At 59.4% G+C, this 51088-nt stretch carries 42 protein-coding genes and 2 riboswitches (1 of these 44 cut by a window edge); of the genes, 27 read left to right on the top strand and 15 right to left on the bottom strand.

Annotation, left to right across the window (positions count from 1 at the left end):
- The 10 genes from VE23_RS10515 to VE23_RS10465 form a co-directional block, all read left to right on the top strand.
- Positions 1-1375, top strand: a 1375-nt coding sequence (locus tag VE23_RS10515; RefSeq protein ID WP_232316875.1) for a helicase DnaB, incomplete at its 5' end; no start/stop codon positions are given.
- A 63-nt stretch (positions 1376-1438) separates the two neighbouring features.
- On the top strand, positions 1439-2419 hold the full coding sequence (dnaI, locus tag VE23_RS10510) for a primosomal protein DnaI (RefSeq protein WP_021878071.1): 981 nt from the start codon (positions 1439-1441) through the stop codon (positions 2417-2419).
- A 300-nt stretch (positions 2420-2719) separates the two neighbouring features.
- Positions 2720-4786 (top strand): Ig-like domain-containing protein, encoded by a 2067-nt coding sequence (locus VE23_RS10505; RefSeq protein WP_048744699.1) that lies wholly within the window; start codon positions 2720-2722, stop codon positions 4784-4786.
- A gap of 159 nt (positions 4787-4945) precedes the next feature.
- The gene (locus VE23_RS10500) at positions 4946-5275 is read left to right on the top strand and encodes an ArsR/SmtB family transcription factor (RefSeq protein ID WP_048744697.1); all 330 of its coding nucleotides are present in this window, start codon (positions 4946-4948) and stop codon (positions 5273-5275) included.
- Entirely contained in the window at positions 5272-5694 is a 423-nt protein-coding gene (locus VE23_RS10495) for an SRPBCC family protein (protein ID WP_021878068.1), read from the top strand. Before VE23_RS10500 ends, VE23_RS10495 begins: the two co-directional genes overlap by 4 nt.
- Positions 5695-5924: 230 nt before the next feature.
- Complete coding sequence (locus tag VE23_RS10490) at positions 5925-8180, top strand: ATP-binding cassette domain-containing protein (protein ID WP_049867944.1); 2256 nt, start codon at positions 5925-5927, stop codon at positions 8178-8180.
- Between the two features lie 410 nt (positions 8181-8590).
- On the top strand, positions 8591-9706 hold the full coding sequence (locus VE23_RS10480; RefSeq protein WP_048744693.1) for a sulfate ABC transporter substrate-binding protein: 1116 nt from the start codon (positions 8591-8593) through the stop codon (positions 9704-9706).
- Positions 9707-9738: 32 nt separating this feature from the next.
- Positions 9739-10572, top strand: a complete 834-nt coding sequence (gene cysT, locus VE23_RS10475) for a sulfate ABC transporter permease subunit CysT (protein ID WP_021878064.1) — start codon at positions 9739-9741, stop codon at positions 10570-10572.
- A 12-nt stretch (positions 10573-10584) separates the two neighbouring features.
- Positions 10585-11469 (top strand): sulfate ABC transporter permease subunit CysW, encoded by an 885-nt coding sequence (cysW, locus tag VE23_RS10470; RefSeq protein WP_021878063.1) that lies wholly within the window; start codon positions 10585-10587, stop codon positions 11467-11469.
- A gap of 3 nt (positions 11470-11472) precedes the next feature.
- Positions 11473-11661 carry a YezD family protein gene (locus tag VE23_RS10465; RefSeq protein WP_021878062.1) on the top strand — a complete coding sequence of 63 codons (189 nt, stop codon included), beginning with the start codon at positions 11473-11475 and terminating at the stop codon, positions 11659-11661.
- Positions 11662-12020: 359 nt separating this feature from the next.
- Here VE23_RS10465 and VE23_RS26455 read toward each other — a convergent pair whose 3' ends face one another.
- Positions 12021-12173, bottom strand: a complete 153-nt coding sequence (locus VE23_RS26455) for a hypothetical protein (protein WP_021878061.1) — start codon at positions 12171-12173, stop codon at positions 12021-12023.
- 256 nt (positions 12174-12429) lie between these two features.
- Here VE23_RS26455 and uvrC point away from each other — a divergent pair, with 256 nt between their 5' ends.
- Complete coding sequence (gene uvrC / locus VE23_RS10460) at positions 12430-14400, top strand: excinuclease ABC subunit UvrC (RefSeq protein WP_048744690.1); 1971 nt, start codon at positions 12430-12432, stop codon at positions 14398-14400.
- Between the two features lie 247 nt (positions 14401-14647).
- A complete protein-coding gene (locus VE23_RS10455) occupies positions 14648-15166 on the top strand; it encodes a VanZ family protein (RefSeq protein WP_048744689.1) in 519 nt (172 codons plus the stop codon).
- Between the two features lie 67 nt (positions 15167-15233).
- On the opposite strand, the gene VE23_RS10450 is transcribed toward VE23_RS10455, so the two are convergent.
- The gene (locus VE23_RS10450) at positions 15234-16874 is read right to left on the bottom strand and encodes a CPBP family intramembrane glutamic endopeptidase (protein WP_049867943.1); all 1641 of its coding nucleotides are present in this window, start codon (positions 16872-16874) and stop codon (positions 15234-15236) included.
- Positions 16875-17111: 237 nt separating this feature from the next.
- Positions 17112-17279, top strand: a riboswitch (cyclic di-AMP (ydaO/yuaA leader).
- 117 nt (positions 17280-17396) lie between these two features.
- On the opposite strand from VE23_RS10450, the gene VE23_RS10445 reads away from it, so the two are divergent.
- Both VE23_RS10445 and VE23_RS10440 read left to right on the top strand, forming a co-directional pair.
- Positions 17397-18749, top strand: coding sequence for a TrkH family potassium uptake protein (locus tag VE23_RS10445; RefSeq protein WP_048744688.1), 1353 nt, complete (start codon positions 17397-17399; stop codon positions 18747-18749).
- 21 nt (positions 18750-18770) lie between these two features.
- Positions 18771-19448, top strand: a complete 678-nt coding sequence (locus VE23_RS10440) for a potassium channel family protein (protein ID WP_021878056.1) — start codon at positions 18771-18773, stop codon at positions 19446-19448.
- Positions 19449-19540: 92 nt separating this feature from the next.
- On the opposite strand, the gene VE23_RS10435 is transcribed toward VE23_RS10440, so the two are convergent.
- Positions 19541-20515: a LysR family transcriptional regulator gene (locus tag VE23_RS10435; RefSeq protein ID WP_048744687.1), complete on the bottom strand. Its 975-nt coding sequence runs from the start codon at positions 20513-20515 to the stop codon at positions 19541-19543.
- 334 nt (positions 20516-20849) lie between these two features.
- On the opposite strand from VE23_RS10435, the gene VE23_RS10430 reads away from it, so the two are divergent.
- The 3 genes from VE23_RS10430 to sdhB are packed head-to-tail and all read left to right on the top strand — an operon-like array spanning position 20850 to position 24081.
- On the top strand, positions 20850-21515 hold the full coding sequence (locus tag VE23_RS10430) for a succinate dehydrogenase cytochrome b558 subunit (protein WP_048744686.1): 666 nt from the start codon (positions 20850-20852) through the stop codon (positions 21513-21515).
- 28 nt (positions 21516-21543) lie between these two features.
- Positions 21544-23292 (top strand): succinate dehydrogenase flavoprotein subunit, encoded by a 1749-nt coding sequence (gene sdhA / locus VE23_RS10425; RefSeq protein ID WP_048744685.1) that lies wholly within the window; start codon positions 21544-21546, stop codon positions 23290-23292.
- Positions 23293-23310: 18 nt separating this feature from the next.
- Positions 23311-24081: a succinate dehydrogenase iron-sulfur subunit gene (sdhB, locus tag VE23_RS10420; protein ID WP_021878053.1), complete on the top strand. Its 771-nt coding sequence runs from the start codon at positions 23311-23313 to the stop codon at positions 24079-24081.
- A 216-nt stretch (positions 24082-24297) separates the two neighbouring features.
- Here sdhB and VE23_RS10415 read toward each other — a convergent pair whose 3' ends face one another.
- The 3 genes from VE23_RS10415 to VE23_RS10405 form a co-directional block, all read right to left on the bottom strand.
- Positions 24298-24792, bottom strand: a complete 495-nt coding sequence (locus tag VE23_RS10415; RefSeq protein ID WP_049867942.1) for a glutathione peroxidase — start codon at positions 24790-24792, stop codon at positions 24298-24300.
- A gap of 168 nt (positions 24793-24960) precedes the next feature.
- Positions 24961-25872 carry a hypothetical protein gene (locus VE23_RS10410; protein ID WP_049867941.1) on the bottom strand — a complete coding sequence of 304 codons (912 nt, stop codon included), beginning with the start codon at positions 25870-25872 and terminating at the stop codon, positions 24961-24963.
- Positions 25873-26022: 150 nt separating this feature from the next.
- Complete coding sequence (locus VE23_RS10405; protein WP_048744678.1) at positions 26023-26331, bottom strand: winged helix-turn-helix transcriptional regulator; 309 nt, start codon at positions 26329-26331, stop codon at positions 26023-26025.
- A 172-nt stretch (positions 26332-26503) separates the two neighbouring features.
- Here VE23_RS10405 and VE23_RS10400 point away from each other — a divergent pair, with 172 nt between their 5' ends.
- Complete coding sequence (locus tag VE23_RS10400) at positions 26504-26902, top strand: DoxX family protein (RefSeq protein ID WP_049867940.1); 399 nt, start codon at positions 26504-26506, stop codon at positions 26900-26902.
- A gap of 221 nt (positions 26903-27123) precedes the next feature.
- Positions 27124-27945: a DUF695 domain-containing protein gene (locus VE23_RS10395; protein ID WP_021878049.1), complete on the top strand. Its 822-nt coding sequence runs from the start codon at positions 27124-27126 to the stop codon at positions 27943-27945.
- A gap of 33 nt (positions 27946-27978) precedes the next feature.
- On the opposite strand, the gene VE23_RS10390 is transcribed toward VE23_RS10395, so the two are convergent.
- The 4 genes from VE23_RS10390 to VE23_RS10375 all read right to left on the bottom strand — a co-directional run bounded on the left by VE23_RS10390 (position 27979) and on the right by VE23_RS10375 (position 31900).
- Positions 27979-28875: a DMT family transporter gene (locus VE23_RS10390; protein WP_232316873.1), complete on the bottom strand. Its 897-nt coding sequence runs from the start codon at positions 28873-28875 to the stop codon at positions 27979-27981.
- Positions 28876-29148: 273 nt separating this feature from the next.
- Positions 29149-29727 (bottom strand): hypothetical protein, encoded by a 579-nt coding sequence (locus VE23_RS10385; protein WP_049867939.1) that lies wholly within the window; start codon positions 29725-29727, stop codon positions 29149-29151.
- 409 nt (positions 29728-30136) lie between these two features.
- The gene (locus VE23_RS10380) at positions 30137-30946 is read right to left on the bottom strand and encodes a histidinol-phosphatase (RefSeq protein WP_021878046.1); all 810 of its coding nucleotides are present in this window, start codon (positions 30944-30946) and stop codon (positions 30137-30139) included.
- Between the two features lie 51 nt (positions 30947-30997).
- Complete coding sequence (locus tag VE23_RS10375) at positions 30998-31900, bottom strand: LysR family transcriptional regulator (protein WP_048744672.1); 903 nt, start codon at positions 31898-31900, stop codon at positions 30998-31000.
- 200 nt (positions 31901-32100) lie between these two features.
- On the opposite strand from VE23_RS10375, the gene VE23_RS10370 reads away from it, so the two are divergent.
- Positions 32101-33420, top strand: coding sequence for an MFS transporter (locus tag VE23_RS10370; RefSeq protein ID WP_048744670.1), 1320 nt, complete (start codon positions 32101-32103; stop codon positions 33418-33420).
- A 130-nt stretch (positions 33421-33550) separates the two neighbouring features.
- On the opposite strand, the gene corA is transcribed toward VE23_RS10370, so the two are convergent.
- The 3 genes from corA to uraA all read right to left on the bottom strand — a co-directional run bounded on the left by corA (position 33551) and on the right by uraA (position 39768).
- On the bottom strand, positions 33551-34486 hold the full coding sequence (gene corA, locus VE23_RS10365) for a magnesium/cobalt transporter CorA (RefSeq protein WP_049867938.1): 936 nt from the start codon (positions 34484-34486) through the stop codon (positions 33551-33553).
- Between the two features lie 608 nt (positions 34487-35094).
- Complete coding sequence (locus VE23_RS10360) at positions 35095-38253, bottom strand: S-layer homology domain-containing protein (protein WP_049867937.1); 3159 nt, start codon at positions 38251-38253, stop codon at positions 35095-35097.
- A 207-nt stretch (positions 38254-38460) separates the two neighbouring features.
- On the bottom strand, positions 38461-39768 hold the full coding sequence (gene uraA / locus VE23_RS10355) for a uracil permease (RefSeq protein WP_048749423.1): 1308 nt from the start codon (positions 39766-39768) through the stop codon (positions 38461-38463).
- A gap of 279 nt (positions 39769-40047) precedes the next feature.
- Positions 40048-40165, top strand: a riboswitch (SAM riboswitch).
- 133 nt (positions 40166-40298) lie between these two features.
- Here uraA and metA point away from each other — a divergent pair.
- From metA to mqnC, 4 genes are all read left to right on the top strand, one after another.
- Entirely contained in the window at positions 40299-41216 is a 918-nt protein-coding gene (gene metA / locus VE23_RS10350) for a homoserine O-acetyltransferase MetA (RefSeq protein ID WP_048749421.1), read from the top strand.
- 64 nt (positions 41217-41280) lie between these two features.
- Positions 41281-42450, top strand: a complete 1170-nt coding sequence (locus VE23_RS10345; protein ID WP_048749418.1) for an aminotransferase class I/II-fold pyridoxal phosphate-dependent enzyme — start codon at positions 41281-41283, stop codon at positions 42448-42450.
- Positions 42447-43634, top strand: a complete 1188-nt coding sequence (locus tag VE23_RS10340; RefSeq protein ID WP_049867936.1) for a trans-sulfuration enzyme family protein — start codon at positions 42447-42449, stop codon at positions 43632-43634. Before VE23_RS10345 ends, VE23_RS10340 begins: the two co-directional genes overlap by 4 nt.
- A gap of 340 nt (positions 43635-43974) precedes the next feature.
- Positions 43975-45108: a cyclic dehypoxanthinyl futalosine synthase gene (gene mqnC / locus VE23_RS10335; protein ID WP_049867935.1), complete on the top strand. Its 1134-nt coding sequence runs from the start codon at positions 43975-43977 to the stop codon at positions 45106-45108.
- Positions 45109-45317: 209 nt separating this feature from the next.
- Here the strand turns inward: mqnC and VE23_RS10330 are convergent, their stop codons facing one another.
- Positions 45318-46427 (bottom strand): GGDEF domain-containing protein, encoded by a 1110-nt coding sequence (locus VE23_RS10330; RefSeq protein WP_048749519.1) that lies wholly within the window; start codon positions 46425-46427, stop codon positions 45318-45320.
- A gap of 214 nt (positions 46428-46641) precedes the next feature.
- Here VE23_RS10330 and ytxC point away from each other — a divergent pair, with 214 nt between their 5' ends.
- The 3 genes from ytxC to VE23_RS27640 all read left to right on the top strand — a co-directional run bounded on the left by ytxC (position 46642) and on the right by VE23_RS27640 (position 50649).
- A complete protein-coding gene (gene ytxC / locus VE23_RS10325) occupies positions 46642-47583 on the top strand; it encodes a putative sporulation protein YtxC (RefSeq protein WP_021880122.1) in 942 nt (313 codons plus the stop codon).
- A gap of 330 nt (positions 47584-47913) precedes the next feature.
- Positions 47914-49851 carry a threonine--tRNA ligase gene (gene thrS / locus VE23_RS10320; RefSeq protein ID WP_048749521.1) on the top strand — a complete coding sequence of 646 codons (1938 nt, stop codon included), beginning with the start codon at positions 47914-47916 and terminating at the stop codon, positions 49849-49851.
- Positions 49852-49929: 78 nt separating this feature from the next.
- Positions 49930-50649 carry a 3D domain-containing protein gene (locus tag VE23_RS27640; protein ID WP_269745992.1) on the top strand — a complete coding sequence of 240 codons (720 nt, stop codon included), beginning with the start codon at positions 49930-49932 and terminating at the stop codon, positions 50647-50649.
- Positions 50650-50667: 18 nt separating this feature from the next.
- Here the strand turns inward: VE23_RS27640 and VE23_RS10310 are convergent, their stop codons facing one another.
- Positions 50668-51088 carry the 3' portion of an Lrp/AsnC family transcriptional regulator gene (locus VE23_RS10310; protein ID WP_048748710.1) on the bottom strand. It continues 38 nt past the right edge of the window, so the window shows 421 of its 459 coding nt (coding positions 39-459); its start codon lies off the right edge, out of view — the gene reads right to left on this strand; its stop codon occupies positions 50668-50670.

Below are 51088 nucleotides of genomic sequence, written 5' to 3'. Positions count from 1 at the left end.
GTTCCTTTATTATCAGGTCGCGGAGGGCTACAGCGGGTATTCCTCTCTCGACAGCCAGCGCAAGCTGTTCCTCGGTCTAGGCCTCGACATGAACGATGCCGGCCGCCGGGAGCTGGCCGCATGCGCTTCCGTTCTGGAGGCGCTCGGCTTGCTGACGACCTGCCGGCTGTTCCTGCCGGGCCAGGAGGACGTCATGTACGAATACGAGCTGACAGCGCCGCTGTCGCCGGCCGAGTTTTTCCAGAACCAGCATCTGAGCATGCTGCTGCGGGACAAGGTCGGCAAGTACGGCGTCGTAAGCCTCCAGGAGTCGCTGTTCCAGCGGGAGCCGGACGAGCTCGCCCAGCATGAGCTGGTCAAGGAGAACATTTCGATGCCGTTCTACGAGCTGTTTCGTCTGAACGCCGCCGTCGATCTGGAGCTGGAGCAGGCTCTCGAGGAAACGTCGCCGGTCCGCAAGGCTCCGGTCCAGCCGGAGCAGCCGAGTGCCGGAATCCAGTATGGCGACCTTATCTACCGCTTTCCGCGTGGATCGGCGAACCGCCCTTACGTGGAGAGGCTGCGGGGGGATCAGGACCGGATGGCCCAGCTGAATTACGTCGCATACAAATACGGTCTTGGGGCTGCCGACCTCAGCAGGCTGCTGGACGAAGAGGATGTATTCGACGGACGCGGGGAGCTGCAGCTCGACGACTTGCAGCTCAAGGCCGCCCAGATGTACCGGCAGGACCGCAAGCGCGAGAGCGACCGGGCGCGCCAGACTTCTCGGATGCAGGAGGAGACGGAAGCCGAGCAGCCGGAGCACGGCGTGCTCGCGGAGCATTATTTGCCGGTTCCGTCGCAGCTGTCCGGACGATGCGACATTCAGCAGTACAACATGCTGATGCGCAACGAGCCGCATACCCGCTTCCTGCGCCGGTTTTTCCCCGGCGCCGTGCCGGACTGGATCGAGCGGCAATTCGAGCGGATCGACCTTCACTACAAGCTGCCGGGACCGGTCATCAACGTGCTCGTCCATTATGTCTTCGGGATGAAGGGATCGTCGCGCGTCACGAAAACGTTCATTGAAGCGGTCGCCTCCAATATGCTCGTGCAGCAGGTGGACGAATTCGAGAAGGCGGTCGGTTATGTGAGGGAGCAGATCGAAGTGGAGCGCTCCCGCGAAGCCCAGCAGGCCGGCGCACCGGGCAGGGGGCAGGCTGCTTCCCAGCCGCGGAGCGCCCCGGCTGCCGGCGGCAGAGGCGGCTACCGCCGGACGGGAGCGTCGCGCAAGCCGGTGCTGCCGGTCGTGGGGGATGACGCCGCCGCTCCGGAGGTATCGCCGGAGGAGCTGGAAGAGATTTTGCAGCTTGCGCGCAAGCTGGACGGCAAGTAGAATTTGAGCCCATCGGGCTTTTTGGATAAACGGCCAGCATGAGAAAGAAAGGAGGAGGCAGCTATGGAATCCCTGAAGGATTTGCTCAAGACGATGCCGGGAGGAGCCCAGATTCGGGCCCGGGCCCAAAAGCAGCTGCAGGAGCTGCTGGACGATCCGGGCGTCCGCAAGCTGCGGGAGCAGCATCCCGATATTGACGAAGGCGTGGTGCGGCGCAATTCCAATCTGGTCTATCAATACGTCAAGGAGCATCGCAACTGCTCGGCCTGCCCGGGACTGGACGAATGCCCCAACGACTTCCAGGGCCATTATACGCTGCTGTCCGCGGACGGCTCCAGCGGCGAAACCCGCCTGATCGACCGGAAGACAGCCTGCCGCAAGTTCATCGCCCGCCGCAACGAGGAGCTGATCCGCAGCCGCATCCGCAGCTTCTACGTCAGCGACAAGGTGCTGGCCAAAGCGTATTCCTTCGAAGACATCGCGAGGAAGGACTCGGCCCGCCTGCCGGCGGTCAAGCAGATTCTTCAATATATCGACCGGACCAAAGAGCAGGGCCTGCAGACGGACGGACTGTACTTGACCGGCCAGTTCGGAACGGGCAAGACGTTCCTGATGGGCTATATGATGGGAGAGCTGGCGAAGCTCGGCTACTCGGGCGTCATTGTCTACATGCCGGATTTCGTCGAGGATCTCAAGGCGATGTTCGGCGAGCCGGGCCGTCTCAAGGAGACGATCGATCTGATGAAGGAAGCCGATATTCTGATCTTCGACGACATCGGCGCCGAGAACCTGAGCCCGTGGGTTCGGGATCATGTCATGGGCTCGATTCTGAACTACCGGATGGAGCGCAAGCCGACCTTCTATACCTCGAACCACGCTCTCGACGATTTGGAGCAGCATTTCAGCTTCACGAGCAAGGACGGGGAGGAATACCACAAGGGCCGCCGGATCATGGACAGGATCCGCCCGTTCGTGGAGGTCATCATGGTCAAGGGAAGCAACAAGCGCGGATCCCGGGGAGCTAATCCGGGAGCGGAAACCTGAACATCTCAAGCCATAACGTCCCGATCGAGACTTCCGTCTCGCATCGGGGCTTTTTTTTCGTTTTCTTCCCCTGCTTGACCGATTCTAACCAGCTTGCCCATGACGCTTTGCCGGAACAAGCCCGCGGCGAATTACCGGAAGTTTGCTCGAAACGTGACTTGTTTTGGATGAGACCGCCTTCGACAGAAACATTTCCTCCATAGTGCCGTTAAAGAGGGTACACTCGCTGGCCCCGCATCCGCGATGCGGTTTTTTCTTCTTCCGCGGTTCCGGCAGAAAACCCTTAGGAGGACTGCAAAGATGAGGAAAATCGCTCTGGCATTGCTCGCGCTATCGTTGCTGCTTGGATTAGCCGTCCCAGCCGCGGGAGCGGCGACGCTGACGACGGAGGAGAAGTTCCAAGTGCTGAAGCGGCAAGGTATTATGACCGGTTTCGAGGACGGATCGTCTCGCCTGAACGAACCCATGTCCCGCGAACAGTTTGCTTCCGTGCTCTATAAGCTTCTCGAATTGCCTCATTCCAGTTCCACAGTCGGCTTCGCGGATGTTCTGAAGACACGCTGGTCGTTCACAGCGGTCCAAGCGGTGCGAAGCGCAGGCATCATGGTCGGCAAAGGAAATAATCGATTCGAGCCGACCGCCGCGGTGAAGGTCGAAGAGCTGGCTGTCGTGCTGCTGAAGGTCAACAGCATCCCTGCCGATCCGAAGTCCGGATTCGTTGGCAAAGCATCGGCCTGGGCGAAGGATGCGGTCGGAACCTCTCTTAACAAAGGCTGGATCGCCCCGAGGAACGACTACACGGTCAACGCTACGCGAGGTGTGCTCGTGGAGGCTGTCTACGCGGTCTATGCGGGCTGGGCCAGTGCGCTCGACGTGAAGTCGGTCGAAGGACTGAGCGTCCAGTCGGTGCGGGTGAATCTGAAGGCGAAGGCCGACTCGGCGGATATCGGACAATTCTCCCTGAGGGACGATCTCGGCAACGTCGTGCCGATCCTTCTCGCGACGGTCGGAGGAGACGGGATGTCGGTATTGCTTACAACAGGCTACCAAATCGAAAACCGCAAGCATACCTTAACCATCGAGAGCAAGGCGTGGGCGTACACTTCGGCGAGATCGGACATGGTGAAGCCGACGATAACTGCGTTCGACCGGTCAACAGCCCGCAGCTATGTCCTGACGTTCTCAGAGCAAGTTGACACCAAGACGGCAACGAGTCCCGCGAACTACTTGTTCTCCGGCGGATTGAAGATAACGACGCTGCAGCTCTCTTCGGACAAGAGGCAGGTCACGTTCTCCACGTCGGATCAGTCGGACAACACTCGGTACTGGCTGACCGTCAAGAACGTCAAGGATCTCGCCGGCAACGTCATGGACACGCGATCGGATTTGTCTATCGTAGGCAACGACGACACGACAAAGCCGGCGATCATCGATTCGGAATTTAAGGTGAATGCGGATGCTTCTTTGACTGTCAAATTCAGCGAGAAGGTGAATCGGGACATTGCCGTGCAGACCGGACGGTACAGCATCGACGGCTTGGCGATCGTATCAGCGAGTCTGGACAACGAGGGGCGCACCGTCACGCTTCGGACATCGGCCCAACAAGACAAGACCGTGTACAGCCTTGCCGTATCCGGCATTCCCGACCTGGCTGGCAACATGATGGATAAGAAATCCGGCCTTCTGTTCGGGGGCATCTCCAATCCGATCCTGCCGGTGAAGCTTCAGAGCATAGCCGCGGTTAACGAGAACACCCTGGAGATCGCGTTCGACAGAGATATCAAGGACGCAGACGTCGGTTCCTTAGCAGCAACGATTCTCAAGGATAACGGTGCCAACGTCTCGATGTCCGGCTGGAGCAAATATGTCGTCCGCAAGCCGGGAACGAAAAGGATCGTTGCGGTCCAATTCCGCACGGGAACCGATTCGAATCCGAGCTTGTTCGATCCTGGCCACGTATACACGGCGAGGGTAACAGGCGTGTCGTCGCTCATCTCGCGGGACGGCGCGAACGAATCCGCGTTCGCGGGAACCATAGCCGCCAACGAGGCTCCTTATGCGAAACAGGTGATTGTCTTGAACCGAACGACGATTAAGGTCGTATTCAGCGAACCGGTGAAAAACGTGAACGAGCCGTATTTCGTGATGAAGGAACAGGGAGGAGATGCTGTCGGCATCTCCCATGACGAATTGAACAACACGGGCGCGGTTGTCACCGAGGTGACGCTGAAGCTGTCCAAGGATATGACGCCGGGCCAGGTCTATGTTCTCACGTTCAAACCGGGCATAACCGATGCGGCAGGCTTCAACGGATGGAAGACGAAAAACGGCAATGAGGACATCAGCCTTCTGTTCACAGGTGTTTAATTTTCCAGCACTCATTGACGGCTGCCGAAAGAATGGACCGTTCTCACCGGAGAAGTACAACCTCTTTTATTGACGAGACACCTAATGGTGTCTTATAATTGAAATGTCACCAATTGGTGTCCGGTTATCGGTTCAATTGAATACGTAGGAGAGGGTGTTGTGAGCGAGAACAGCCCGCTGCGGGATGTATATGACGCGATTGCGGACCCGACCAGGCGTAGGCTGATCCGTCTGCTGGCAGAGGCGGATGAGATGCCGCTTCATGAATTGACGGCTCAGTTCGAGATGGGCCGCACAGCCGTATCCAAGCATTTGAGCATTCTCAAGGAAGCTGGACTCGTGCGCGACCGCAAGGTCGGCAGGGAAACGCGGTTCAGGCTGCATGCCGCTCCGCTAAGAGAAATTCAAGATTGGGTCGCTTTCTACAGCAAGTTCTGGAGCGCGAATATGTCGCGCCTGAGTCGACTATTAGAGGAGGAAGAAGAATGAGTTTAACCTTATCCTTGGATTTCCAGTATACGGCGTCGATCGAGAAGCTTTGGTCCGCCATAACCGATTCCGGCAAGCTTGCCAAGTGGGTCGTCGATATTCACAACGGCCAGCCGATGGAAAATGATTTCAAGCCCGTCGTAGGACACCGTTTCCAGTTCCGCACCCAGCCGTCCGAATGGTGGGATGGAATCATCGATGGCGAAGTGCTTGTCGTGGAAGAGCCCGACAAGCTGTCCTATACCTGGGCAAGCGGCGCAGAGAAGCACACGGTTACGTGGACGCTGCAGGATTTGGGGGACGGAAAGGTCAACCTGCATCTCGAACAAGTCGGATTCACAAATGCCCAAGGACTCGAAGGCGCTAAATACGGCTGGAGCAAATGGTGCGGAGAGCTTGAGAAGGTGTTGGCGCTATAGGCAATTTCATTCCGTATGGCGGGAGCTTACCCGTCCTGAATGCTGTACGATGGGGTTCGACAGGGGAACCTGCTCAACCCGAAACAGACCTAAACCGGCTGCATGCAACCTGCAGCCGGTTTAGGTCTGTTCGGATCATCGGACAAGCTCTTGCCGTTTCTTTTTTGTACGCATGAATTCATCCGGAAATGCCGGAAGGAAAGAATAGAAAAATCGGGAGGCGTCAAGCCATGAGCGAATCGAATCAGGAGTACATCGTCATCTCGGGTGCGAGGGAAAACAATCTCAAGGGCGTATCCTTGCGCATTCCCAAGCGGAAGATTACGATCTTCACCGGAGTATCCGGATCCGGCAAGTCCTCGATCGTTTTCGATACCATCGCCGCAGAATCCCAGCGTCTGCTGAATGAAAACTTCAGCATGTTCGTCCGCAGCTTCCTGCCGCGTTTTCCGCAGCCGGACGCAGACGCGATCGAGAACCTCAGCATGGCCGTCATCGTGGATCAGAAGCGGCTGGGCGGCGGCTCCCATTCCACGATGGGCACGATCACCGATATCTCTCCCATTCTCCGCCTTCTATTCTCCCGCGTGGGACAGCCCTATGTTGGAAAAGCGAACATGTTCTCCTTCAATGACCCGCAAGGCATGTGTCCCGAGTGCAACGGGCTCGGCCGCAGCCTGTGCGTCGACCTGAGCAAGGCGGTGGACATGTCGAAGTCGCTGAATGAAGGGGCCGTCATGCTTCCCGGCTATGCGGTGAACAGCTGGGATTGGAATATGATCGTCCAGTCGCGGCCCTTCGATACCGACAAGAAGCTGAGCGAATATAACGATGAGGACCTGGAGCAGTTGTTGTACGGCAAAGCCAGGAAAGTGAAGATGGATTTTGCGGGCAAGGCGACGAACATTACGGTGGAAGGCGTCATCGAGAAGTTCACGAACAAATACATCAAGCAGGATGTGAAGACGAAGTCGGAGCGCACCCAGCAGACTGTCGCGCCTTACATCACCGAGGGCGCCTGTTCCAGCTGCCACGGCGCGAGGCTCAGCCGGGCCGCGCTCAACTGCCGAATCAATGGATACAACATCGCGGAGCTGTCTTCCATCGAGGTCGGCCGTCTCATCGCCGTCATTCGGGAGATCGACGATCCGGCCGCCGCGCCGGTAATCAAGTCGCTGTCGGATCGGCTGCAGCATCTGGTCGATATCGGGCTCGACTATTTGACGCTGGACCGGGAGACGGATACGCTGTCCGGCGGCGAGTCGCAGCGCGTCAAGATGGTGAAGCATCTGAGCGGCAGCCTGGTGGATGTCACCTACATCTTCGATGAGCCCAGCGTCGGCTTGCATCCCCGTGATGTGCACCGGCTGAACGGGCTGCTTCAGAAGCTTCGCGACAAGGGCAATACCGTGCTGGTCGTCGAGCATGATCCCGATGTCATCAAGGTGGCGGATCATATTGTCGACGTCGGGCCTTATGCCGGCAGCCGCGGCGGCTCCATCGTGTATGAAGGAAGCTTCCAACAGCTGCTGGAGTCCGGCACGCTGACAGGCACCCATATGAAGCGCCCGCTCCAGCTGAAGAGCGATTGCAGGCAGCCGACCGGCAAGCTTCACATCAAGGAAGCCACGCTGCACAACCTGCGGAGCTTGAGCGTGGATATTCCAGCCGGGGTGCTGACCGTCGTTGCGGGTGTCGCCGGCTCGGGCAAGAGCACGCTGATCAACGAAGTGTTCCTCGGCCAGCATCCGGATGCGATCGTCATCGACCAATCGGCGATAGGGGTGTCGACGCGCTCGAATCCCGCGACCTACACAGGCATCATGGACGATGTGCGCAAGGCGTTCGCTTCCGCGAACAAGGTGAGCCCGAGCTTGTTCAGCTTCAACTCCAAGGGGGCCTGCGAGAACTGCCAAGGGCTGGGAGTCGTGTACACCGACCTCGGCTACCTCGACAGCGTGAAGCTGCCCTGCGAAGTCTGCGGAGGCAGAAGGTTCAAGGAAGAGGTGCTCACGTACAAGCTGAACGGCAAGTCGATCGCAGAAGTTCTGGAGATGACGGTGGAGCAGGCATTGGATTTCTTTAAGCTAAAAGAAGTTGCGCGCAAGCTCCAGGCGATGAGCGATGTAGGGCTGAACTATGTTACGCTCGGCCAGCCGCTCAGCACGCTCTCGGGCGGAGAATGCCAGCGCATCAAGCTCGCAAGCGAGCTGCACAAGCAGGGCAGCATCTACGTGATGGACGAGCCGACGACCGGCCTTCATATGTCCGATATCGGTCATCTGCTGGAGATCATGAACCGTCTCGTGGATGCCGGCAACACCGTCATCGTCATCGAGCACAACCTCGAGGTGATCAGCCAAGCGGATTGGATCATCGATATGGGACCGGACGGAGGCAGCAAAGGCGGCCGGATCGTGTTCGAGGGCACGCCGGCGCAGATCGTCCGGGCGGAGCAGTCGATCACGGGAAAATACTTGAGGTAAGCAGCAGAACAGAGCATGTGAAAACGGGTTGAGCCCGCAACCGGCGGAGAGCTGGACTGGCGGGAACGACATGAATGGCGGCAAAGGCAAGGGCAGCTGAGGGGCTAATCTCAGCTGCCCTTTTCCATTCAAGCGGCGCCATGGGGATGAATATGAACCTGCCCGCATCCGGTAGAGATGCCTTCGAGGCGTCTAGACTTTCCGGAACGCGGATCAACATGAGCACCGCATGGGAACGGTATCAGCGGCAGTTATGGACGCTATAAGGGTTATTGAAAAATCCGTTGACACCAATGGGAATAGGCTGGTATTATTTGATCCATAAACCAACTAAACAACTAGGAATTATCTCACTTGTTACCGGACCACCGGAACAGGCGGACTTATCTTCCATGAAGGGGTGCTCGTCCATGACAAAGAAAAAGCTTCGCACGCTGCCTCTCCTGTTGCTCTCGGCTTCTCTCGCCTTCACCCTTACCGCCTGCGGCTCCGGCAACAACAGCAAGAATGGAAATGCAGCGTCCGGCAATGCCGGAGGCGCGGCCAACGCCGCAGCCAATGACGGCGGCGCCAAGGCAGAGCCTAAAGGGCCTGTCGAGCTGCTCAACGTATCCTACGATCCTACCCGCGAGCTGTATGTGGCGTATAATGCGGCATTCGCGAAATACTGGAAAGACAAGACAGGCCAGGAAGTAACGGTGAAGCAGTCGCATGGCGGCTCCGGCAAGCAGTCGCTCTCCGTCATCGGCGGCCTCAAGGCCGATGTCGTCACTTTGGCGCTCGGCTACGATATCGACGCCATCGCCGAAAAAGGGCTGATCAACAAGGATTGGAGCTCGAAGTACGAGGACAACAGCGCTCCATACACGTCCACGATCGTCTTCCTCGTCCGCAAGGGCAATCCGAAGGGCATCAAGGACTGGAACGATCTCGTGAAGCCGGGCGTGGAGGTCATTACGCCGAATCCGAAAACATCCGGCGGCGCCCGCTGGAACTATTTGGCGGCATGGGGCTACGCCTCCAAGCAGGACGGCGGCGACGAAGCCAAAACGAAGGATTTCATGAAGCAGCTGTTCAAGAACGTTCCGGTGCTCGACTCCGGCGCGCGCGGCGCGACGACGACGTTCACGGAGCGCGGCATCGGCGATGTCCTGCTTGCGTGGGAGAACGAGGCTTTCCTTTCCCAGAAGGAGCTCGGGGACAAATTCGAGATCGTCTATCCTTCGATCAGCGTGCTGGCGGAGCCTCCGGTAGCCGTCGTCGACAAGGTCGTGGACCAGAAGGGCACCCGCGAGGTCGCCGAGGAATATCTGAAGTATCTGTACAGCGACGAAGGCCAGAAGATCGCCGCCGACAATTTCTACCGTCCGATCAACAAGAGTATCGCGGAGCAGTACAAGGACAAATTCAAGGAGCTTGACCTGCTCCAGATCGACAAGGACTTCGGCGGCTGGGCCGAAGCGCAGAAGAAGCATTTCGCCGACGGCGGAACGTTTGACGAAATTTACACGCCGGGATCCAAGTAAAAGGTTCTGGACGATACAGGAGCTGACTTCACATGAAAGGTTCCCGCACTCGGAGCATTTTACCCGGATTCGGATTGTCGATGGGCATCACCGTGTTCTACCTTTGCATCATCGTGCTGATTCCGCTGTCTTGCGTCCTGCTCAAGACGGCGGAGCTCAGCTGGGGAGAGTTCTGGTCGACGGTGACCGCTCCCCGCGTCATGGCTTCCTACCGCATCAGCCTGCTGACTTCGCTGGCGGCGGCGGTCATCAACGTCGTGTTCGGCTTCATCGTCGCATGGGTGCTGGTACGCTATTCGTTTCCGGGCCGCAAGTTCCTGGACAGCCTCGTCGACCTGCCGTTCGCGCTTCCGACCGCAGTCGCCGGCATCGCCCTGACGGCCATCTACGCGCCTAACGGCTGGGTCGGAAAATGGCTGGAGCCGCTTGGCATCAAGGTGGCCTTCACGCCGCTCGGCATTACGATCGCCTTGATCTTCATTGGTTTGCCCTTCATCGTCCGGACTGTCCAGCCCGTATTGGAGGATCTGGACGCAGAGGTCGAGGAGGCGGCCGTCATGCTTGGAGCCGGAAGATGGCGCACGATTCTGCGCATCGTGCTGCCGGAGCTGACGCCGGCGCTCCTGACCGGCTTCGCGCTTGCGTTCGCCCGGGGCATCGGCGAATACGGCTCCGTCGTCTTCATCTCCGGCAACATGCCGATGCGCACGGAGATTACTCCGCTGCTGATCATGACGAAGCTGGAGTCGTTCGAGCTGGAGCAGGCGACGGCGATCGCTCTTGTGCTGCTCGTCATCTCGTTCGCCATGCTGCTTCTCATCAATTACATCCAGTGGCGGGCCGGCAGGCGCGCGCTGTCGCGATAGGAGGATTGCCCTGTGGCCGGTACCGTAACTTCCCGATTGTCCACCAAGGCCGTTGTCCGGGCGAAGCCCGTAAGCGAGCCGAGTGCCGTCAAATGGCTGCTCATCGGCATCGCCTTCGTCTTTCTTGCGCTGATCGTCCTGCTGCCTTTGCTCACCGTCTTCATTGAAGGAATGAAGCGGGGCTGGGATGTTTATATCAGCGCCTTGACTGATCCCGACGCCGTGTCTGCCCTCAAGCTGACGCTGCTCGTAGCCGTTATCGCGGTACCCTTGAACGCCGTCTTCGGCGTGGCTGCCGCCTGGCTCGTAACCAAGTTCAGCTTCCGCGGCAAAAACCTGCTCGTGACGCTGATCGACCTGCCGTTCTCGGTGTCGCCCGTCATCGCGGGCTTCATTTTCCTGCTGCTCTTCGGCGCCCAGGGTTATCTCGGCCCATGGCTGGATGAGCATAATCTGCAAATCGTATTTGCGACTCCAGGCATCGTGCTCGCGACGATGTTCGTGACCTTTCCTTTTGTAGCCCGAGAGCTGATTCCCCTTATGCAGGCCCAGGGCACGCAGGAGGAGGAAGCAGCCGCCACGCTTGGGGCGAAGGGATTACGAATCTTCTGGAACGTTACGCTTCCCAACATCAAATGGGGCCTTCTGTACGGCATCGTGCTCTGCAACGCGAGGGCCATGGGAGAGTTCGGCGCCGTATCGGTCGTATCGGGACATATCCGCGGAGAAACGAACACCCTGCCTCTGCATGTGGAAATACTGTACAACGAGTATCAGTTCTCGGCATCCTTTGCCGTGGCTTCGCTGCTGATGATGCTGGCGCTTGTTACGCTTGGCGCGAAAAGTCTCGTGGAATGGAAAACCGCGCAGCGGAATAAAGAAACACTGGAGGGATAACGGATGGCGAAACCTGTGGAATTGGATGAAGCCTGGCTGGAGCGCATCGCCGACCAGGTCAACGGGCTGGAGTACGGAGCGGTGGTCATTACAGTTCATGACGGACGCATCGTGCAGATCGACCGTACGGAGCGCAAGCGGTTCGATGCCGCCGCCCTTCGGCAGCAGGGTGCCGCCGCGGCACAGGGATGAATTCAATGCAAGCCGAGCAGGGATAAAAGGACGGGATAGGGGTTGCCCCTATCCCGTCCTTTTTGGTTCTGCCGGCCGGCCTTGCGCCTGGAGTCATGCGCGGCAAATCAAGTGCCCGATCTGGATTCAGTTGGCGTCATCCCATTCCAGACCCTTCATACCGGCGCCTGCGGCCATGGCGAGCTGGGGCACAGAGCTGTTGAGGCTCGGCATCATGATTGCAGCTCCTGGAGCGAGCGCGATGAGATGGTACTGCTGAGTCGGTCTCGACGACCAAAGAGTAAATAGGCCGATAAAAATGAATACCCTCCTGGCCGGAGCCGGAGGGTTGAATTGAAATGTGTGGGTGGAACGGATGCCTAGGAAATGATGTATTTGACAACCACCATGATAATATAGGCAACGGTCATAAAGCCAAGCATGCCGCCGAATCCGACCATAAGATCCATCAGGTCGTCACGCGGTTCCTCGTTCAGATGCTCGCGCGGATCTCTTACATTGACGCTTTCCATTGTTCGCCCTCCTCGCTTCAAGACTCAGGTATCGCCGTCCCGGCCCGGAGGCCGTTATGTATCCGGACAAGACGTTATCGCATCAGCTTGTAATAGTATACCCAACCTGGCGGAGTTATGTAAAGGTGAAATTTGGCTTTTGGAACCGCTGCCGAAAGCGGGATCCGGCCGCGGCTGACGGGTGTCGGCTCCCTGTGCTACAATAGAGAATACGGCAAAAGGCCAGCGGGGCCGAGCCGCGAAAGGTGGATTGTCCATGGATCCCATCAAGGGGAAGCTAGCGCTCCTTCCCGACCAGCCGGGCTGTTATCTGATGAAGAACGGCGAAGGCACCATCATCTATGTCGGCAAGGCCAAAGTGCTGAAAAATCGTGTCCGTTCCTATTTCAACGGAACCCATAACGGCAAGACGCAGCGTCTCGTCTCGGAAATCCGGGATTTTGAATATATCGTCACGGCAAGCAACATGGAAGCGCTCATTCTGGAGTGCAACCTGATCAAGCAGTATCACCCCCGCTACAACGTGCTTTTGAAGGATGACAAGTCCTTTCCTTATATCAAGATTACGAATGAGAAGCATCCGAAGCTGGAGGTTACCCGGCGGATCGTGAAGGACAAGGGCAAATATTTCGGTCCGTATCCGAACGCCTATGCGGCGCAGCAGACCAAGAAACTGCTGGACCGCCTGTATCCGCTTCGCAAATGCAACACGCTGCCCGACAAAGTGTGCCTGTACTACCATCTCGGCCAGTGCCTCGCACCTTGCGAATTCCCGGTGGAGCAGGCGACGTACGACTCCATGGTGCAGGAGATCGCCCGCTTCCTGAACGGCGGCCAGGACGAGGTCAAGGCGGAGCTGCAGCGCAAAATGCTGGAGGCTGCGGAATCGATGGAGTTCGAGCGCGCCAAGGAATACCGCGATCAGATCACGGCGATCGATGCCGTCATGGAAAAGCAGAAGATCACGCTCGCCGACGCGCTCGACCGCGACGTGTTCGGCTATGCCACCGACAAGGGGTGGATGTGCGTGCAGATTCTGTATATGCGCAGCGGCAAGCTGATCGAGCGCCATACGACGACCTTCCCTTATTACGGCGAGGCATATGACGACTTCATGACGTTCGTCACCCAGTACTACAGCGACAACCCGGCTCTGCCGAAGGAAATTCTCCTGCCGGTGCCGCCGGGCGAGCTTCATGCCGGTGCGCCGGAAGAAACGGCAGACTCCGGGCCGTCCGCCGGCCGCGAAAATCAAGCCGCCGCAGCGGCGGCATCTGCGTCTGAAGTGGAGATGGAAGAATCTGAAGCGGCGGCATCATCTGCGAAGATTGCAGAGGTCGCAGCGGACGACGGCGGCGAGGCTGCCGCGGGATCCCATGCGGAGGAGATCCGCACTTCTCTTCAGAGCTGGCTCAAGATCAAGGTCCACATGCCGCAGCGGGGGCGCAAGCGCGAAGTCGTCGGCATGGCGGAGGGCAACGCCAAGGTGACGCTCGACGAGAAATTCAAGCTGATCGAGCGCGATGAGGAACGCAGCGTCAAAGCCGCTTCGGGCTTGGCAGCTTCCATCGGCTTGACGACGATCCGGCGCATCGAGGCGTTCGACAACTCCAATATCCAGGGAACGAATCCGGTATCGGCCATGGTCGTCTTCATCGACGGCAAGCCGGACAAGAAGGAGTATCGCAAGTACAAGGTCAGGACCGTCCAAGGGCCCGATGATTACGAGACGATGCGCGAGGTCATCCGCCGGCGGTACGAGAGGGTGCTCAAGGAAGGGCTGGAGCTTCCCGATCTTATCGTGGTGGACGGCGGCAAGGGGCAGATCAGCGCGGCGGTCGACATCCTCGAGAACGAGCTCGGCCTTCAGGTGCCGGTATGCGGACTCGTGAAGGATGCCAAGCACAAGACGGCGCAGCTTATGGTCGGCGATCCGCCGGAGCCGGTCATGCTGCCGCGCGACAGCCAGGAATTCTATCTGCTGCAGCGCATCCAGGACGAGGTCCACCGCTTCGCGATCACGTTTCACCGAGAGCAGCGGGGCAAGTCGATGGTTCAATCGACGCTGGATTCCATTCCCGGCATCGGGGAGAAGCGGCGCAAGCAGCTGCTGAAGCATTTCGGCTCCCTCAAGAAGATCCGCGAAGCGACCGCCGAGGAGTTCAAGCCGCTCGGCATCGGCTCCGCTCTGGCGGAGCGGATCGTGGCGGCTCTCAAGGAAGAGTAGCGTTCCCATGCCGCGAGACCGGCAAGACACGGAATGAAGCCTGCTTGGCAGCAGCGCCGCGATCGGCGGAGGCTGGCCGAGCAGGCTTTTTTGACGGCTTCTTCTTGACTGCCCCGCCTGACATGCCGGCAGAGTCCCGAACGGAGGTCCCGGAAAAGGCCGGACAAAGGTCCAGTTCATCCGCTGGATGACGTCATGCTATCATGGTGAAGCTGGCAAAAGGCTTCGGCGAGCATGGAGGGAATTCATGAACAAAAACTGCGTTCCGATTCTGTTATGGAGCATGGCGGCGGTGTACGTGCTGCTGATGGCGGAGCTGCTCTTCCTGAGGGAGGGGGACGGCTTGAGAAGCTTCAATCTGATCCCATTCCATACGATCCAGGAATACATGAACGCCGACGGCGGCATGCGCAGGAATGCGGTGGACGTCAACATATGGGGCAATATCCTGCTCTTTGTTCCCGCCGGGATCTATGCCATGCTGATCGGCAAGTCCGGATCGATATGGCCCAGGCTTGCAGCGGTCGCGCTGCTCAGCGCAGGCGTGGAGGCCGGTCAGTATATTCTGGCCGCAGGGGCGGCGGATATCGACGATGTGATCCTCAACTCGACAGGCGGCTTGATCGGAATCACGATCTATTCCGTCCTGAAGCTGGGATTGAGAAAGCAGGAGCGGGTCAAGCTCTTCCTGTCTCTCTTGTCGGCCGGAGTCGGCGTGCCGGTTCTGATCCTGTCCCTCGTTCTGTACGCCGTCAACCGGGTGTGAGCCCAAAGCAAAAAGCAGAGAATCCGGAGATTCTCTGCTTTTGTTCTGAAGCGCTGATGACTGGAGCTTAACCGGGCGCCAGCGGAATGCTGCTGCTCCGCCGCGAGCCGTACCATTTCATCGCCCAGGCCACGCCGGCAGGCGCGGCGATGTAGACGACGCCAGCAACGATATTGCCGGCTCCGCCGATCAGGAAGAGCGAGATCGACATCAGCACGGAGTCCATGATGGCATGGGCGAATACCGCCGTGAAAAATCCGAACCGGAGGAAGATGTATCCGAACAGAAGGCCGAGAATCGTCAGCTCGATCAGCCTCGTCGTAGACGGGTAGATCGGATAGGTCACATGCCCGAGCGCCCAGATGATCGTAGGGATGAGACAGGCGGCGAACGGGTTTTTCAGCCATTTCATCAGGAGGCCGATGCCGAACAGCCGGTATACGGCCTCCTCCTGGATGGCCGCGCACCACGCCAGCAGCGGCATCAGCAGCGGAGCGGCGAGGTTGTAGGGCGACTGGGTCACGTCACTTGTCGACCAGGCTCCGGTAAATGCCGACAGGCCGACCAGGATAACGGTCTGCAGGCCGAGAAGGATGAAGCCGAGCACATAGGCGAGCTTCATGCTGCTCCATGCGGTCTCTCCGAAGCGGGACTCGCGGGAGGTCAGCCACAGCCGCCTGCCCTGCGCGCGCCATAACCCGTCCCCGGCGACGAGGGAGAAGTAGGCGGATAGGGCGAGCAGGAAGGTGAGGCCCATCGTGATGACGAGCTGGACCTGGACGACGGTCTCGGCGTTGGGCCGCGCTCCATACATGGCACGGAGGCCGTCGAGCATGTTCACGTTGTTGACGGCATAGAAGCCGAGGAACACGAGGCTGATCGCCCAGCCGCGGCGGAAGGAGCTGTACTTCCTCATGAGGACGGAATAAATGACGGCGAGAATGAACAGGATTCCGCTCGGCAGCAGATTGCCCAGCAGCGACAGGCTGGAGGCGATCCGGTCCTGATCCGCCGTGTAGGCGAGGTAATCCTTGGGCACTTCATAACGCGGCGTGAATTCCGCCAGGACGGTCTTGCCGCCAGACTCCGCTGCGGCGGCGGATGGCGGAGCGGCCTCGATGGTGAGGCGGGCCTGGCCGATCTGTCCTCCCTGCACGGCATACACCGTCTTGTAGCCCGCCGATTCTCCAACCCTCTCCAGCTTGCCGTAGCCGAGCTCGGCGGCTTGCTTGGCGGCGAGACGGTCGAGCTGTTCCGCGCTCGGGGCAAGGACGTCCGAGGATTCGCCGGCAGAGGGCTTGAACACCTGCTTCCAGCCGATCACCCGGCCGCTGGACATGCCGACCTCGACGAACATCTGCCCTTCGGGCAGGGAGAGGGACACCTGCCACGTATCGGTCGGAACGATCTTGCCGGGACCCTCATCGAATTTTTTGGCGAGCTTTTCTTTGCTGAGGTAACCGGTGATGTCCCGGTCGGATTGGTGGACCGTATGGGCGGTGAGAGGCTCGGAGCCGGTCAGCTGCCGGGCGAAAGCCATCGCTGCCTGCTGAGCGTCGGCCTTGGGAACAGGCTTGCCGGAAGCTTCCTCTCCCGACAGCCCTCCCGCGAAGGAAGGGATGATTTGCAAAATCAGGAAGATGGCGGCTCCAATGATTCCCGTCCAAAAGTACTTTCGATAGCTTTTCTCCAACTCGGAGCTGTTCATGATTGTCCTCCTGACGATGCCTGACTGCAGGGCGAGCTTTTATAACCTTACCACAGCGGCTTTCAAATTATCCATGCCGAGGCAGGGAGAGATCGAGATTTCGCGCAAAAGAAAGAGCAAGGGCAGGATTGCGCCTTGCTGCGCTTGTCCCAGCACTCTTTTCCGCCCCATATCGCCCAGCAAGCTTGGATTGGGACATTGGTAACCCGTCCTCTATCCTATATAATCAAATCCGACCATATAGAACAGCCGAATTTCCAAAAGAATACGGGGGAACCATATAGCTGCCTGGAGCAGCTTGGGGTGAATTCCGTTCCGGCGCAGGCGGCAGCCTGTCGGGAGCGGATAGGGCAGCCGTCATGCCCGAATCCGACAGCTAACCTCGGAGGCTGCTTGACCGGACTCGCAGGGCGCACAGGCACTTGGGTTTCCAGTGCTTTTTTTGTGCTTTCGAAGCGGCATGCGATGATGCCGGGACTTCGCGAACGGCAGGGATATGGAGGCAAAAGGAGAGTCGCCGGCATGCAATCATGGTCTTCCGTATTCAAGCAAGCTTTCAAATTGTCGCCTCCGCGCATTCTCGTCGCCGGATTCGCCGTCATGATCGCCATCGGCTCGCTGCTGCTGATGCAGCCGTTCGCCACGGCCGGCGGAGAGGGCACGAGATGGATCGACGCGCTGTTCACCGCCACCTCGGCGGCCTGCGTCACAGGCCTCGTCGTCGTGGATACCGGCACTCATTACTCGATTGCAGGCCAAATCATCATTCTGCTGCTGATTCAGGTCGGAGGGCTCGGCTTCATGACGATGGCGACGCTGTTCGCCCTCGTGCTGCGCAAGCGCATCTCGCTCAAGGACCGGCTGCTGCTGCAGGAAGCGATGAACCAGAGCTCCATGGAGGGAATCGTCCGGCTGATCCGCAAGGTTCTGCTGTATTCCCTCGTCATCGAAGCGGCGGGAGCGCTGCTGTACGCGGTCCGCTTCGCAGCGGACATGCCGATCGGCCGCGCCGTTTACTTCGGCATCTTCCACGGCGTATCCATGTTCAACAACGCCGGCTTCGACATCTTCGGCGACTACCGGAGCCTCACCGGCTATGTATCGGATCCGCTCGTCAATATCGTGACAATGGCGCTGATCGTTACCGGTGGCCTCGGCTTCATCGTGCTGTCCGATCTGATGGAGTGGAGGAACAACCGCAGGTTCTCCCTCCATTCCAAAGTGGTTCTGCTGGCCACGGGCAGCCTGATCGTCATCGGAGCTGTCGTCATCTTCATCTTCGAATATTCCAACGCCAAAACGATGGAGCCGCTCGGCTTCGGAGGCAAGGTGCTCTCGGCCTTCTTCCAATCCGTCACGACGCGTACGGCGGGAGCCAACACGCTCGACATCGGCGCGATGCGCCAGGCGAGCCTGTTCTTCATGATCATCCTCATGTTCATCGGGGCATCGCCGGGCTCGACGGGCGGCGGCATCAAGACGACGACGTTCATGACGCTCGTCGCCGCGATGGGCGCGATGATCCGCGGCAGGGAGGACATCGTCCTGTTCCGCTACCGTCTGGCCAAGGAGCGCATCATGAAGGCCCTGACGATCACGATGCTGTCGCTTGCGCTCGTGCTCGTCGTGACGATGGTGCTCTGCACCGTCGAGGACCGCGATTTCCTGCGGATTCTGTTCGAGACGGTATCGGCCTTCGGCACCGTCGGGCTCAGCACGGGAATTACAACCAGCCTCAAGGATGTCAGCAAGCTTCTGCTGAGCCTGACGATGTTCGCCGGCAGGCTTGGGCCGCTGACGATGGCCTACGCGCTGAGACCGAAGCAAGGCAAGGAATTATATAAAAATCCAGAAGGCAAGATTATTATCGGATAGGAAAGGAAATAAAGAGACACAATGGGAAAGGGTTCAAAAGGAGAGCAGTACTGCGTCATCGGACTGGGCCGATTCGGCTCCAGCCTGGCCAAGGAGCTCATGCAGCTCGGCTATGAGGTGCTCGGCATCGACCGCAGCGAGGAGCTGGTGGACGATATGAGCGCCCTGCTCACCCATACGCTATGCGCCGACGCGACGGACGAGGACGCGCTGCGCGCGATCGGCATCCGCAACTTCGACTGCTGCATCGTGGCCATCGGGGGAGACATCCAGTCGAGCATCATGGCGGCGATACTGGTCAAGGATTCCGGAGTCGGGAAGGTCGTCGTGAAGGCGGTATCGGAGCTGCACGGCCGGGTGCTGGACAAGCTTGGCGTCGACAGGGTCATCTATCCGGAGCGGGATATGGGAATCAGGGTCGCCCATCAGCTCGTGTCGCCCAATCTGCTCGACTATATCGAGCTGTCGTCCGAATACGCCGTCGCGGAGCTGGCTGTTCCGGGCTGCCTCAACGGCAAGGCGCTTTCCGAGATCGACAGCCGCCAGCGTTACGGCTGCAGCATCGTGGCGATCAACAAGCCCAAGGGCATCATCATCGCTCCCCAGGCGGATTCCATCCTGGAAGAGAAGGATGTCATGGTCGTCATCGGAACGAATGAAGGAATCGAGCAGTTTGAAAATGCGGTGAGCCGCGGCTGACACCAGCCGTGGAAGTACGGGGCGGGCCTGCCGGCGCAGCGGCGGCAGCTCCAGTCCAGGCATAGCGCATAGAAAGAAAGGCAGGAGGCGCGTCAGTCGACGCGGACTCCTGCCTGTTTGGTTTCAACGGCTTTCTGCTGCATGGCCTTCAAGCTTGCTGCCGGCGACGCCGAGCGGCGGAAGTAGTTCGCGGCCGCCTCGCGGATCCAGTCTCTGACGACAGGCTCCAGCCGGGCCGGGTCGCCATGGATGAGCGAGGTGGTCCGCTTGGTCTGCTCCAGCTCCAGCACAGGGACGACCATAAGGTCGTTGTCCGCCAGCATCTGCTGCCGGATATAGGAGTGCGGCAGCAGCGTCGCGGCTCCGCATGTATGGAGCAGCCGCAGGATGGCTTCGAACGAGTCGATTTCCATTTTGACATCGGGATGCAGCCTGTGGGTGTCGAACAGCTCGTCGGTCAGGTTCCGGTACCAGGTTCCTTTGGAGAAGAGGATCATCGGCAGCCCGCTGAGCGTCCGGATCGCCAGCTTTCCGTTCTCGGTGAGCAGATGGCAGCGGGGAAGCACCAGCTCCAGATGGTCGTCGAACAGCGGGACGCAGTGCAGCTGCGGGTCGTCGATGACGGATGCCACGAGGCCGAGATCGATTTTTTTGTCCCGGACGAACGATACGATCTCATGGGTCTTGCCGGTGACGGCCTTGATGTCGATCTCGGGATGGCTGGCGGTCAGCGCCTGGATGAGGTCCGGCAGCGTCGTCTGCAGCGTCGTCAGGCTGGCCCCGATCGTCAGGCTGGAGCGGTGAGTATGCTTGAACTCGCTCAAGGTGCTCATATATTTGCGGTGCAGCTGGCGGGCCTGGAGCGCGTAGTCGTAGGTCAGCTCGCCGATGCGCGTCAGCTCCAGCCTCCGTCCGACGCGGCGGAACAGCTGCGCTCCGAGTTCCTGCTCGAGCTTGGCGATCTTCCGCGACAGCGCCGGCTGGGAAAGGTTGAGCAGCGCCGAGGCTTTGTTCATGCTGGACTGCTCGACCACGGCGGCGAATACGTTGAGATCTTCGTTGAGCATTTCCTGCAGCCTCCGTTCCTTAGGAAGAGAATGGTCGAGCGAGACAGCCAATCTTATCCTGCCCATGCCGGCAGCTTCGCCGGGGGAGCTCGGGCTTATGGCGTCGTCTCTTATGCATATAGGTTATAACATTGTATAAGGAATAAACAATATCTTTATAAGGAAAAAAAGAGTACGATGGAGACTGTGGCTAAACTGTGACCGGAAAAAGCAGGGGAAAGCCGTCGGGATTTGTTGACGCTCCCATGCACGGGCTGTAAAATGGATAAGGTTTGCACAAAATTCGACGTATGATGACTGAAATCAAACGGCTGGAAAGGAGAACGCTTTATTTATGAATGGTAACTCGTACTTAACGCGCAAGATTCACTCGCTGCTCGGGGTGATTCCGCTCGGCCTGTTCCTCGTTGAGCATGCCATCACCAACTACTCGGCGTTCGAAGACGGGCCTGAGGGCTTCAACGACAGCGTCAGCTTCCTGAACGGACTGCCCCTTGTTCTCTTCCTGGAGATCTTCGGCATATTCCTGCCGCTTCTCTTCCATGGAGTATACGGCTTGTATGTCGCCTACCAATCGAACTGGAACAACTCCCGCTTCAAGTACGGACGCAACTGGGCGTTCACGGCGCAGCGCATCACCGGCGTGATCACGTTCATCTTCGTCATCTGGCATGTCTTCGAGACCCGCTTCCAGGTCGCCCTCGGCAACCTGACGCATGAGGAGCTCGGCGCCCGGATGCACGAGATCTTCACGAATCCGGTCTACATCGTGCTGTATGCGATCGGTGTCCTTTCCGCTGTCTTCCACTTCGCGAACGGCATGTGGTCGTTCCTCGTCAGCTGGGGCATTACGGTCGGCCCTCGCGCGCAGCGCGTCTCCGCCTATATCTGGATGGGCGTGTTCGTGATTGTATCGGCCCTGTTCCTGCTTTCCATCGTGGCCTTCACGGGCAGCGACTTCGCCGAATCGGCATCCGCCGTACGTACCTGGATCGGTTAATACGATAGACAAGGAGGACCTCAAAGTCATGGCTAAAAACAACATTATCGTCGTCGGCGGCGGACTCGCCGGCCTGATGGCTACAATCAAGGCGGCCGAGGCGGGCGTGCACGTCAACCTGTTCTCGCTCGTGCCGGTCAAGCGCTCCCACTCCGTGTGCGCGCAGGGCGGCATCAACGGCGCCGTCAATACAAAGGGCGAAGGGGACTCCCCATGGGAGCACTTCGACGATACCGTCTACGGAGGCGACTTCCTCGCCAACCAGCCGCCTGTCAAGGCGATGTGCGAAGCGGCCCCCGGCATCATCCACCTGATGGACCGGATGGGCGTCATGTTCAGCCGCACGCCGGAAGGCCTGCTGGACTTCCGCCGCTTCGGCGGCACGCAGTACCACCGCACGGCGTTCGCCGGCGCGACGACGGGCCAGCAGCTGCTGTACGCGCTGGACGAGCAAGTACGCCGCTGGGAGGCCGCCGGCCTCGTCAGCAAGCATGAGCATTTCGAGTTCATGGGAGCGGTCGTGGACGAGGACGGCGTCTGCCGCGGCATCACCGGCCAGGACCTGCGCACGATGGAGGTCCATTCCTTCCGCGCCGACGCGGTCATTCTGGCGACAGGCGGCCCCGGCATCATTTTCGGCAAGACGACCAACTCGGTCATCAATACGGGCACGGCAGCCAGCGCGGTGTACCAGCAAGGCGTCCACTACGCCAACGGCGAGATGATCCAGATCCACCCGACGGCCATTCCGGGCGACGACAAAAACCGTCTCATGTCCGAATCGGCGCGCGGCGAAGGCGGACGCATCTGGACGTACAAGGACGGCAAGCCTTGGTACTTCCTCGAGGAGAAATACCCGGCTTACGGCAACCTCGTGCCGCGCGACATCGCGACCCGTGAGATCTTCTCCGTATGCGTCGACCAGAAGCTCGGCATCAACGGCGAGAATATGGTCTACCTCGATCTTTCCCATAAGGATCCCAAGGAGCTCGACGTCAAGCTCGGCGGCATCATCGAGATCTACGAGAAGTTCGTCGGCGACGATCCGCGCAAGCTGCCGATGAAGATCTTCCCGGCGGTCCACTATTCGATGGGCGGCATGTGGGTCGACTACAACCAGATGACCAACATCCCGGGCCTGTTCGCCTGCGGCGAATGCGAGTACCAGTACCATGGAGCGAACCGTCTCGGCGCGAACTCCCTGCTGTCCGCCATTTTCGGCGGCATGGTGACGGGACCTAAGGCTGTGGAATATATCAAAGGACTTAAAAAGTCCGCGGAAGACGTGTCTTCCAGCATCTTCGACCGCGAAGTGAAGCTGCGCACGGACAAGTACGAGTCCATCCTCAAGATGGACGGCACGGAGAACGCCTACGTGCTGGCCAAGGAGCTCGGCGAGTGGATGACGAACAACATGACCGTCGTCCGCTACAACGACCGTCTGGAGCAGACGATCCAGAAGATCAAGGAGCTCAAGCAGCGCTACACCAACATCAACATCAACGATACGGCCCGCTGGAACAACGCCGGCGTCGCCTTCACCCGCCAGCTGTGGAACATGCTGGAGCTGTCCGAGGCGATGACCAAGGGCGCGCTGCTCCGCGACGAGAGCCGCGGCGCGCACTACAAGCCGGAGTTCCCGGAACGGGACGACGAGAAGTTCCTGAAGACGACCATCGCGAAATTCACGCCGGAAGGCCCGGAAATTTCGTACGAGGAAGTCGACACTTCGCTCATTACGCCGCGCAAGCGCGACTACTCGAGCAACAAGCACTAAGGAGGAGGGAGAACGACAATGGCAACCGAAACAGCTACCAAGACCGGTAAAATGGTCAAGTTCATTATTACCCGTCAAGATTCGCCGGATGCGGCTCCTTATACCGAAGAGTTTGAGGTTCCGTACCGCCCGAACATGAACGTCATCAGCGCCCTGATGGAAATCCAGCGCAACCCGGTAAAAGCCGACGGCGCGTCCACGACTCCGGTATGCTGGGAGTCGAACTGCCTCGAGGAAGTATGCGGAGCCTGCTCCATGGTCATCAACGGCAAGCCGCGCCAGGCGTGCAGCGCCTTGGTCGACAAGCTGGAGCAGCCGGTACGCGTCGCTCCGATGAGCACGTTCCCGGTCGTGCGCGACCTCGTCATCAACCGCGAGCGCATGTTCAATGCCCTCAAGCGCGTCAAGGCATGGATTCCGATCGACGGCACCTACGATCTCGGTCCGGGACCACGGATGGCCGAGACGAAGCGCCAATGGGCTTACGAGCTGTCCAAGTGCATGACTTGCGGCGTCTGCCTCGAGGCTTGCCCGAACGTCAACGACCGTTCCAGCTTCATCGGACCGGCGGCGATTTCCCAGGTTCGCCTGTTCAACGCCCATCCTACGGGCGAGATGAACAAAGCCGAGCGTCTGGAGACGCTGATGGACGACGGCGGCATCGAAGGCTGCGGCAACTCGCAGAACTGCGTGCGGTCCTGTCCGAAGGGCATTCCGCTTACGACGTCGATCGCCGCGATCAACCGCGACACGACGGTGCAGCTGTTCAAAAACTTCCTGGGCGTGTAATCGCCCCGCAATACGAAAGACCCCGTACCGGTCGCCGGTACGGGGTCTTTTTGTTCTTTCCTGTCTGGTCAAGAGCTTGTCGGTTTGCTTTAAAGCTTTTCGTCGCCGGCCTGGTTCCGGAGCTTGCCGGTACCGGTTCTGTTCCTGCGGGTTTTTCGTTCATGCGCGGAGCCGCGTATTTCCATCCGGCTCATGCTAGGTTCTGGGCATAGGCGCTTATACGGGAGCCGGCGCACCGAGAAGCTTGGCGATATGGCTCTCGATCTTCTCCGGCTTGTCGGTCGGCGCGAAGCGCTTGACGATGCGGCCTTCCTGGTCGACCAGGAACTTGGTGAAATTCCACTTGATCGCCTTGGAGCCAAGGAAGCCTCTGGCGTTATCGGTCAAATAACGGAAGAGAGGATGGGCGCCGCTCCCGTTGACGTCGACTTTGGCGAACAGCGGAAACGTGACGCCGAAGTTGATCTTGCATGCTTCCTGGATCTGGTCGTTGTCGCCGGGTTCCTGGTTGGCGAACTGTCCGCATGGAAAGCCGAGAACGGCCAGCCCCTTGTCCCCGTATGTCTGATGAAGCTTCTCCAGCCCGTCGAACTGAGGCGCCAGGCCGCACTTGGTCGCCGTATTGACGATCAGCATTACTTGGCCTCTGTACCGCTCCAGCGTCTCCTTGGCGCCGCGCGCCGTCTCGACTTCAATATCATAAATAGACATCGGTATCGCCTCCATCTTCTCACTCTAATTAGATTGTATGCAATTTAAATGGAGCTGTCAACCATGCATACCCGATCGGTTCAAAAGATGAAACAAGCGGCCCTTTCCTGTAGAGGAAGGGCCGCTTGGCTGATCCCGCAATCGGATTTGCAGGTGTTGGAGGAAGGGCTAAGGAGCGGAAGTATCCGACAAGGCAGCCCGGATGAACTGCAAGGAATTGTCCAGCCTGGTCGTATCGCTGCGGATGCCGGCTATGAAGCGGCCGCCCTCCAGGCCCATGCTTTTGACGAGAGGGCTGTCCGTGACATCGATGCCGTACACATGCTGCTCGTTCGGAGTATCCTGTGCAGCCGCGCTCAAGGCATGGGCGTCGTTGTATTCGGAGCCGAGCGCATCCTTATGGGTCTCCAGAGGGAGAAGGGCGTTCTGGGAAGCCAGCTTGTCGAAGCTGGCGCGATCCATCAAGTAGACGTCGTCCTTGTTCGTGATGAGATCGAGAACGCTCTTCTGGACCATGGCCATGTCCTGCCCGGACATGGGATCGGCCGGTACGTAGGTGAGATGGACGATCACTCGCTTCCAATCCGGGAACCGGCTCACAAGCTGCTGCTCGGCTGTCGTCACGTCGCTTCCGGCGGGCGAGCCGAATTCGCCGAAATAGGAGAGAGCCAGGGCGGCCGGAGGAAGCTTGGCCAGCTCGGCCTGCTCCTCCTTATGGTTCAGGTAAGCGTTGATGCCGTACACGACGGCGGCGATCAGCACGATCGCGCCCAGCAAGTGAAACTTATAATAGCTGAAGAAGTGGTCCACCTTTTGCGCGGATCCCGCCATTCCCTTGTATTTTCCGTACGCCTTCTTGTTGTACTCTTCCCGCGCCGCCGTTTCCTCGTGCTCCAGGATCGTCCGGTACGCCGCATTGATCGTCTCGAGGCTCGGAGATCCTGCCGCTTCGCCGTCCCCGCCGCGGCCTTGCTGGCTGCGGGCCCTGCGCAGCAGCAAGGAGTATTTCTTCTCGACTTCTTCCTTGGAAGCGTTGTCGGGCAGTCCCAAGTCCCGGTATGCCTGCTTGATCGTATCCATGCCTCACCCTCACTGTCCGCTATTGATGTCCATTCTAGTATAAGCTCCCGCAGGTACGGATTTCCACCATCGAGCGGAACTAGAGGAGATGGGGATGGAGCCCGAAACAGCAAAAAAGCCGCCCGTCGGGCGGCCAGATGGCTCGGAACGCTACATCCAATGCTCTCCCCAGTCCTGAATGGACTCGATGACAGGCTGCAGATGATGTCCCTTGTCGGTCAGCTCATATTCAATCCGTACAGGCATCTCCGGATAAACCTTGCGGTTCACGATTTGCGCCTGTTCGAGTTCCTTCATCCGATCGGTCAGCATCTTGTCGCTCATCTCCGGAATTTGTTCCTTGATTTCCTTAAACCGCTTGGGCCCGCCGAGCAGCACCCGGATGATAAGGCCCGTCCACTTTTTCCCAAGCAGCTCGATAGCGGCTTCGTACTTGGGACACATGGTGGAGTAGTCCATTCTTATCACTCCTTCTTGTGCACCCATTGTACCATATAAACTAAGGAAATGTAAGCGACTGTCCCTGAACTAATTAATTTAATATATTAACTTGACTAAAGTTAGTTAATGTTTTATGATAAGTCCAGTCAAGCAACAGACGAATACATTCTATGAAGAGGCGGGGTTCAATATGTTCGATACGGGCATTCTTATCTTAAGGGTTGTAGCGGGGCTGCTGTTCGCGGCGCATGGCACGCAGAAGCTGTTCGGCTGGTTCGGAGGCTACGGAATCAAGGGGACGGCAGGCTGGCTGGAGTCGCTCGGCGCCAAGCCCGGCGTGCTGATGGCGGTGCTGGCGGGGCTCTCGGAGCTGCTGGGAGGGCTGCTGCTGGCGCTTGGTCTATGGGTGTGGATCGCCGCGGCGCTGATCATTATCCCGATGCTTGTCGCGATCGCGAAGGTTCACGGAGCGAACGGCATCTGGGCGACGTCCAACGGCTACGAGTACAATCTCATTCTCATCGCGATCGCGCTGGCTGTCGCATTCACCGGCGCAGGAGCCTATTCCATCGACGCCATCTTGAGCTGATCATCATCCGAATGGCCTCTTCTTGTCCGGCAGCCGGTTTCGCTGGCGCTGGCAGGAAGAGGCTTTTTTGTCCTGAAATGCCGGATGAACCCCGCAACTTTTCCAGCTCCGCTGCGTCTTTGGACTAGAACGGACAAAAAAACGATTTGCCGGACCGAAGCGGTCCTGTATAATAGACAGACATTTGACGGGGGTGAACCGTCAGAAAGCGAGGTGCGGCGATGGCAGACGACTGGGGCTTTTTCGAACGCCAATCCGAGGACAAGGAATTGATGAGGATCCTTGTCAATTGCGCCTGGAAACAGGATGCGCACCCGCCGGGCTTGAACCAGCTGTTGTCGATCACAATTAACCTCTACTCCATCCGCAGCCGGCATAAGAACAAGGAAAGCATGATATCCGAGCTGGAGAGGATGGAGCATGAGCTGGAAGAGGCCGTGCAAGCGGGAGGGAATTCCGTCTATATCGGACGCATCAATACGCCGAGAAGGCTTGAATATTATTATTACATGGAGAGCGGAGCGTCGCTGGAGCCGCTGCAGAAGCTGTTGTCGTCAAGAAGCGGCAGCAGGCTGATGCATTACGTCAAGCCGGATTCCGACTGGGAGTTTTACCGGTATTTGCTGCCGGACACGCTCGAGGAGCTGTTCATCCACAATGCCCAAATGGTGTACGCGCTGCTGAACCGGGGGGATGATATCCGGAGGCCGCGCAATGTGTATCATTGGCTGCTCTTCCGCGATCATGACGGCCGCAAGCTGATGCGGATGAAGCTGGAAACGATGGGGTACCGGATCGAAGAAGGCAAGAGCGGGGAGCCGGAGCCCGAATACCCGTACCCTCTCGTCATCAGCCGCTTCGAGGACGTCAGGCTGGAGACCGTCAACGGACGGGTCGACGAGCTGTACCGGATGATCGGGGCGGGCGGCGGCAAATACGACGGCTGGGGATCGGTCATGAAGCTTACCGCTTCTTACCGGATCAAGGCTTGGTGGAAAAAGTGGCTCGGCTCGTTCTCGGCCGCTTGCCGTCCCAAAAGCTGAAGATGCGCAGGACGGCATTAGTTGCCGTCTGCCTTATAGCTTGATTACGAAGAGGCCTGCCAGAAGGCAGGCAAAGGCGAGCCATTGCAGCCTTGTCAGGCGTTCCCGGTACAGCAGGATCGAGCCGGCCGCCACGACAAGGCTGTTTGTCGCGAAGATGGGAGCGGCTATGCCGGCTTTGCCGTTCTCGAGCGCCCAAGCATAGAGCTGGAGCCCCCCATAGGAGAACAATCCCGCAAGCAGGCCGAGACGGAGGCCGATGCTCCATCCATCGGCAGAGAATTGCGGAGCTGCGCTGCCGATCTTCCGGCCGGAGCGCTCCTTGAGGGCGGCTGCCGCAAACCAGAGCAGCGAAAGGAAGTAGCCGGTCAAGAGAACGGAGGAGGAGGGCAGGCCGAGCTCGCTCGTCACCTTCAAGCCTCCGTTGCGGAAGGTGAACAGAACGACGGCCGCCCCCGTATACAGGAACCAGCGCCGGTCTCCGATCGAGAGCGGCTCCGAGCGGCGCACGGCAATCAGCACTGCCGCTGCCAGCAGCAGGACGATTCCGGCCGCTTCCCAGCCTCCAAGCGGCTCTCCGTAGATCCATACCGACATCGCCACGACAAGGACGATGTTGAGGTTCGTAATCGGCGAGGTGAGACTGGCCGGGCCGTAGCGCAGCGCCTGCATGAAAACGACGTTGCCCCAGGCTGAGCCGGCTCCGACAACCGCTCCTGCGACCCAGGCTTTCCAGCCGAGCGCGTCCGTCCAGCTTCCGTCCGCCACGCATTGGAAGAGAAAGCCGGCCGTTCCTGTCGCGTACAATCCCAGTAGGAGGGAGGTGCTGCTCCCTCCGCGCATTTGGGATACTTTCATCCACCAGCCGGCGAAGCCGAATACGGCCGCGCTGCCGATCGAGATCAGAAGCCATATTGCAGGGGCTGTCATGAGGGTCGGTGCTCCTTTGCTGCCTGTATGGGAGTGGGAAACGGAATCTGTTACACAAATGAAATATTCCTGTCACGCCGCTATTACAATCAGGGGTTAAGATAGTGACATGACCCCCTTTTAATAAATATACTTGGGACCTTCCTTATGGGAGGTCCACTTTTTTTTGCCCTCTTGAAGGGAGGGGCGGCATGGACTGGCAATTACAGTCTACCATGCGGAGCCGGCTGAATCATACGGGCTTTGATGCCGACCGCATTGAGGCTGCTCCCGTCAGCCCCACCCGAGCGTATCCGACGCAAGCGAGAGCAGGAGCAGAGCGCACATGGCCGCGCCGGTCCACAGTTTGCGGCTGCGGATTATCGATGCGTTGCCGGCAGCGGGCAGAGAGCGCACATACAGGATGGCGCCGACAGTCACCAGTGCAAGCTCGGCGGCCATGCTTATCGACGGCCATTGCCACAATCCGAGACCGAGGAGCGGCAGGTCTCTAGCATTTCCGGGAAAAATCGGCATGTCTGCGCGGTGCATGGCGAGGTCAAGCACCCAGTGGCTCAAGACGACGGCGCCGATCGTCCAGCCGCCCCTGCGGCCCCATTTCAGGGAAGCGAGCCATCCGACAATCAGAGCAAGGAGCAAGGTGCCGACCAGCGAGTGCGTATAATCCGCATGAATAATGAAGCCGCCGTAACCATCGGCGCCTGGGACAGCCTCCAACGTTTCCTTGCCCGTCAGAAGGAAGGGAACGAAAAGCACGTCGAGCAGCTGCGTGCCCAGCATGAGCGTCCAAAGAGGAACCTGAGGAGTTTTGGCTTTAACGGCTGCGGCTAATCCGAAATGTCCGGCGAACATATTTCCTCACCCCTTTTCTTGAATAGAAGCACGTCTTATCCGGGCATCCGCCCAACCCATTCCGACCGTAAACAAGAGCATGAACACAATGAAGCTCATCGTGGAAATCCTCCTCTTTACTAAAACTAATACCTTTAGTTTTACTATAACTAATTGTATTAGTTTTTGCAATCCTTTCCAGAAAAAGATTTTTCAAGGCTTGTCCAATAAAAAAATAGAGCCCCTAAGGGCTCGAAAACAGACAGATTGATAAGACAGATCAAAGCTGAACATAAAAGCTTGAATCCTTCCATGGCTCTTGGCATGTTCGATTCGTTGAAGGCTGCGGAATGCCTGGTCCGTTGAAGGCTGCGGGAATGCCTGATCCGTTGAACATTGTTGGGAACGCTTGCGGAGAAGCATCAGCTGATCAAAGAGGCACCGCCACGGGCTGCTTCTGCCGATAGAAGAACCATTCCCGGAAACCGATCGATTTCAGCAGGGCGCGGACTTCCTCGAAGTCGTCTCCGACCCGCGAGGGCACATGGGAATCCGAGCCGAAGCTGCATGTGACGCCGAAGTAATGAGCTCTTTCCAGAATTTCGTTGGACGGGTACCAGCCGCCGACCGTTTTCGTTTTGCCGGAGGTGTTGATCTCGATCGACGCCCCGCTTCCGGCGATAGCCTGCAGAGCCAAGTCGATGCTCTCGGAAGCCGGGATGCCGGAGAAGGCGGGATAATATCCCTTCATCGCGTCGATATGGCCGAGCACCTGGAACATGCCGCTGACGGCCGATTGGCGGATCAGCTCATAATACTCGCGCTTCTGCTCGGCCTGCGCCGATTGCGACAATCCCTTCCAGCGGGTTTTGTTGAAGATGCTTTTGCCTGACGTGAAATGGACCGAGCCGATGATATAGTCGAACGGATAGGCTTCGTAAGCCTTGCGGTATGTATCGGCATGCTCCGGAAAGAAATCCGACTCCATGCCCAGCAGCACTTCGATCCTGCCTTCGTATTTGGCCTTCAGGGCCAGCACTTCCTCGACGTAGCCCGGCAGAGAGCTGCGGGCCATCGCAATGCCCGGCTCGGGATGGTCTTCTTCGCTGCCGAAGTAGGGGGAATGGTCGGAGATGCCGATCGCGCCGATTCCGGCGTCGATCGCGGCGCGGATATAGTCCTCGATGCTTCCTTCGGCATGGCCGCAGCGGCTGTGATGGGTGTGCAGATCGAATTTCATGTGATCGTTTCCTCCTCAAGCTCATATCGGATTCAAAGCAAATCTATTGGACTACTCGCTGCTGATGAACTGCGCTTCGGGCATGCCCTTGAGATCGCTCAGGAACTGCTGCATGGCGGAGTTCAAATATCTTCCCGACTTGTAGACGACGCCGATCGGATGGGTGACCTCCAGCTCCGTCACCCGGATCATCCGCAGCGTGCCCGCCCGGAGCTCGTTGGCGATGGACAGGTTGGAGACGATCGCGGCTCCCAGGTTGATCTCGACCATCCGCTTGACCTCCTCGCTGCTGGACAGCTCCATCACGATATTGGGAATGATGCCGTTCTTGGAGAAGATGCGGTCGACGAAGCGCCTGCCGAGCGTATCGGGAGACAGCATGATCAGCGGAATGTCCTTCAACTTGTCGATGGAGGCATGCTTGAGCTCGGCCAGCGGATGCGCGGGGGATACGACAAGCTCGAAAGTATCATAGTAAAGAGCCGACGTCTGCAGATTCGGGTTCTTTTCGGATAGATAAGTGATCCCAAGATCCACGCTGCCTTTCTCCACGCTGGCCATGACCTGGGAGGACGGCATCGAATGGATCGTCGTCTTGATCAGAGGGAACTGGTTCTGGAAGTAGGACAGCACCCGCGGCAGAATCTGGATGGCGATGGAGCTCGTCGTCCCGAGCACGATATGGCCTTGCGGGATATGGTTCAGGTCGGACAGCTTCTGCTTCAGCTCTTCGACGATGGACAGGATGCGCACGGCATGGTCAAGGAACACCTGTCCCCGGTCCGTCAAAGTCACAGGCTGGTTGCGGTCTACCAGCACCGTCTTGAATTCCTCCTCCAGGCTCTTGATCTGGGCCGATACGGCCGGCTGGGTCAGGTTGAGCTGCTCCCCGGCCTTGCGGAAGCTCATCGTCTTGGAGATGGTGAGCAGCGTTTCGAGCTGGCTGATATTCAGAGGTTTCCCTCCTTTTGATAAGAGTTTTTTATCATTTCTTCTTAGTATATAGAAGAGAGCAGGGCGGGTAAAGCTTCCGGAAATTTACAATAAGTTGACCTCCAGCGCTTGCTCCTTCAGCAGGAAAAGGTTTCCGGACGGCGAAGCTGTTGCATACGGCCGCCTGCCCGGAGCCGAATCGGAGGAGGATTGCATTCCTTATGGACAAAAAGGCTGTCAGGGGCTGGATCTTGTACGATTGGGCCAACTCCGCGTTTGCTACGACGATGATTGCGGCCGTCATGCCGGTATATTACGACAAGGTCGCGGGAAAAGGCCTTGAAGGCTCGCTGGCTTCCGTCTACTGGGCCAACACCCAGAGCATCGCCATGCTGTTCGTCGCGCTGCTGTCGCCGCTCGCGGGAGCTGCGGCCGACCTGCTCGGCTCAAAGCTGCGGTTCCTGATCGCGTTCACCCTGCTGGGAGCCGTTCCGAGCTCGCTGATGGCTTTTGCCGGAGAAGGAGACTGGTTCCTCGCCTCCTGCCTGCTCGTTCTCGGCATCATCGGCTTCACGACCGGCGGCACCTTCTATGACGCTCTTCTGCGCGACGGCATCCCGGAAAATGACCGGCACAAGGTAAGCGCTCAAGGTTATGCGATGGGATATGCGGGTGGAGGGCTGCTGCTCGCCGTCAATATCCTCATGATCCAGAAGCCCGAGTGGTTCGGCTTCGCCGATTCGACGGCCGCCACCAAAGCTTCGTTCGTGACGGTCGGCATCTGGTGGCTGCTGTTCTCGCTGCCCCTTTTCCTGAACTGGAAGGAGCCTCGTCCGGAGCGGATGTCGGGACCGGCGCTGAGGAGGGTAGGCCGGACGGCCTGGCAATCCATGCGGCGTCTGGGCGAAACGCTGCGCTCGCTGAAGAGGTACCCCGAGCTGCTCAAATACATGATCGCCTTCTGGTTTTTCAACGACGGCATCAGCACGGTCATCGTCATGGCGACGATCTACGGCTCCAGCATCGGCATCGAATCGAGCGATCTCATCCTGGCTCTGCTGATTACCCAGTTCACGGGCCTGCCGGCGACGCTGCTGTTCGGGCGGCTTGTATCCCGATTCGGCGCCAAGCGGATGCTGATGTACTCCCTGGCTGTGTATCTGGTCATCGTCGTGCTTGGCTATTTCATGACGAACCAGCTGCATTTCTACATCCTGGCGTTCATGGTCGGCCTTGTCCAGGGCGGCAGCCAGTCGGCCGCGCGCTCGCTGTATGCGGGACTTCTACCGGCAGGCAGATCCGGCGAATGGTTCGGATTCCTCGCCCTTTCCAGCAAGTTCACCTCCATGCTCGGCCCGCTCGTCTTTTCGATTGTCGGCACGCTGACAGGCTCGAGCCGGACGGCGATATTGTCGGTTGCGGCTTTCTTCCTGATCGGAATGGTCCTGCTGTCGCTGGTCGACTTCGTCAAGGGAGCGCTTCAAGCGGAACAAGCGGAGCTTCCAGGCGCGGCTGCAGGAGGCAGCGGCTTCGGAGCCTAGCTCCGTGCGGAAGCGGCCGTCCGGCGCTCCTTGCTCATCATTCCCGAAAACAGCAAACCCCTTGCACGGCTGCACTTAAGCAGCTCTCATGCAAGGGGTTTGCTTCGTCTTCGGGGACCGGCCGCTCTCATCACAGCCACTCTTTCTTGCGGAACAGGAACAGCATGCCGCCGCCCAGCATAAGCATGAAGCCCATGATGAGGTAGAAGCCGTAATAGAAATGCTCTCCCGGCAGATGGGCGAAGTTCATGCCGTAGATGCCGGTAATGAACGTCAGCGGCATGAAGATCGTCGTCAGCGCCGTGAACACGCGCATGATCTCGTTGGCGCGGCTGGACAGGCTGGACTGGTAAGCCTCGCGCAAGTTCGCCATGAGGTCGCGGTACGTATCGAACGTCTCGGTGATCTTGACCGCATTCTCGTAGATGTCGCTGAAGTACTTCTGCAGCTGGTCGTCGATCAGGCGCAGATCCTTTTTGTTCAGCGTGGCGATGACGTCGCGTTGAGGGCCGAGCACCTTCTTGAGCCAGAGAATTTCGCTGCGCAGGCCGATGATCTCGCCGAGATGCGATTTTTTCGTATGCATGAGAATGTCTTCCTCGAGGCTCTCGATGCGCGCCTCGATCCGGTCGCCGACGAGGAAGTAATTGTCCACGACAAGGTCGACGAGATGGTACAGGAAGCGGTCGGGACGGTTGACGTCCTGCTCCCACAGAATCGGCTTCAGGGAACGCAGCTCGTTGATCTTCTGCTTCGTGACGGTGATGATGTAATGTCTGCCGAGAAAAATGTTGAGCGCCCGGAGGAAGATCTCCTCGTCATCGAACCTGATGCTGTTGATAACGATAAAATAATGGCCTTCGTACAGCTCGATCTTCGGGCGCTGCTCCTCCTCGCTCAGACAGTCCTCGACGGCCAGGTCGTGGAGGCCGAACAGCGGCTGGAGGACGGCAAGATCCTCGACGTCCGCGTCGATCCAGTAGAAGCCCTCAAGGGGCGGCGCAAGCGTTGCTTGCAAATCTTCGACGGGGGCGAACACCCCGTTGTTGACCATGCGGATTTTCATGGCTTATTCTCCTCTCGCGGAAGAACGAGCAGGAGCCGGATGCCGCAGCCGTTGGCGGCGGGCGGAGAAGAGCCTGCAGGGCAGGAAGATCAACGTCCACGCAAGGCGGGGTCCGACTTGTCGTCTTCTTGGTGTTGGGTTTGCTGTTCGTTGCTAGAGGCTGGCGTAGGCCCTTCGCCTTCCATGGCGTTTCACTCCTTGTTCCCCTCGGGGCAGTATGAAAGTCTTGTCTAGTATACTCTTTAGGACAGGATGGACTCAAGGAAATTCAGACGGGAAAAATCGGCTGCAGCCGCTCTCTCCGCCGGCTTGTTCGTGCAGTGTATGCGGAAGGGGGGAAGGGGGTTCCGGAGCGCTCGCCGGCAAGCAGGGAAACCTGGAAAGAAAGCAGCGGGAACCCCTTGAGCAGAAAGCCGATGCCCAAGGCAGATCGGGAAGGACGGAGGGCTGGCCGCCCCATGCCGAATGGAATGCCGATCGCCTGTGCCGCAAAAGGATGTACGGAAACTGCACCGCATGGAAAATAGAAGCGCAGCCAAAAAACCGGAACCCCGCCAAGAGGCGGAAATTCCGGCTGCGTTCATGGAATTGGGACGGCGGAGATCGGCTTAGCTGCCGAGTAGCCGCAGCAGCAGGACGGCCGCTTGCGCGCGCGTGGCAGGCTGCGCCGGGGCGAGCATTCTGTCCGGAAGCCCGGACAGAATGCCCGCTTGCAGCAGGCCGGCGAGGGAGATCCGGGCATAAGGGGCGGTTTTGCCGCCGTCCTTGTATGCGCCCAGAAGGGAAGCGGTCTCTGCTGCGTCCGGTTCCTCGAACTTGCCGAGCAGCAGCAGAGCACGCATCGCCATGACGGCGAGCTCCTGTCGGGTCAGCGCCCTGGACGGCTCGAAGGCTCCGCCGCCGGTGCCCGAGATCAGGCCTGCTTCGGCGGCAGCGGCAACGGCCTGGCTGTACCAGGAGTCTGCGGGAACATCCTTGAACGGCGCCTTGCCCGCGGCGGATGCCGATGCTTCGGGAAGCTTCAGGGCGCGGTGCAGCAGGACTGCAAACTCGGCACGCGTCACGGCGCGGTTCGGCTCGAAGGCGCCGGCAAGGGAGCCGCGGACGATATCCAGCGCGGCGAGCCTGCTGATGTCGGCGGCAGCCCAAGGCGCATCCGCAAGATCGGTGAACGGGCGGCCGCTGCCGGCCGATCCGCCCGGTGGAGAAGCGGAAGGCGCGGGAGCCGATGACGGCGCAGGAACCGCCGATGGGGCAGGCGAAGCGCCCGGAGTCGGATTCGGCGTCCAAGCCGGTCCGGGAGCCGGCGTCGCAGTAGGCTCCGTACTCGGAGTCGGATCGGCGCTTGGCGAAGGTTCCGTACTCGGAGTCGGATCGGCGCTCGGCGAAGGTTCCGTACTCGGAGTCGGATCAACGCTTGGCGAAGGCTGCGTGCCCGGATTCGGCTCCCCGGCCTGCCTTTCCCCGACCACGATGCCGAGGCCGTTGGTTCCGACATATACGCGGCCGTACACCCTCGGATCCCCGGTAATCGTCCGGTTGGCGGCGCCGAACTGATGGGCGTCGTCATTGATCCGCGTCCAGCGGCCGCCTGCGTCATCGGAGCGGTAGATGCCCCATTGGCCGCCGATCTTCGCATAACTGTACACCGTCATGTAAGGCTGTCCGGGAGCGGCTTTGCCGAAGCCGATCGAAGCCGACTCCCCGACGCCTTGAACCTGCCGGAAGCTGGCTCCGGAATCCGTGGAGCGGTACAGGCCGAAGGCGTCCCCGGGATTTTTATTGTCCGCTGCCGCGGCAAGCCAAATATCGCCTTCAACACCCGGAACGGCCTTGAATTTGCTGGTGATCCGCTTCGGAAGCCCGCTCGCCTCCTGCCGGAAGGACGCTCCGCCATCGGTGCTCGTGTAGAAGAAGCCATCGCTGAAGCCGTAGAACTTGTCCGGATCGACGCGGTCGGAGCTGACGGCTGCGCCGGCCGGAATGCCCGTCGACGGCTGCCAGGTCTGTCCGTCATCGGAGGACCGGCTGACAGGCTGCCCTTCCGGACTCCAGAGGATGGAGCGTCCGTCGGCGGAAGCCGCCACATAACCGCCGTTCACGGAAAGGCCGCTGCCCCATGGATTCGTGCCGGGCTTCCAGGTGGCGCCGTTGTCGCGGGATACCCCGATGCCGAGATCCGAACCGGAAACATTGCCGACCCGCACGATGAAATCGGGGTCAAGCTCGGCATAGTCCAGATCCGTGCTTGTTCCGATATAAGGATTTGTAATCATCTCGGGGGCTTTGGACAGATCGGCATGGCGGAAGCCTCCGATATCGCCCATCGCGCTGAGCAGAGGAGCTCCTGCCGGCGGGCTGATGAGCCCCAGCACGGATGTCTCCTCGATGCCGCCCGCCTGGACGGACAGATGCACGGGCCCGTAGACGCTGCCTCCCGCCGTAAGAGGCTGGTCGAGCGCGGTCACGTCGGCAGCGCCGTACAGCGTCGCTCCCGTTCCGTACAGAATCGAGCCGGAGTCGAACGGATCGATCTCCAGGCTGCCGATCATCCAGCCCAGCTTGGGCGAAGTTTCGGGCAAGGGCTTGTCCTTCATCCCCCAATCCAGCCAAGGGGAAAGGGAGTCGTCCAGCTCATAGCTGTTGTTCCGCTCCGGGTAATTCCCGTACGTCCAGAACGGCTTCCATGTCCGGCCTCCGTCGAGGCTGCGGTAGATCTGCTCGTCCGGCCACCATTTGTTCATCGTCGCAACCATGACGGTGCCGGGACGGCTGGCGTCGACGGCGAGGCCGCCGTACGGGCTGGAGGTGCTTCCGGCGCCTTCCGGGCTGATGTCGCTCCATTGTCCGGAACCCGTATCGAGAACCCATACCGAGCCTTCGCCGCCGTTATAAGGACCGATATCCTTGGCGTAGGTCACGTAGAGCCGGCCGTCGGACGAGAGGACGCCGTGATGCGGCAGGAAGCCCTGGCCGGGCTGGCCCGGCACGGCTTCCCATGTCGCTCCGGCATCCCGGCTGCGATAGATGCCGGCGTCCCGGTCGGCCGTCCCTGCATAGATGACCGGGGTCGCGCTCCCCTTCGTTCCGGACGAAGGGTCGAAGGTCACCCAGACGACGCCGATGGGATCCTTCATATAATCGTCGGCAGCCGAGCCGATGGCGGTGAAGGATGATACCCGGCTCCAGGTGGCTCCGGCATCGGTGCTTTTCCACAGCCCGTAGCCGCTGCGCGCGCCGAGGTACAGGATGTTCCCGTCGTTGGGATCGACGGCCAGCCGCTCGCCCATGGAGCGGCCCGGCATATTGCCTCCCAGCTTGAAGGGAAGCTCCGTCCGCTGCCAGCTGTCCCCCCGGTCGGAGGAGCGGTAGATATAGCCGTTCATGTCGGTCCAGTCATTGGTATAAGTGCCTAGTGCGGCATAGACCCGGTCCGGATCGGACGGGTCGGGAGCGATGCTTTCCACGCCGAGCAGATTCCATTCCTCCATGCCGACTCCCTCCAGCAGCTGCTTCCAGACGCCGCCCGTGGAGGCGTCCCGCCGGTAGGCGCCGCCCATGTCCGTCCGGACGTAGGCAAGCCCCTGCTCGGCCTTGCTGTAGACGATGCCGGGAATGAACCCTCCGCCGACGACAGCAGCCCGTCCCCAGCTGTAGGCTTCGCTCGAGGCTTGAGGAGCCTCATCCGCAGCCGCGGCGGCGGCCGGCAATTGGGCAGGCAGCGATAGAGCGGCTGCGAGCAGGGTGATGCAGATGGATTTGAACACGATAGACCTCCCTTGTCCGATTTAAAATGTAAGCACTTACATTTTAAGGCGCCCAGCAAGGGGCGGGATACCGGCTAAATCGGTCGATTAATCAGATGGAAATCGGAGATGGCGGCGGAAAAGCCGCCTCGGCCGGAAAGCAAAAAAAGAGCTTCCAAGGCTGATAAACAGCCGCGGAAACTCTTTCCATCCTTGAAAAAGATACGATTAGTGCCCTTCCGCCCCATCCTTTTCATTGGAGAGGCCGGTCACTTCGAACAGCTTGAACAGCAGGCTGAACACGACCGCTACGACGGTTGCCAAAGCCATGCCGGAGATGGAGAAGTCGCCGAACTTGAGCGTCACGCCGCTGAGGCCGGTCACAAGCACGACTGTCGTCAGGAACAGGTTCGACGGCCGGCTGTAATCGACCTTCTCCTCGATCAGGATGCGCAGTCCGGAAGCCGCGATGACTCCGAACAGCAGCAGGGAGACGCCGCCCATGACCGCCGGCGGAATGTTGGCGATGAGCTCCGAGAACTTGCCGAGGAAGGAGAGCAGGATGGCGATGGCTGCCGCGCCGCCGATGACGAAGGTGCTGTAGACGCGGGTGATGGCGAGCACGCCGATGTTCTCGCCGTAGGTCGTGTTCGGCGTCGCTCCGACGAAGCCCGATACGATCGTGCTGAGGCCGTTGCCGAGCAGCGAGCGGTGCAGGCCGGGATCCTTGGACAGGTCCTTCTTCACGATGTTGCCGGTGACGACGAGATGGCCGACATGCTCGGCGATGACGACGAAGGCAGCCGGCAGGATGATGGCGATCGCGTTCCAGTCCAGCACCGGAGTCGTCACATGCGGAAGCTGGAACCAGTCGGCTGCTGCGATTTTTTTGGCCGCTTCGCCCGTCATTCCCATGCAATAAGCGACGACATAACCGGTGACGATGCCGATCAGAATCGGAATGATCTTCAGGAAGCCGCGGAAGAGGACGGAGCCGAGGACGGTGACGAGAAGCGTGATGACGGATAGGGCGATGACTTTCGTATCGGGAGTCCAAGAGGCCGCCGTCGCCGCGTCCGGGGCGATCCAGCCGGCCATGCGCGCGGCGACGGGTACGAGCTCAAGCCCGATGACGGCGACAATGGCGCCCATCGCCGCCGGCGGAAAGACGACATGGATCCATCCCGTGCCCGCCGCCTGCACGATGAGGGCGACGATCGAAAAGACGATGCCCGCTACGATGAAGCCGCCGAGCGCTGCCGCGTAGCCTCCGCCGGAAGCATGGGCGGTGATGACCCCCATTGCCGGTCCGATGAAGGCGAAGCTGGAGCCGAGGTAAGCCGGGATGCGGCCTTTGGTCAGGAGGATGTAGAACAAGGTGCCGATGCCGTTCATGAGCAGGCAGATTGCCGGGTTTACACCAAGCAGGTTGGGCACAAGCACGGTTGATCCGAACATGGCGAACAGATGCTGCAGGCTGAGGAGAAGGCCCGGGCCGAGCGGCGGCCTTTCCAATACTCCGATTTCACGCTTCAAATTCATGACGCCCCTTTTTCTCGATTTGTTCGTGAAGGAAAACGGCAGACAGGCTCCATTCCGTCCTTCTCGCCGCGACATGCCGCCTGCATGGCGGCTATAGCCGCACTATCGGTGCAAGCGGACAAAACTTCGTTGATTTTATCCGTTTCTGCCGGTTTTAGCAATGGGAAATATTTTGGAGCGGCGCGGCTGGATGCAATTCGCTTCTTGACGGCCCGCCCAGGTATCCAGTATTGTAGGTACAGAAGCCGAATGGCCAAATTGAATATCGATACTTTCTTATCAAGAGTAGGCGGAGGGACCAGCCCGATGAAGCCCGGCAACCGGCGTGCGAACGCACGGTGCTAATTCTTGCGGATGCGCGTGCGGCAGCGGCGTGTCTGGGAGATGAGAGAGGCGCATGTGTTTCCGTCGATACGACCCTGCGACCCTTTCTCAAGCGCGAGAAGGGGTCTTTTTGCATGCAGCGGCGCCTGTGGCCCCGACCCCTGCGATACCGTCCAATTCATGAAAAAGGAGTGACAGGCATGCCGATCAAAGTACCCGACCATTTGCCCGCCAAGGAGGTTCTGGCGGAAGAGAATATATTCGTCATGGACGAAAGCGTCGCCTACCATCAGGATATCCGCCCGCTGCGGATCGCAATCCTCAACCTGATGCCGAACAAGGAAACGACGGAGACGCAGCTGCTCCGCCTCATCGGCAATACGCCGCTGCAGGTGGAGGCCGTCCTGCTGCATCCGCGCACGCACACGTCGAAGAATACGTCGTCGGACCATCTGCAATCGTTCTACAAGACGTTCGACGAGATCGCCCATCTCTATTTCGACGGCATGGTCATCACCGGCGCTCCGGTGGAGCAGATGGCTTTCGAGGATGTGAACTACTGGGAAGAGCTCAAGGACATCATGGACTGGAGCCGCAGCCACGTGACTTCGACATTCCATATCTGTTGGGCCTCCCAGGCCGGCCTGTACCATCATTACGGCGTGCCCAAGTACGATCTGGACCGGAAGATCTTCGGCGTGTTTCCGCACACGGTGGAGAAGCGCGGCGTCAACCTGCTGCGCGGCTTCGACGAGCTGTTCTTCGTGCCGCAGTCGCGCCACACGGAGGTCCGCCGCGAGGATATCGAGGGCATCGCCGATCTCGACATCCTGTCGGAATCGCCGGATGCCGGCGTATACCTCGTCGCTTCCAAGGACGGGCGCCAGATCTTCGTCACCGGCCATTCCGAATACGATCCGGAGACGCTCAAGTACGAATACGACCGCGACGTCGCCAAAGGCATGGAGATCGCCCTGCCGGTCAACTATTATCCCGGCGACGATCCGTCCCGCAAGCCTCTGTCCACCTGGAGGGCGCATGCCAACCTGCTGTACTCCAACTGGCTGAACTACTACGTCTACCAGCAGACGCCGTTTGATCTCGGAGCCCATATATAAGTCCGGAATCCGGCCGTTCGAACCCATTCATCCTACTTTATTGAAGCGAAGGAGCCAGCAGCCCATGAAGATCGAAAGCCGCCTTGCCCAAATCGGATCCATCGAAGAGCCGGTCACCGGATCGATCAGCTATCCCATCTACCAAGCGACCGCCTACCGGCACCCGCGCCTCGGCCAGAGCACCGGATTCGACTACGCCCGCACCAAGAGCCCGACCCGCAGCGTCCTGGAGGAAGCCGCCGCAGAGCTTGAATCGGGCGACGCCGCGTTCGCCTGCAGCTCCGGCATGGCCGCCCTGCAGACGATCTTCGCCATGTTCAGCCAAGGGGATCATCTCATCGTCTCCCTCGACCTGTATGGCGGCACCTACAGGCTGCTGGAGCGGATCATGTCCCGCTTCGGCGTCGCAACCTCCTACATCGATACGAACGATATCGAGGGGATGGAGAAGCTGCGCCGTCCGGAGACGAAGGCGGTGCTGATCGAGACGCCTACCAATCCGCTCATGATGGTGACGGACATCAAGGCGGTATGCGGCTGGGCCAAGGACAAGGGCCTGCTGACGATCGTGGACAATACGCTGCTGACGCCGTTCTTCCAGCGCCCGCTGGAGCTCGGCGCGGATATCGTCATCCACAGCGCGACCAAGTATCTGGGCGGACACAACGACGTCCTCGCCGGACTCATCGTCACCAAGGGCGAGGAGCTGTCGAAGGAAATGGGCATTCTGCACAACTCCATCGGGGCGGTGCTCGGGCCCCAGGATTCCTGGCTGCTGATGAGAGGCATGAAGACGCTCGCCCTGCGCATGGAGCGCCATCAATACAACGCCACGCGGCTGGCGGAATATCTTCAAGGGCATCCCGCTGTCGCGGAAGTGTTCTATCCGGGCCTCAAGGATCACCCCGGCCATGAGATCCAGAACCGGCAGTCCTCCGGCAACACGGGCATTTTCTCCTTCAAAGTCAAGGATGCCCGCTACGTCGAGCCGATTTTGCGCCATATCAGGCTCATCGCCTTCGCCGAAAGCCTCGGCGGCGTCGAGTCGCTGATGACGTACCCGGCCGTCCAGACGCATGCGGACATTCCGGAGGAGATCCGCCGCGCGGTAGGCGTGGACGACCGGCTGCTGCGCTTCTCGGTCGGCATCGAGCATGCGGATGATCTCATCGATGATCTCGGGCAGGCTCTGGAAGCCGCGCGGACCGAGATCGAAGGCGGTGTGCAGGCATGAGCGGACAGGGCAAGCAGTCGGAGAACGGGCGCGCCGCGGACAAGCGGCGCTTTGCCACGAAGCTGATCCACTTCGGCTCCGAGGTGGACGAGTTCACGGGCGCCTCCAGCACGCCCATCGTGCAGGCGTCGACGTTCCATCACCACGACATCTACAACCCGCCCAGGCATGACTACAGCCGCTCGGGCAATCCGACCCGCGCGGCCGTCGAGGAAGCGATCGCGCTGCTGGAGGGAGGCGCCCGCGGCTTCGCCTTCGCCTCCGGCATGGCGGCCATCTCGACCGCCTTCCTGCTGCTGTCGGCGGGAGATCATGCCATCGTGACGGAAGACGTCTATGGAGGCACCTATCGCTTCCTGACGACGGTTCTCAGCCGAATGAACATCGAGACGACGTTCGTGGACATGACGGATCTGGGCGCGGTGAAGGCGGCGCTGAAGCCGAATACCCGCGTCGTCTTCATGGAAACTCCGTCCAATCCGACGCTCAAGATTACGGATATCGCCGCCGTGGCGTCATGGGCGAAGGAACACGGTTTGCTGACGATGGTGGACAACACCTTCATGAGCCCATACCACCAGCGTCCGCTGGAGCTTGGCGTCGATATCGTGCTGCACAGCGCCACGAAGTTCCTGGGCGGCCACAGCGACGTGCTGGCGGGCCTCGCGGTGACGGCCGACGATGAGCTCGGCAAGCGCCTCTATGCCCTCCAGAACGGCCTTGGCGCGGTTCTGGCTCCGCAGGAGGCCTGGCTGCTCATGCGGGGCATGAAGACGCTGCAGGCGCGGATGGACCAGAGCGAGAACAGCGCGCGGAGACTGGCGGACTGGCTGTCCCGGCATCCGGGCGTCGGCCGCGTGTATTATCCGGGGCTGCCGGATCATCCGGGCCGCGAAGTCCATGAGCGCCAGTCGCTCGGCTATGGCGCGGTCGTGTCGTTCGACACCGGCAGCGCGGCGAGGGCCAAGGAAGTGCTCAGCAAGGTGCGTCTGCCGATCGTCGCCGTCAGCCTTGGCGGCGTGGAGAGCATTCTCTCTTATCCGGCGATGATGTCGCATGCGGCCATGCCTCCCGAGGTGCGGGCGCAGCGGGGCATCGGCGACGGCCTGCTGCGCTATTCGGTCGGGCTGGAGCATATCGACGACTTGATCGAGGATCTCGAAGAAGCGCTTCGGGAAGCTTGACCGGAGCTTCGGCACCGCCGCTTTCGGCGGTGCTCTTTTTACGGCTTCTCAATAAATCGGTATGCAGATAAGAAGTGGACTCTGAGCTTTATTGGCACAGCCGGGCCGATTTGGGAACGGTCCAAAACGCCCTTGAGAGGCGATGTGGAGCGTTCTTGAGGCTGCAAGCCGGTTTTTAGCTTCTTCTTCTCACCGTAGCTGGAGATTCGTCGTCTTTTTGGAGAGTGACGATGGGGCCTAGTTCATGTTAGGATTAGGTTGTGAAAATAGGAACGTACTTTGTGAAATCGGGAACAATTACGGCCGGGAACGACCTGGCTTGCATAGAGGAGGCTGCCGGATGCAACAAGTGGACCGCGTGCTGGATAAGGCGCTGCAGGGAGAGAGGATCAGTCTCGAGGACTGCATCGTGCTTCTGGAATCGGACGAGATCGAGAAAATGGGACGAGTCGCAAATGAGCTCATGGTGCGCAGGCATCCCGAGCCGATCGTGACGTTCAACATCGGACGCAACATCAATTACACCAATATTTGCGACGTATACTGCCGCTTCTGCGCCTTCTACCGCCCTCCGGGCTCGAAAGAAGGCTATGTGCTGCCGGACGAGACGATCCTGCAGAAAATCCAGGAGACGGTCGATGTCGGCGGCGACGAGATTCTGATGCAGGGAGGGGTCAACCCCGATCTGCCTTTCCAGTACTATCTCGATATTCTGCGCAAGATCAAGGACCGTTTCCCTGAAGTGACCATGCACAGCTTCTCGCCGGCGGAAATCCAGAAGATGAAGGTGCTCTCCGGCTTGTCGCTGGACGAGACGCTGCTGAAACTGCATGAGGCGGGACTCGATTCCTTGCCGGGCGGCGGCGGCGAGATTCTGGACGACCGCACCCGCCGCAAGATCAGCCGCCTGAAGGGCTCCTGGACCGACTGGATGGATACGATGAAGGCGGCTTGGCGCAACGGCATGAACACGACGGCGACGATGGTGTACGGATTCGGGGAATCGATGGAGGAGCGGGCCCTGCATATGCTTCGCGTCCGCGAAGCGCAGGACGAGTGCAAGGCGCTCGGATATCCTTCTCCCGGCTTCCTGGCCTTCATTACGTGGCCGTTCCAGCCGGACAATACGAACCTCAAGCGGGAGAAATCCAAGCCGGAAGAATACCTCAAAATGGTGGCCATCAACCGGATCATGCTGGACAACATCCCGAACATGCAGGCGAGCTGGGTGACGATGGGGCCGGAGATCGGCAAGCAGTCGCTCTCGTACGGAGTCAACGACTTCGGCAGCACGATGCTGGAGGAGAACGTCGTGTCCGCGGCGGGCACGACCCACAAGGTCAACATCGAGCTCATTCTCCAGTATATCCGGGAGGCGGGCAAGATTCCTGCTCAGCGCAATACGCGCTACGACATTCTTCGTGTCTTCCACGACGGGGAGCACGCTGAACGCGACTTCGTCATGCAGAACTAATTGGTTGATTCAGACGCTAGTCCCGGTGAATCGCTCGGAGCGGTTCTCAGGTGACCGGCGTCTTTTTTGGTATGGGCGCGGATTCGGAGCTGCCAAGAGGAGGAGCCTCGGGAACGGATGAACTTGGGGCTGCCGCCAGGCATCCTTTTTTCCAGCTGAAAAAACAGCCCCATGCCGCCTTTCGGGCGGCAACAGGGCTGTAGGGTCATTCAAGAAAAGCTTGCTTGAGCCACTTCGGCTTCTTCCGCGATGATGATGCGGTTTTTGCCGGAGGATTTGGCGGCATAGAGGGCTTTGTCGGTTCGGGCAAAGAAATTCTCCTTGCCTTCGTCCGCATAAGAGGAGAAACCGATGCTCACCGTAATGCGGCGGGTACCAAGCTTGTCGTATACGGCCGAAGAAATCTTGGTCTGCATCGCCTCCAAAATATGAAGGGACTTCTCTGCGGCCCGGTCCGTAAAGATGACGGCAAGCTCCTCGCCGCCGTAACGGGCGACGAAATCGTTCATGCCGGCCTGGGCGCGGACGATCTCCGATACTTTCTTCAGGACGAGATCGCCGGCCCGATGGCCGAACTGATCGTTGACGCTCTTGAAATTATCGATGTCGATCAAGGCAAGCTGCAGCGGCATTCCGCTGACATCATGGTGGTCGATCAGCTTGTCGAGGTATTCATGAAACGTAATATGGTTGTACAGTTCCGTAAGCGCGTCCGTCTTGGCCAGCTTGTCCATGATCGTATTCTTGACCATCAGCTCCTGGTTGAAGCGCGATGTATGGATGTAATACTGGCGCATTTCCTTGCCTCTCGTAATGACCCCCCAGGCCACAAGGCTGAATGCCCCCATCATGGCCGTAATGGAAAGCATGCCGACCAGGGAGATATCGAGGTTGTCGTTGAAGAAGTAGAGGCAGAACAGGGACAGCAGGCAAAGGACGTCGGCAAAGACGAGTTTTTTGGAGGAGAAATAAAAAATGGATACCAGCACGGGCAGAAATAGCGCAATGACGATATAGTTCACTTCGATATTGATTTCAACGATGATGAAGGTCATGAGAGCGGAAGCGACCAGCAGCGAATAATCGCGCAGTCTCTCAGACAAATAGCGGATAGCAAACTCTGCCCCGACCAGCACGGAAAGATGGAGCACGGTTGGAAGCAGAATGTATTTCTTGAAGAAGATTCCCGAAGCAAGCGGAGTGATGAAGGCCAGATACAAGAATTCGAATAAGATCATTAGACCGAGCAGGCACCAGAATCCGTTCATCAGCATCCGGTTCCAGCGCGCTCGGGTGAAGTCCAGCAATTGATCGTCCAAATAGAGTCACTCCAGCATGCAAGCTTGGTTACACGTTAATCAATATACCATGAAAAGATCGCCAATCCAATCCTCATTATGAATAGAAAATGTCCGCAGAACCACCTTTTTCCTCCTTCGGAAAATGCTTATTCCAGGCCTTTTGCCCTCCTTCCCGCCGAATATCCGACCATGCCCGGCATATACTAAAGGGAAGGAAAGGGGTTGAGCGCGCATGGAGCTGCTTGTAGTGGATCTCATCGCGGAGGAAGAAGACCGCGGCGAGGCCTTGTGCCGCGAGCTGAACGGGGCAAGCTCCGGCTTGGCGGAAGATGCGGAGCGATTGTGGGACTGGACGCCGGGAGCGTCCGGCCGCAGGCTGATCTGCACGGCCCGGCTGCCCGGATTCTCTCTCTCCGAGCACGGAGGGCTTGTCTATGCGCAGGCCGCAGCCAGGCTGTCGGGCTACATCGTCGAGCGTTACGAGCCGGTGCTCATCCGCACGATCATCCGCAAGCAATTTCATTATACCGGCGATGAAGAGATCGCTACTATAGAGCAGTGCTGCAGGCTGGTCCTGTCCGGGGAGCAGTGGCAGATCGAGGAGCCGCAACCGCTCGCTGGAGGAGAGGCGGGCAGCCGCGGGCAGCGGGAGGCCAGAGTGGCCGCCGAGCTGGAAGGCTTCCTTGCGGAGAATACGCGCCTCAACCTCCAGGGGTTCGTGACGTTCAGGCTGCAGGGCTATTGGCAGGAGCTGCGGGAAGCGGCGGAGTATGCGGTCGAGGAATACGTCATGGATAAGCAGTATCAGGAATTCATTTCCCTGCTCAAATATTTCGTGGCGGTGCAGCCGAGCCGCCGCAAGCTGGTCCATGTCGTCCAGGATGACGGACAGGAAATCCAGCTTCTGGACGCGGATTTCCTGCCGCTGGACACCCGCTCCGAGGACCGCGCCATCGCCGAGCTGGTGGATGCCGAGCTCAATGTGGAGGATATGGTCCTGAGCAGCCTGATTACGGCGGCGCCGGCCTCGATCCGCATCCATACCCCGACTCCGGATCATCAGGTCATCCGTACGATCCAGGCCATTTTCGAGCAGCGCGCCGAAGTATGTCCGGGCTGCCGCGATTGCGGAATCGGCGGGAACTCCCAGGCTTTGGGCGCCGGAGAGCCTTGACGGGCAACGTCCCGCTTCTATATAATGTGGTCAAAGCATTGATGAAGACATGCGGCGTTTGACGCGCGTCCCAGAGATAGGAATCCCGGGCTGAAAATTCCTAACGCAGGCGCAAGCGGCCGTACCCCTTCGAAGCTGCATGATGGAACCCGGCACGTCCGGAAAGTAAGTGATGCCGGCCTAATCCCCGTTATAGGATCCCAGAGAACGCCTCGGCGTTGAATTAGGGTGGAACCACGGGTCTGAACGTACAGCACTCGTCCCTTTGCGGGACGCAGTGCTTTTTTGCGTCCTTATGATCCTATTTATAACTCAGGAGGCGGCATGACAATGGCAATTGAAATCAAGCTTCCCGACGGCGCGGTCCGTGCTTACGAGCCGGGAGCGACGATCGAGGACGTAGCGGGATCCATCAGCTCCGGACTGCGGAAAAACGCGGTGGCGGGCAAGCTGGACGGAAAAGTCGTGGATCTGAACACGGAGATCAAGGACGGATCGCTGGTCGAAATCGTCACGCTCGATTCGGCGGACGGACTAGAGGTATACCGTCACAGCACAGCCCATCTGATGGCTCAAGCGATCAAGCGAATCTATGGAGAAAAGACGGTCAAGCTGGGCATCGGTCCCGTCATCGAGGACGGCTTCTATTACGATATCGATCTGGAGCAATCCATTACCCCTGAGGATCTGGAAAAGATCGAGAAGGAGATGGAGCGGATCATCAAGGAAGATATTCCGATCCGCCGCCGCGAAGTCAGCCGCGAAGAGGCTCTGGCGACGTTCGAGAAGATGGAGGACCCGCTCAAGCTGGAGCTGATCCGCGATCTTCCGGAAGGCTCGGTCATCACCATCTACGACCAGGGCGAGTTCTTCGATCTGTGCCGCGGGCCGCATTTGCCGTCCACGGGCAAGATCAAGGCGTTCAAGCTGCTGAGCGTTGCCGGAGCCTACTGGCGCGGCGATTCCAAGAACAAGATGCTGCAGCGGATCTACGGCACCGCATTTCCGAAGAAGGCGCAGCTGGACGAGCATCTCCATCTGCTCGAGGAAGCCAAGAAGCGCGACCACCGCAAGCTCGGCCGCGAGCTGAAGATGTTCACGTTCTCCAAGGAAGTCGGCCAAGGCTTGCCGATCTGGCTGCCTAACGGCGCCCGCGTGCGCCGCACGCTGGAGCGCTACATCGTCGACCTCGAAGAAAAGCTCGGTTACCAGCATGTCTATACGCCGGTGCTGGCCAATGTCGAGCTGTACAAAACGAGCGGGCATTGGGAGCACTACAGCGAGGACATGTTCCCCAAGATGGTCATGGACAACGAGGAGCTCGTGCTGCGTCCGATGAACTGTCCTCATCATATGATGGTGTTCAAGAGCGACATGCGCAGCTACCGCGATCTGCCGATCCGCGTAGCGGAGCTCGGCACGATGCACCGCTACGAAATGTCCGGCGCCTTGACGGGACTGCATCGCGTTCGGGCCATGACTTTGAACGACGCGCATATTTTCTGCCGTCCCGATCAGATCAAGGAAGAATTCGCGCGTGTCGTCAACCTGATCCGCAAGGTATACGAAGACTTCGGCATCAAGGAATACCGCTTCCGTCTCAGCTACCGGGATCCGCAGGATACGGAGAAGTACTTCCAGAACGACGAGATGTGGGAAATGTCCCAGCGCATGCTGCGCGAGGTCGTCGAGGAGCTCGGCTTGCCGTTCTTCGAGGCGGAGGGAGAAGCGGCGTTTTACGGTCCGAAGCTCGACGTGCAGATCAAGACGGCTCTCGGCAAGGAGGAGACGCTCTCTACCGCTCAGCTCGACTTCCTGCTTCCGGAACGCTTTGAGCTTGAGTACGTGGGCGAGGACGGCAAGAAGCACCGTCCGGTCGTCATCCACCGCGGCATCATCAGCACGATGGAGCGCATGACCGCTTTCCTGCTGGAGAATTTCGCCGGCGCCCTGCCGCTATGGCTGAGCCCTCAGCAAGCACGCGTCATTCCGGTATCCCAGGTGTACGAAGGCTACGCCCGCCAAGTCGAGGAGCAGCTGCTTGCGGCAGGCATCCGCGCAGAGAGCGACCTGCGCAACGAGAAGCTCGGCTACAAGATCCGCGAGGCGCAGCTCGAGAAGATTCCTTACATGCTGATCGTCGGCGAGAATGAAGCCGGAGCCGGAACCGTCTCGGTGCGCAAGCGCGGAGAAGGGGACATCGGAGCGAAGCCGGTAACCGAGCTTGCAGCGGAGCTGGCAGAGGAGATCGCCAAAAAAACCGTTTAGTTGAAGCGAAATTCGACAAAAACTGAATAAGGCCTGCGGGCAGTGGGTAACCTCCGTTTAAAGGGGAGATTACTGACTATGCCCACAGGCTTTTTGTTGTACCGAAAATCCATCTATCTTCTCGTTGTTGCCGCGATTGTCGCCCTCGTCCTCGACTCCGGCCGCGTGACGGTCATAGCCGATTCGGAGTCCGATGCCGCTCTCCGCAAGCTGGAGCAGAGAACCGATGCTGAAAAACGTCCCGTTCCCAAGCGGGCCGGCGTACGTCGGCCCGATCCGAAGGCGGCGGACAAGCCGGCTTCTCCGCCGCTGCCGGCTGTCGCACCGCCTGGGATGCCGGACGCCGCCTCGTCCGCGCCGGAGCAGCCGCAGCAGGACGGGCTTGCCCCGGTCAAGAGCATCTCGGTGCTGGCGACAGGTTATACGGCCGGAATCGAATCGACCGGCAAAAGGCCCGGACATCCGCTTTACGGCATTACCCGTTCAGGCGTCAAGGTCAAGCGGGGGCAGGTGTCGACGATCGCCGCGGACACGAAGGTGCTTCCGATAGGGACGCTGCTCTTCATACCCGGATACGGCTATGGGGTCGTAGCGGACACCGGCTCCAAGATCAAAGGCAAGCGGATCGACCTTTACTTCGACACGACCCGCCAGGTCTACAAGGAGTGGGGAAAGAAACAGGTCACGGTGCAGGTGATCCGATATGGCTCCGGCAAGCTCGACCAGCGCATGCTGAACCGGCTGAATGAAACGGTGAAAGCGGGCGGCGTGCAGGAGCCGAAGAAAATCAAGCTATGAAAAAACCGCCGGCCGGCCTTATACGTCAAGGCCGCTGGCGGATTTGAACTTGCGGATCATGAGCTGGGTCTGAACATTGACAACCCCTTCCAGAACGTAAAGCTTGTCGTACAAAAACTTCTCGAGCTCATTCTCGTCCCGCAGCAGGGCGTGGACATGCAGCGTGCTGGAGCCGGTCATCTGATAGATGTTGACGACCTGCATCTCCTCCGACAGCTGCTGTCCGACGGTGTCGACGCAGCGCGGCTCGACCTGGACCTCGAAGAAGGCGGATACCGTACGGCCAAGCTTGGCCACGTTGACGCGGACCGTGAAATGCTCAAGCACGCCGCTCTCCAGCAGGGATTCGACTCTCTTCTGGATGGCGACGCGAGAGAGGCTCAGCGTTTCCCCGATCTTGGCGTAGGGCATCCTTCCGTTCTCTAGGAGCAGCTGTACA

It is taken from the genome of Paenibacillus sp. D9 (assembly GCF_001188365.1).
In the GTDB taxonomy this organism is placed as follows: domain Bacteria; phylum Bacillota; class Bacilli; order Paenibacillales; family Paenibacillaceae; genus Paenibacillus_O; species Paenibacillus_O humicus.
Note: the sequence above shows the minus strand (reverse complement) of the source record. Positions and strands in the feature narration are given on the sequence as shown.

Coding starts and splice junctions, on each gene's coding strand:
- metA (WP_048749421.1), top strand. CDS start 40,299: ATGCCGATCAAAGTACCCGACCATTTGCCCGCCAAGGAGGTTCTGGCG.
- VE23_RS10415 (WP_049867942.1), bottom strand. CDS start 24,792: ATGTCTATTTATGATATTGAAGTCGAGACGGCGCGCGGCGCCAAGGAG.
- VE23_RS27640 (WP_269745992.1), top strand. CDS start 49,930: ATGCCCACAGGCTTTTTGTTGTACCGAAAATCCATCTATCTTCTCGTT.
- VE23_RS10405 (WP_048744678.1), bottom strand. CDS start 26,331: ATGGACTACTCCACCATGTGTCCCAAGTACGAAGCCGCTATCGAGCTG.
- VE23_RS10435 (WP_048744687.1), bottom strand. CDS start 20,515: ATGCTCAACGAAGATCTCAACGTATTCGCCGCCGTGGTCGAGCAGTCC.
- sdhB (WP_021878053.1), top strand. CDS start 23,311: ATGGCAACCGAAACAGCTACCAAGACCGGTAAAATGGTCAAGTTCATT.
- VE23_RS10400 (WP_049867940.1), top strand. CDS start 26,504: ATGTTCGATACGGGCATTCTTATCTTAAGGGTTGTAGCGGGGCTGCTG.
- VE23_RS26455 (WP_021878061.1), bottom strand. CDS start 12,173: ATGGAAAGCGTCAATGTAAGAGATCCGCGCGAGCATCTGAACGAGGAA.
- dnaI (WP_021878071.1), top strand. CDS start 1,439: ATGGAATCCCTGAAGGATTTGCTCAAGACGATGCCGGGAGGAGCCCAG.
- VE23_RS10390 (WP_232316873.1), bottom strand. CDS start 28,875: ATGACAGCCCCTGCAATATGGCTTCTGATCTCGATCGGCAGCGCGGCC.
- VE23_RS10495 (WP_021878068.1), top strand. CDS start 5,272: ATGAGTTTAACCTTATCCTTGGATTTCCAGTATACGGCGTCGATCGAG.
- VE23_RS10430 (WP_048744686.1), top strand. CDS start 20,850: ATGAATGGTAACTCGTACTTAACGCGCAAGATTCACTCGCTGCTCGGG.
- VE23_RS10480 (WP_048744693.1), top strand. CDS start 8,591: ATGACAAAGAAAAAGCTTCGCACGCTGCCTCTCCTGTTGCTCTCGGCT.
- VE23_RS10345 (WP_048749418.1), top strand. CDS start 41,281: ATGAAGATCGAAAGCCGCCTTGCCCAAATCGGATCCATCGAAGAGCCG.
- VE23_RS10450 (WP_049867943.1), bottom strand. CDS start 16,874: ATGAACAGCTCCGAGTTGGAGAAAAGCTATCGAAAGTACTTTTGGACG.
- VE23_RS10385 (WP_049867939.1), bottom strand. CDS start 29,727: ATGTTCGCCGGACATTTCGGATTAGCCGCAGCCGTTAAAGCCAAAACT.
- VE23_RS10465 (WP_021878062.1), top strand. CDS start 11,473: ATGGCGAAACCTGTGGAATTGGATGAAGCCTGGCTGGAGCGCATCGCC.
- cysT (WP_021878064.1), top strand. CDS start 9,739: ATGAAAGGTTCCCGCACTCGGAGCATTTTACCCGGATTCGGATTGTCG.
- uvrC (WP_048744690.1), top strand. CDS start 12,430: ATGGATCCCATCAAGGGGAAGCTAGCGCTCCTTCCCGACCAGCCGGGC.
- VE23_RS10440 (WP_021878056.1), top strand. CDS start 18,771: ATGGGAAAGGGTTCAAAAGGAGAGCAGTACTGCGTCATCGGACTGGGC.
- corA (WP_049867938.1), bottom strand. CDS start 34,486: ATGAAAATCCGCATGGTCAACAACGGGGTGTTCGCCCCCGTCGAAGAT.
- ytxC (WP_021880122.1), top strand. CDS start 46,642: ATGGAGCTGCTTGTAGTGGATCTCATCGCGGAGGAAGAAGACCGCGGC.
- VE23_RS10410 (WP_049867941.1), bottom strand. CDS start 25,872: ATGGATACGATCAAGCAGGCATACCGGGACTTGGGACTGCCCGACAAC.
- sdhA (WP_048744685.1), top strand. CDS start 21,544: ATGGCTAAAAACAACATTATCGTCGTCGGCGGCGGACTCGCCGGCCTG.
- mqnC (WP_049867935.1), top strand. CDS start 43,975: ATGCAACAAGTGGACCGCGTGCTGGATAAGGCGCTGCAGGGAGAGAGG.
- thrS (WP_048749521.1), top strand. CDS start 47,914: ATGGCAATTGAAATCAAGCTTCCCGACGGCGCGGTCCGTGCTTACGAG.
- VE23_RS10445 (WP_048744688.1), top strand. CDS start 17,397: ATGCAATCATGGTCTTCCGTATTCAAGCAAGCTTTCAAATTGTCGCCT.
- VE23_RS10380 (WP_021878046.1), bottom strand. CDS start 30,946: ATGAAATTCGATCTGCACACCCATCACAGCCGCTGCGGCCATGCCGAA.
- VE23_RS10490 (WP_049867944.1), top strand. CDS start 5,925: ATGAGCGAATCGAATCAGGAGTACATCGTCATCTCGGGTGCGAGGGAA.
- VE23_RS10505 (WP_048744699.1), top strand. CDS start 2,720: ATGAGGAAAATCGCTCTGGCATTGCTCGCGCTATCGTTGCTGCTTGGA.
- VE23_RS10455 (WP_048744689.1), top strand. CDS start 14,648: ATGAACAAAAACTGCGTTCCGATTCTGTTATGGAGCATGGCGGCGGTG.
- VE23_RS10370 (WP_048744670.1), top strand. CDS start 32,101: ATGGACAAAAAGGCTGTCAGGGGCTGGATCTTGTACGATTGGGCCAAC.
- VE23_RS10340 (WP_049867936.1), top strand. CDS start 42,447: ATGAGCGGACAGGGCAAGCAGTCGGAGAACGGGCGCGCCGCGGACAAG.
- VE23_RS10395 (WP_021878049.1), top strand. CDS start 27,124: ATGGCAGACGACTGGGGCTTTTTCGAACGCCAATCCGAGGACAAGGAA.